32 protein-coding genes and 1 pseudogene are annotated in these 42,472 nt (G+C 71.6%); 7 read left to right on the forward strand and 26 right to left on the reverse strand.

Annotated elements, in window-relative coordinates; genetic code table 11:
• Window positions 1–299: 299 nt before the first annotated feature.
• From LWC33_RS28900 to LWC33_RS36295, 5 genes are all read right to left on the reverse strand, one after another.
• The gene (locus tag LWC33_RS28900) at window positions 300–503 is read right to left on the reverse strand and encodes a DUF8691 family protein (protein WP_233307855.1); all 204 of its coding nucleotides are present in this window, start codon (window positions 501–503) and stop codon (window positions 300–302) included.
• Between the two features lie 165 nt (window positions 504–668).
• Entirely contained in the window at window positions 669–1,064 is a 396-nt protein-coding gene (locus LWC33_RS28905) for a hypothetical protein (protein ID WP_233307856.1), read from the reverse strand.
• 223 nt (window positions 1,065–1,287) lie between these two features.
• Window positions 1,288–1,530, reverse strand: coding sequence for a hypothetical protein (locus LWC33_RS28910; protein WP_233307857.1), 243 nt, complete (start codon window positions 1,528–1,530; stop codon window positions 1,288–1,290).
• A gap of 136 nt (window positions 1,531–1,666) precedes the next feature.
• Window positions 1,667–1,891: a DUF8691 family protein gene (locus LWC33_RS28915; protein WP_233307858.1), complete on the reverse strand. Its 225-nt coding sequence runs from the start codon at window positions 1,889–1,891 to the stop codon at window positions 1,667–1,669.
• Window positions 1,892–1,999: 108 nt separating this feature from the next.
• The gene (locus LWC33_RS36295; RefSeq protein ID WP_233307859.1) at window positions 2,000–4,729 is read right to left on the reverse strand and encodes a winged helix-turn-helix domain-containing protein; all 2,730 of its coding nucleotides are present in this window, start codon (window positions 4,727–4,729) and stop codon (window positions 2,000–2,002) included.
• A 261-nt stretch (window positions 4,730–4,990) separates the two neighbouring features.
• Between LWC33_RS36295 and LWC33_RS28925 the strand changes: the two genes are divergently transcribed.
• Complete coding sequence (locus LWC33_RS28925; RefSeq protein ID WP_233307860.1) at window positions 4,991–5,518, forward strand: hypothetical protein; 528 nt, start codon at window positions 4,991–4,993, stop codon at window positions 5,516–5,518.
• Window positions 5,519–5,725: 207 nt separating this feature from the next.
• Here LWC33_RS28925 and LWC33_RS28930 read toward each other — a convergent pair whose 3' ends face one another.
• The 5 genes and pseudogenes from LWC33_RS28930 to LWC33_RS28945 all read right to left on the reverse strand — a co-directional run bounded on the left by LWC33_RS28930 (window position 5,726) and on the right by LWC33_RS28945 (window position 12,241).
• Window positions 5,726–8,428, reverse strand: a complete 2,703-nt coding sequence (locus tag LWC33_RS28930) for a helix-turn-helix transcriptional regulator (protein ID WP_233307861.1) — start codon at window positions 8,426–8,428, stop codon at window positions 5,726–5,728.
• A 283-nt stretch (window positions 8,429–8,711) separates the two neighbouring features.
• A complete protein-coding gene (locus tag LWC33_RS28935; protein WP_233307862.1) occupies window positions 8,712–9,089 on the reverse strand; it encodes a DUF6616 family protein in 378 nt (125 codons plus the stop codon).
• Between the two features lie 761 nt (window positions 9,090–9,850).
• Entirely contained in the window at window positions 9,851–10,612 is a 762-nt protein-coding gene (locus tag LWC33_RS28940; protein ID WP_233307863.1) for a hypothetical protein, read from the reverse strand.
• A 213-nt stretch (window positions 10,613–10,825) separates the two neighbouring features.
• Window positions 10,826–11,050: pseudogene (locus tag LWC33_RS36645) on the reverse strand (multicopper oxidase domain-containing protein); the annotation flags it as partial.
• A 123-nt stretch (window positions 11,051–11,173) separates the two neighbouring features.
• Window positions 11,174–12,241 (reverse strand): YncE family protein, encoded by a 1,068-nt coding sequence (locus LWC33_RS28945; protein WP_233307864.1) that lies wholly within the window; start codon window positions 12,239–12,241, stop codon window positions 11,174–11,176.
• A 143-nt stretch (window positions 12,242–12,384) separates the two neighbouring features.
• On the opposite strand from LWC33_RS28945, the gene LWC33_RS28950 reads away from it, so the two are divergent.
• The gene (locus tag LWC33_RS28950) at window positions 12,385–12,732 is read left to right on the forward strand and encodes a hypothetical protein (protein ID WP_233307865.1); all 348 of its coding nucleotides are present in this window, start codon (window positions 12,385–12,387) and stop codon (window positions 12,730–12,732) included.
• A 168-nt stretch (window positions 12,733–12,900) separates the two neighbouring features.
• Here LWC33_RS28950 and LWC33_RS28955 read toward each other — a convergent pair whose 3' ends face one another.
• The 8 genes from LWC33_RS28955 to LWC33_RS28990 all read right to left on the reverse strand — a co-directional run bounded on the left by LWC33_RS28955 (window position 12,901) and on the right by LWC33_RS28990 (window position 21,342).
• On the reverse strand, window positions 12,901–14,355 hold the full coding sequence (locus tag LWC33_RS28955) for an NADH-quinone oxidoreductase subunit N (RefSeq protein ID WP_233307866.1): 1,455 nt from the start codon (window positions 14,353–14,355) through the stop codon (window positions 12,901–12,903).
• Between the two features lie 82 nt (window positions 14,356–14,437).
• The gene (locus LWC33_RS28960) at window positions 14,438–15,958 is read right to left on the reverse strand and encodes a complex I subunit 4 family protein (RefSeq protein WP_233307867.1); all 1,521 of its coding nucleotides are present in this window, start codon (window positions 15,956–15,958) and stop codon (window positions 14,438–14,440) included.
• 13 nt (window positions 15,959–15,971) lie between these two features.
• Complete coding sequence (locus LWC33_RS28965; protein ID WP_233307868.1) at window positions 15,972–17,822, reverse strand: proton-conducting transporter transmembrane domain-containing protein; 1,851 nt, start codon at window positions 17,820–17,822, stop codon at window positions 15,972–15,974.
• Window positions 17,823–17,830: 8 nt separating this feature from the next.
• Window positions 17,831–18,136 carry an NADH-quinone oxidoreductase subunit NuoK gene (locus LWC33_RS28970; protein WP_233307869.1) on the reverse strand — a complete coding sequence of 102 codons (306 nt, stop codon included), beginning with the start codon at window positions 18,134–18,136 and terminating at the stop codon, window positions 17,831–17,833.
• Window positions 18,133–18,690, reverse strand: coding sequence for an NADH-quinone oxidoreductase subunit J (locus LWC33_RS28975; RefSeq protein ID WP_233307870.1), 558 nt, complete (start codon window positions 18,688–18,690; stop codon window positions 18,133–18,135). The genes LWC33_RS28970 and LWC33_RS28975 overlap by 4 nt, the downstream gene beginning before the upstream one ends.
• Window positions 18,691–19,635 (reverse strand): complex I subunit 1 family protein, encoded by a 945-nt coding sequence (locus tag LWC33_RS28980; protein WP_233307871.1) that lies wholly within the window; start codon window positions 19,633–19,635, stop codon window positions 18,691–18,693.
• A 4-nt stretch (window positions 19,636–19,639) separates the two neighbouring features.
• Window positions 19,640–21,001, reverse strand: coding sequence for a hypothetical protein (locus LWC33_RS28985; protein ID WP_233307872.1), 1,362 nt, complete (start codon window positions 20,999–21,001; stop codon window positions 19,640–19,642).
• Window positions 20,992–21,342 carry an NADH-quinone oxidoreductase subunit A gene (locus LWC33_RS28990; protein ID WP_233307873.1) on the reverse strand — a complete coding sequence of 117 codons (351 nt, stop codon included), beginning with the start codon at window positions 21,340–21,342 and terminating at the stop codon, window positions 20,992–20,994. The genes LWC33_RS28985 and LWC33_RS28990 overlap by 10 nt, the downstream gene beginning before the upstream one ends.
• A 316-nt stretch (window positions 21,343–21,658) precedes the next feature.
• Here LWC33_RS28990 and LWC33_RS28995 point away from each other — a divergent pair, with 316 nt between their 5' ends.
• The 4 genes from LWC33_RS28995 to LWC33_RS29010 all read left to right on the forward strand — a co-directional run bounded on the left by LWC33_RS28995 (window position 21,659) and on the right by LWC33_RS29010 (window position 25,732).
• Window positions 21,659–21,940 (forward strand): metal-sensitive transcriptional regulator, encoded by a 282-nt coding sequence (locus tag LWC33_RS28995; protein ID WP_233307874.1) that lies wholly within the window; start codon window positions 21,659–21,661, stop codon window positions 21,938–21,940.
• A 188-nt stretch (window positions 21,941–22,128) separates the two neighbouring features.
• Window positions 22,129–22,338, forward strand: a complete 210-nt coding sequence (locus LWC33_RS29000; protein ID WP_233307875.1) for a heavy-metal-associated domain-containing protein — start codon at window positions 22,129–22,131, stop codon at window positions 22,336–22,338.
• 59 nt (window positions 22,339–22,397) lie between these two features.
• Window positions 22,398–23,396, forward strand: a complete 999-nt coding sequence (locus LWC33_RS29005; RefSeq protein WP_233307876.1) for a DUF8832 domain-containing protein — start codon at window positions 22,398–22,400, stop codon at window positions 23,394–23,396.
• Window positions 23,396–25,732 carry a heavy metal translocating P-type ATPase gene (locus LWC33_RS29010; RefSeq protein WP_255693345.1) on the forward strand — a complete coding sequence of 779 codons (2,337 nt, stop codon included), beginning with the start codon at window positions 23,396–23,398 and terminating at the stop codon, window positions 25,730–25,732. The genes LWC33_RS29005 and LWC33_RS29010 overlap by 1 nt, the downstream gene beginning before the upstream one ends.
• Before the next feature lie 47 nt (window positions 25,733–25,779).
• On the opposite strand, the gene LWC33_RS29015 is transcribed toward LWC33_RS29010, so the two are convergent.
• The 5 genes from LWC33_RS29015 to LWC33_RS29035 all read right to left on the reverse strand — a co-directional run bounded on the left by LWC33_RS29015 (window position 25,780) and on the right by LWC33_RS29035 (window position 37,469).
• Window positions 25,780–27,342: an ArnT family glycosyltransferase gene (locus tag LWC33_RS29015; protein ID WP_233307877.1), complete on the reverse strand. Its 1,563-nt coding sequence runs from the start codon at window positions 27,340–27,342 to the stop codon at window positions 25,780–25,782.
• 1,106 nt (window positions 27,343–28,448) lie between these two features.
• Window positions 28,449–33,350 (reverse strand): Pls/PosA family non-ribosomal peptide synthetase, encoded by a 4,902-nt coding sequence (locus LWC33_RS29020; protein WP_233307878.1) that lies wholly within the window; start codon window positions 33,348–33,350, stop codon window positions 28,449–28,451.
• A 404-nt stretch (window positions 33,351–33,754) separates the two neighbouring features.
• Window positions 33,755–35,212 carry a sensor histidine kinase gene (locus LWC33_RS29025; RefSeq protein ID WP_233307879.1) on the reverse strand — a complete coding sequence of 486 codons (1,458 nt, stop codon included), beginning with the start codon at window positions 35,210–35,212 and terminating at the stop codon, window positions 33,755–33,757.
• A 1,102-nt stretch (window positions 35,213–36,314) separates the two neighbouring features.
• The gene (locus LWC33_RS29030) at window positions 36,315–36,911 is read right to left on the reverse strand and encodes a GNAT family N-acetyltransferase (protein ID WP_233307880.1); all 597 of its coding nucleotides are present in this window, start codon (window positions 36,909–36,911) and stop codon (window positions 36,315–36,317) included.
• Window positions 36,912–37,091: 180 nt separating this feature from the next.
• Window positions 37,092–37,469: a class I SAM-dependent methyltransferase gene (locus LWC33_RS29035; protein ID WP_233307881.1), complete on the reverse strand. Its 378-nt coding sequence runs from the start codon at window positions 37,467–37,469 to the stop codon at window positions 37,092–37,094.
• 419 nt (window positions 37,470–37,888) lie between these two features.
• Here LWC33_RS29035 and LWC33_RS29040 point away from each other — a divergent pair, with 419 nt between their 5' ends.
• The gene (locus LWC33_RS29040; protein WP_233307882.1) at window positions 37,889–38,137 is read left to right on the forward strand and encodes a hypothetical protein; all 249 of its coding nucleotides are present in this window, start codon (window positions 37,889–37,891) and stop codon (window positions 38,135–38,137) included.
• An 81-nt stretch (window positions 38,138–38,218) separates the two neighbouring features.
• Here LWC33_RS29040 and LWC33_RS29045 read toward each other — a convergent pair whose 3' ends face one another.
• The 3 genes from LWC33_RS29045 to LWC33_RS36300 form a co-directional block, all read right to left on the reverse strand.
• Window positions 38,219–39,673, reverse strand: coding sequence for a sulfite oxidase (locus LWC33_RS29045; RefSeq protein ID WP_233307883.1), 1,455 nt, complete (start codon window positions 39,671–39,673; stop codon window positions 38,219–38,221).
• Between the two features lie 34 nt (window positions 39,674–39,707).
• The gene (locus LWC33_RS29050; RefSeq protein WP_233307884.1) at window positions 39,708–41,090 is read right to left on the reverse strand and encodes an MBL fold metallo-hydrolase; all 1,383 of its coding nucleotides are present in this window, start codon (window positions 41,088–41,090) and stop codon (window positions 39,708–39,710) included.
• Between the two features lie 132 nt (window positions 41,091–41,222).
• Window positions 41,223–41,882, reverse strand: coding sequence for a peroxiredoxin (locus tag LWC33_RS36300; protein ID WP_233307885.1), 660 nt, complete (start codon window positions 41,880–41,882; stop codon window positions 41,223–41,225).
• Between the last annotated feature and the right edge of the window lie 590 nt (window positions 41,883–42,472).

Consider the following 42,472-nt stretch of genomic DNA (forward strand, 5'->3'; position numbering starts at 1 on the left):
CCCGCAGGGCGGCCAGCTCGGTCCGCAGGCGGTGCAGCTCCGCCCGCTCCTCGGACGTGAGCGGGATCGTCGTGTCCGGCGCGGAGGTGCTTTCCCCTCGTGCGGTGGGCACGCTCGGCGACCCCACCCCGACAGGACCGGACTTGTCGGGTCGGTCGACGGCGGACATCGCGGTCCTCCTCGGAGGCGACAGTGGTCAATGCACCTTCCGTCACGAGCCACGGCGCGGGATCCCCTCGTCCGGGCGAGTGTCGGCGCGGTGGACCTCCGCGGTGTGAGGCTCCTGAGCCGCGCTGACCTCAGCCCACGCCGGGGTTCGGCAAGACCGAGACCAGGGAGAGCCCGAGTGCGTCGAGCTGGGCGATGATTCCGTGCAGGTGCGAGTCGTCCAGCACCTCGCCGTCGATCACGGTCTGGGGTGGGAGCACGGTGATCCTCATGCCGCTGAGGGCCGCGCGCGCCTCGTCGGACAGAACCCCGTCCACACGGAACTCGTAGTGCATGGGCCTTCGACTCCGGTTTCTCCTCGCCATCTCGTCCGCCGGCCACTAGGCTTCCTCAGGGCAGGCTCGAGGCCCTCATCCCCCGGGAATGAACCGGCGCGGTCCTGCAGGGGCAGTCGGAGCACCCGTAGGTCGCGCGGCGCGGCAGGTCGGCCTGTAGCAGGGTCAGGACGGCGGTGGGGTCGCGACGGGCGGCACCCCTGGACATCCGGCTCGGACGCTCTCGACAATCGGGGTGGCGGCGGCCTCGACCTGGGCGACGGACCCCGCGAGTGCACCCAGCTTCGCCGACAGCGTTGCCTGGTCCTGGATGCCCGCGACGGTGGTCTGGAGCGAGGCGAGCGCCTGCTTGAGCGCGTCGACCTGGGGACCGAACTGGGCGGCCGCCGCGGTGGCCAGGTTCTGTCCGGCAGTCGCAAGGTCCTGGAGCGCGGCCTTCACGCCCTCGGTGCCGACCTTCGTCGCGTCGACCTGGAGGAGCGCGTTGGCCGCCGTCTGGAACTGAGCAGCAGCGGTGCACAGTTGAGGTGAGTAGGTGGCGGACGCGGGGGCCGACGTCATGGCTGGTGGTGAAGGCGGGGCGGAAGGCGGAGCCGAAGTGGGCGAGGAGCATCCCGCGAGCACCGCGAGGCCGAGCAGGCCCGCCGCAGCGGTGCGGAGCGCGAGCGCTCCGCGGATGCTCCTCCGTGTGGAGCTGTCGACGGCGTCCATTTACTCCTCCACTGTTCGGGGGGCGGCGGACGAACCGTCGCCCGGGTGTTCCGTGAGCCGTACCGGCCGGTGCTCAGCGCCCGTGGACCGCCTGGTCCACGACGATCGCCAGGCGGGCGAGCACCTCCTGTGCCTCGCCTCGTGTGACCACACGGCGGTCGACTGCGGCCTCGACCTCGGCCCGCAACATCGCGAGCAGCACTCCGGCCGGGTCACCGACCTCGGTCGGCGCCGCCCGTCCGGACTTCCGGCGGCTACCTGCCGGAATCACTGGCCGCAGGAACGGGAGGCCGGGATCGCCTGCGGGTTGTGCCATTCAGCACCTCCTCGACCCGCGGTGCGGCGCCGCCGCGCCCACCGTGCGGTCGAGTGTCGGGCCACAAGGGACGACCGAGGTCATCCCGGACGGGTGGTCGCGGCCCTCAGGAGCGGAGCCCGGCAGAAGGACCCGGTCAGCGACGCAGGTCCGGCGGCGGCCCGGCCGGGATGCGCTGGAGTCCGACGAGCTCGATCCCGAGGTCCTGCAACCGGGCCAGCAGCTGTTGCAGCTCCGCCTGGTCGTCGACCTGCGCGCGCAGCTCCGTCTCCGTGGGGTGGGCCGGGCGAAGGGGATCGAGCGCCGCCAGCAATGCCGGGCTGAGACGTCCCCTCACGCGCACCGAGTACTCGCAGCTCACCCTGACCTCCTCATGGCGGTCGGTCGACGAGGACGTCGACGGTCCCGGCCCGCGCTCAACCGCACACCATCCGCTTCGGATGAGTGCGGCCGAAGTCTGGCTGCGTGCTCAGAGAAGGCCCAGGAGCCGCGCCCGGCGTACCGCGTCACGCCTGCCGGTCGCCCCGAGCTTGCGGTAGAGGGCTCTCTCATGGGTCTTCACCGTGCTGACGGACACGTACAGCTCGGCGGCGATCTCGGCGTTGCTGAGACTGCTGGAGAGGTACTGCAGGACCGTCCGTTCCCGTTCGGTCGGCGGCTCGACGAGCGCACTGACTCCGCCGGCCTCCTGCGGGCTCGCGACCATGCGCCCGAGGAGGTCGAGGGCGAACTCCGGCGTCGCGGTGCCCCGTTCGAGACACGCCTGCAGAATCGGCCGGACCTCCGTGCCCTCGACGAGGAACGGACCCCGGAGCCCGCACGGCAGGGCAGTGACGAGGGCGTCCTCGAGCCGGTCCCGGGCGCGCGCCTCATCGGCGACCGCCCCAGCCAATAGCGCGTCGAGGATCCCGACCTGCACACGGAGGCGCACCGGTGACGGGTCGACAACGCGGCGACGGAGCTCTGTTGCGATCCGATGGTCCCCCAACCGCAGGCGAAGTCCCGCCGCACTCAGCAGCGCACCCGGTGTCGCCGGGGTGCCCAGACCGTCGAGAACGGCGAGGGTGCGCTCCGGGTCGCCCGTTCTCGCGAGCAGCGAGGCCTCCAGGAGTCGGGCACGTTCGAGTAGGACGGGCGGAGCCCGATCGGCCTCGGCGTCGAGCTGGGCGCGCAGGTTCGCGAGGGCGGGCTCGTGCTTGCCGGCGAGCGCCAGCCGCTCGGCCACCAGCAGCGCGACCACCAACCGCACGTGCGGCTCCGCGGTGAGGTTCTCGAACGCCGGAAGGTGTGCCGACCGCTCGTCGGCAGCCTCGAGATCCCCGCGACCTAGCGCCACCTCGATCAGCGCCAGGTGAGCCGCAGCCACCTGCGCGGTGTCCTCCATGCCCGCGGCGGCCGCCGTGGCGAGGACCTTGTGTGCCTCGCTCTCGGCGGAGTCGAGCTCGCCGCGCTCGGCCTGGAGTAGTGCGCGATAGGACGCGGCGTTCAGCTGGGCCAGGACCACGCCGGGCACCACAGCCTCGACGGCAGCCGTGAGATGACGTTCGGCGGCGCCGAGGTCGCCGGTCCACAACGCGGCGGTCCCGAGATTGTTGTGCACGACCACCGGCACGATCTCTCCGCCGGCCATCCCCAGTGCCGCGAGTGCGTCCGGCTCGAGCGGCACCTGCTGGTAGGCGTCGCGCACTGCGCCCCAGTCCCCGGCCAACCTCCCGAATCCACCGGCACTCATCAGCCGGAGCACCTCGGCTCGATCCCTGCGCCGGCTCGGCAGCCCGTCCGTTCGGACCATGCGGGCGGCCTCCAGGAGGCGGGGCACGTCGGCCCCGTTCCCCTGCGCGACCCGGGCTCCGGCAAGCCCCGCGGCGAGTTCCGGGTGACTTCCCACCACGGTCGCCGGAACCTGGTCCAGCACACGTTCGAGCTGCGGGCCGTCGCCACCCATCACCAGCGCGAGCGCATGCACGCCCGTCAGGTCCGCCGCCAGCCGCCACAGGCCTGCGGTCACCGAGGAACGGATCGCCTCGAAGGGCATGCCGTTCCCGCGGAACCATTCGGCAGCCCGCCGGTGCAGGTCGCGGCGCCTCCGGGAGGGCAGGCTCCGCGCCCGGAGGATGTCGAGGACCAGGCGGTGCAGCCGGAACCAGCGGCCCGGCCTGTCCACTTCGCGGACGAAGAGGTGCGCACCCGCGAGGTCGGCCAGCACCTGACCGGCGTCCGAGCGATCGGTCAGGACCCGGGCGAGATCTGCGCAGACGAGATCGACCACGCTGACCGCGGTCAGGAAGGTGATCAGCTCCGGAGCCTGCTGGTCGAGCACCTCGGTCAGCAGGTATCCCGCGACGGCGTGATCGTCGCCCGAGAACGCGGCGACCGCGGCGTCGAGGTCCGCCCGGTCCTGCAGGTGCAGCGCGGCCAGGCGGAGCCCCGCCGCCCAGCCCTCGGTCCGGTCGCGGAGCCGTTCGACTTGGCCCGACGTCAGCTCCAAACCCAGGAGCTCGAACAACTCCGCGGCCTCGTCGTGCCGGAACGCGAGGTCGACGGCCCGGACATCGCGAACCAACCCGGCCACGCGCAGCCGTTGCAGGGGCCACGGCGGGTCCCTGCGCGTGGCGACGACGATCGACAGACCCGCCACCGGCCGCTCCACGAGGCGCAGGAGCCCGTGGTGCACCTCGGACGAGGTGATCTCGTGCAGGCTGTCCAGGACGAGGACGACCGGATTTCGCGCGCTTCGGACCGCGTCGGCGACAGCGCTCGGCAGGTACTCCGTGGCCACCCCGCCGGCGACGACCTCCTGAAGGGTCTGGGTCGTCTGCCCTCCCACCGTGTCACGCAGGGCGACCGCGACGGCCCGCCAGAAGGGCTGAGGGGCGTCGTGGATAGTCTCGAGGTTCAGCCATGCGACGCGGCGTTCGGCCCCGGCCTCTACCCAGGAGCTCAGCAGAACGGTCTTGCCCCACCCTGCGGCCGCGGCCACAATGATCACCGGGGCGGCCAGAGAGGCGTCGAGCAGGTCGTGCAGCCGGGGGCGGCGTACGAGACCGCCGGCGGTCGGGACGCGCACCCTCGCACGAGCCGCTTCGGGACGGCGCCCGCCCGCCCTGCTCATCCTGACCGCTCGCTGCCGCGCCATCGTTCCCGCCCGTGGTCGTCTAGTCCGCGAATCTCTCGCGTTCGCGTGCCCAGCACGGGGCACCCCAGACCCGGCCGACCGTCCAGAGTGCCACCTCGGCGGGACGGTGCGAAGCGGCGAAAGCCCTCATCCGGGGCTCTTTCGGTTGCCCCGAAAGACGTAGCGCGTCGACTTTTCGGGGTCGGGATGTCGAAGCCACCCACGACGGATGAACGGCCCGGAGCGTCGCCGACAGACACTTCCAGGTGCCTCGCCCCGCACGAGACCCGTGGCGCAAGGAGGACGACCGGACGTGCAGGGCGAGCCGCACGGAGGAGGACGACGATGACGATCGGTCCGGTGCAGATGCTCGTGCTCGGTTTCGACCACCCGGACTTCCAGGGCGGCATCCTTGCGGAGCTCGAGCGGCTCCGTGAGGACGACCGGGTGCGCGTGATCGACTTCCTCGCGGTGCAGAAAGCGGTGGGCGGCGAGGTCAGCGTGCTGAAGGCGAGCCAGGTCGACACGGCCGAGCGGGCCGAGTTCGGCGCCGTGGTGGGCGCGCTGGTCGGGATCGCCACCGGCCGCACAGCCGAGGAGGGTGCCGCGGTCGGCGCCGAATCGACGCCGCTCGAGGAGGACCTCCTCGACGAGGAGGCCTGGGACGCCCTGGCCGACATCCCCGAGGGAACGGCGGCCGCGCTCGTCCTGCTCGAGCACCGCTGGGCCATCCCGCTGCATGACGCCGTCGCCCGGGCCGGCGGCATCCGACTCGCCTCCGAGTTCGTGAGCCCCCTGGACCTGGTCGACGTCGGCCTGGTCGCGGCGCAGGAGGCCGAGGCGATCGTGGCCATGTCCGAGGACACGATCTGAGGAGGCGGCACTGACCCAGAGCGGGAGGACGTGAATGTGGCGCCGAGGCAGCAGGTCCGCGCGGGGCAGTGGACGCGCTCCTCCCGCCGGACCGCGCGCCGCCTGGTCCGGCGTCGCTGAACGCGCCTGAAACGCTGTCGGTACCCGGGGATGCGGCAGCACATGTCAGAGTGACGGGACGCGGGCGGACGCAGGCGCCCCGGTCGTTCAGCGCGCCAGCGGAGCCAGTTCGCGCAGAGCGGACCCCGCGCGACGGAGCGCAAGCGGGTTCGTGCTCGCCCCGGCGGTTGGAGTGGGCAGCGTCGGCGACAGCGTGCGGTGCATCAGACCGTGCTCGTAGCCGACGACGACGGCGTCGCGACGGCTGCCGACGCCGAGCTTGGCGTAGATCGACCGGACGTGGGTCTTCACCGTGTTGACCGACACCCTCAGATCGGCGGCGATCTCCTCGAGGGACAGCAGCGAGGGCAACAATTCCAGCACGTCCTGCTCACGGTTGCTGAGCACGGCGTCGAGCCCGTCGGAGTCCCCGGCCGCGAGCACGAGGGCACGCCCCGGCAGCGTGTGCGCTACCTCCAGACTGCCGTACTGCTGCGCCAGCAGCGGCCGCACCACCGGTCCGACGTGCACGAAAGGCCGTACCACATCGTGCGCCTCGGCCATCCCGACCGCGTCCCGGAGAGCCCGGCCCGCGGCGAACCGGTCTCCCGCCCGCACGGCGAGTTCGCAGCACAGGAGCTGGGCTTCCACGATTGTCGACGGAAGCGCGGTCGGCGTCGCGCCGTCCACGAGCCGTTGCAGGGTCAGGCGGGCCTGCTCCGTACGGCCGCCGATGACGTCCGACCGCGCCCGGAGGAGCAGGATCTCGCCGGTCGAGCCACAGCGCCCGGCGAGCCAGCTCAGCCCAGCGCGCGCAGCGGTGTGGTGACCGAGGCGGACGGCGGCGTCGAACTCCGCCGTCGCCGCGAGCGCGAGGTCGGCCAGGCCGGCCTCGTGGTCGCCGAGGACGACCCGTGCCTGCTGGAGCGTGCTCAGGCCACCCCGGTGGTCACCGAGGTCCGTAGCGGCGGCACCGCACACCGCGAGCAGGGCGAACCGCAGCCGGGGCTCCGCGGTCTCCGCCCGCGGTAACGCCTCCCGGACGAGCCCAAGGGCCTGGTCCGGATCGGCGGCGAGGAGCGCGGCGTGGGCGAGCACGACGACGGCGCGCAGCGCGGCGGGCGACGTGGTCCATCCCCGGGCCGTGGCGAGCGCATGGGCGTGAGTGGCGTGCTCGCGCATAGCTCGCACGTCGTGGTCCGCTGCCGCTGCCGCGGCCGCGGTCGTGTGGCTCTGGAGCAGCAGGTGGTCCCAACCTGCGTCCCGGGCAGAGGCCACCACGTCGTCAAGAACGCGTCGAACACCTCGAACATCGTCGTCGACGCGACGGTCACGAAGCCGAGCAGCACAGTGGGCGACCTGGAGGAGCGCCTCCGCCTCGGGGCCCAGCAACACCCCGGACGGACACGGGTCCTCATCCCCTGGTCCGGCGCCCTGCCCGACGGAAGTGAGGCCATAGAGCTGATCCGCGATCGTGCCCAGGGCGGTCAAGACAGCAGGGGGATCCGTGGGCCAGCGGCGGCGGGCCCGCCGCGCGGCGGTGACCGCTGCCGGGCGGTCCCCGGACTGGTCGGCGGCCAGCGCCTCCGCGAGGGACAGCCACGGATCGGCGGCGACGACGCCGCCCGCCGACCGCAGTGCGTGGCGCAACTGCTTGTGCTGCCCCCTGACCAGCAGAGGGATGGCGGCGCGGGCGATCACCTCGACCAGGAGTGTCGCATCCTCGGCCTGCGCTGCGTGCTTCAGCGCCGTCAGCGGATGGTCCCCTTCGAGCCACCAGCGGGCCGCAGCGACGTGTAGTGCGACGGGACCATGCGCGCTGCGCTGGTGCAGCTCGGCGAGGAGGAGGCTGCGGACCAGCGGCTGGAGCCGGTAGGTGCCCGGCCTCCGGCCGTGCCGGCGGACAAGGGCGCTCCGGGACTCGAGATCGCCGAGAACATGGCCGGCGTCCTCCCGGCCGGACAGCTCGACGGCGAGTGCCGTCGGGATCTCGTCGCAGATGCTGGTCCGGCGCAGTAGGTCGACCGCGGCGTGAGGCAGGCCGTCGAGGACTTCACCGACCAGATAGTCAGCGACGGCACGCTCCGCACCCGAGAACCTGGACAGGAAGCCCTCGACATCGGTCGCCGGCCCCAGGGCGGTGGCGGCGAACCTCAGCCCCACGGGCCATCCCTCGGTCTGGCGGTACAGCCGTTCGAGCTGGTCAGGCCGGAGCCGCACCCCGGCTGAGTGCAGGAGCACCTCGGCCTCGTCGCGGTCCAGACGCAGCCGATCGGTCCTGAGTTCTCTCAGCCGGCCCTCGGGCCGGAGACGCTGGAGACCGATCGGTGGGTCCGTCCTGGACCCAAGTGCGACGGGAACCGTGCGCGGGCGGTTCCGCAGGAGCATCGCGACGTCGTGCAGGGCCTCGGGTGAGTGCAGCTGCTGCAGGTCGTCGAGCACCAGACAAACGGGACGGTCGAGTTCGGCGAGGGCGACGGCGACGTCGGCTCCGAACTCGGGCCGTCCGGCCGCCGACAGGTCCCAGCCTCGGCCCCCGGGGCCCGTCCGGACGACGCTGGTCGCCGGGATCGCCGGGCAGCGGGCGAGGGCAGCGAGCACAGCGCTCCAGAACAGGCGCGGATCGTTGTCGTCGCTGTCGAGGTGCACCCAGGCGGTGTCCCGTTCGGGCCGTGCGGCCTCGGCCCACTCCGCGAGCAGCAGGGTCTTCCCGTAGCCGGCGGGTGCGCAGACGAGCCCGACATCGCAGATCTTGTCGAGCTCACGGCGCAGCAGGGGCCGTCGGACGGTGTCGGCCGGTAGTCGCGGCACGGTTACCTTCGGTTCCGGAACGCTTGCCACCCCTACCCCAATCGGTCGCACGGACGCCCTCGGCACCTCGCGCCCGGGCGGTCACGCAAGGTGTCGACGGTGCCTCGGATCGGGATGAGTCGGCGTCATTCCCGGAGGCGGACACCCGTTCGCTGCCCTTTGCGCTCGTGCTCCCGCCGGTCTCGTTGGCATTCCGGCGTTCACCGCCTCGAGAAGACACGCCACTCGACGGGCGGCGCCGAGGTCCCCGCGATGTTTTCCAGCCGTGCGGATCACGAGTAGGTCAGCGTGCTGGGGCGGATGCCCCATCGAGCCGGATCATGTCGGCGTTCATCACGTCCGGCGTGATGATCCTGCCACTGAAATTGACCTGCTCGAAGTAATCAAGGAAACCTGATTCCTTCGCGCTCGCTTCGAGCCTCTCACTCAAAGCCTTCTCTGGCAGCTTCCAGATGGCCATGTACCGACAACTCATGCTCTCTGGACCCGTGTTGTCGTCTATGGCACAGCCAAGGAACTCGGCGCCCTGCTCGACTAGGCTCATGATGAGCGGACCAATCCTTTCGTGGAAGAACTGCCGTCGCTCCTCTAGAGCAAGCGCATGCCAGGACGGCCGAGCATTCCAAATCTCGGTGAGGATATAGCCGCTTTCACTGCCCATGGGTGCCCTCCTGGTGCCCACCCAAATTGTTAGCTGCCCTACAGAAAGAATCTGCAGAATTGGCGCCTAGCGGTCTTACGCGCAACTGCGCGAGGCCGTTGATACGAGCAGCCCAACCTCGATCCCTCGCAACGGTCACACGCTGATCTCGGTCGGGCGTTGCTGGTCAGGGGACGGCGGGTCGAAGTCGACGATGCGTGGACACTGCACGGCCATTACGCGCTCCCCCTCCCCCCACCGAGACGTGCGACGAAGTGTTGAGCATCGCCAGGCCGATGTACAGCAGCTACTGGTGGGCGGCGATCATTGTTCGAACGTCCGCCCCGAACCGGGGAGTACTTCTGTCCGGCTTAAAGTCGGCCGTACTTGCCGAGGTCCGCCGACCTGGTGCGCCGGCTCGGCGCCTACCGCGGCGTAGCGCTGCCCGAGGAGTACTCGCTGACTTATCGAACGGGGTGCGCACACGCGCACGAGCTGCGGCTGCGACCAGGATCGCCTCGACGGTACCCTTGGCGTTACGTCGACACTCCGTACAGGTCAAACGGTTACTCACGAGCAGCCGGCTCAGCCGACCGCTACGGCGTCTGTCATACGAGGCGTTCTCGGTTCTTGAGCCACCCCTGCTGCGCGTGAGCCTTGAATTGAGGACCTGGGTGATCAAGATCGCTGACCCCACACCTATGGTGTCCGGCGCTGGGGCCAAGCTCAAACTGACTGCGCCCGTTCTTCGCTGCTGGCCGAACGCCCCCACTCGGTCCGGACTACCCCAGGCCAGGATCCTTCGGGTCGTGTGTCCCGGCGGTCACGCCGTCTGGGGCGGCTGACACGGCGTCGACATCTCGGGCCCGCCAGGCCACCACGGCCAGCCAGATCATCCACGCCAGGTTCAGAGCCCAGGCGAGCACGATGGTGACGTCATGTGCGTGTGTGAAGCCGTCCGTGCCGGCCACCCAGCCCTGCACCAGGTAGGTCAGTCCCGACAGCCCTGTCAGGTAGGCGATCACTCGAGGCAGCCAGCCCGTCCGTACGACCCCGCCGGCGAGCAGCAGCAGGGCGAGGCCCAGTGCGAAGTCCTGGTAGCTCCGTGCCCCCCACTCGACCCACCGGATGGCTTCGGCGCTCGCGAAGCGCGCCATCCTTTCCGCATCGGGTGCGTTCACCCACGCGTTCACGGCCTGCTTGAGGGCTACTCCGTCCACCGCCATCACGATGCCGTATAGGGCCAGCGCCACCGCCGCCAAGGCGGCGCCGAGGCGGCTAACCCATCTGGTCGTCCACACCCGGCCGTCCAGGACAGAGAACAGCACGAACAACCCGGCAAGCAGGATCGCTGTAGCGGCGAACTGGCCGACGTGCACGGCCGTCCAGGTCTCACTGCCGGCGTACTCGGCGAAAACAGCGGGATGGTCGTTGGCGTCCCCGTCGGCGTGGAACTGTGTGATCACGATGTAGAGGAGTTGGCCCGCGAGCAGCAACGTGGCGGCCAAGCCCACCGTGCCGCGATCGAATGCCTCCTTCTTCACGATCGTGCTCCTCGTACCGGAGACCCGCCAGCGGCGTTCCTGCAGCGCCGTCGCGCGTGCGGCTGGCACGTACCCCTCCGTCTCGGCATCGTCCGACCCTGCCCGCCCGACCGCATGCGGCCCCAGGGTCCTCGTGCCCAGGCCGCTGTGGCGATCGGCTCTGTCGGTCCACGCGGAAGCTGTGGGAGTCGTCGGATGCTCTCACCGAGGGGCTTAGCGGACGACAATCGTCGCCATCATGCCGACGTCTTCGTGGTCGAGGATGTGGCAGTGGTCGACGCTGCGGCCGGTGTGGCTGGTGAAGGGGACGCGCAGCCGCAACCCAACCGCTGGCGGGCACGAGCACCACGTCCTGGGGATGCCGGTGGTGGGGCGGCCGTTACTGACCGTGACGGCGGTAAAGGGCCAGACGTGCAGGTGGAAGGGGTGGGCGAGCGGGCCGGTGTTCGTGGGTGTGCAGGTTGGTGGGCTGGTCCAGGTGGTTGGTCAGCGTGCAGCAGCTGCTCACGACCCTCTGACCTCGCCGACGTATCGGCGGCGTAGGGCGCTCGTCTCGTGCTGTCAGACCGGTACTCGTTCGAGAAGCGCGGGTCGGCCGTCCGAGCCGACGGGAATCGGGTAGTAGCTGTGGTGCGTGTTCGGGTCGACGGCCACGATGTGGGCCCCATCCGCCACGTGGTCCAAGCCAACGAGGGTCAACTGGCGACCGGCCAGATCGAGGACGGCGAGGGTGCCGCTTTCCGCAGCAACGTAGAGCCGGTGCGCGTTCCGGTCGTAGGCGACGACGTCGGGATCCTTGCCTACGGGACTGGTACCGAGGACCTGCCACGTACGCATGTCCACCGTGAGCAGGACGGCGTTGCCGTCGCACGCCACGAAGGCGAGCTGGGCGTCGGGGTCGACAGCCAGGCCATGATCGTGTTCGCAGCCCGGGAGCGACAGCTGCCTCGTGACCTTGAGCGTGTCGGGGGTGATCGCAACGAGGTCGTTCATGCCCTGAACAGCAACCAGCATCCGGTCACTGTCGTAGTCATAGGCAACGTTGCCGACCTCGCCCCCGAGCGCGATGGTGCCGCGTACCTGTCCGCTCGTCGCGTTGATGATCGTCTCGGAGCCGCCGGTCTCGTTGGTGGTCCAGATCGTGTCACGCCGTGGGTCGTAGGCCAGACCATCGGGGTACTCGCCGGTCGGGGCCCGGGCGAGGACCTCGCCCGTGTCCTCGTTCAGGGTGACCATCTGGTTGGCCCCGGTCGCTGTGGCGTACACCCGGTGCTGTGTCGGCACGACGAGGACGCCGTGGACCTGCGACAAGTTTGGAATCGTGCGTACCACGCGATGAGCGTTCGTGTCGAACTCGATGACCTCGCTGGCCCCGAGGTGGGCGATGAACAACAGGCCGCGGTCTGCGTCCAGGCTCGCGTAGTCGAAACGTGAGCTGTCGCCCGGCAGTGCCGTCTCACCGGCCGGCCGCAGGGGCAGCGGCGACATCGGGGCCGCTGGCGACGAGGTCAGGTCGAGGACGGCGACCGCCACCGCCACCGCAACGACCAGCGCACCGACGACCAGCAGCCACCGGCGACCGCGGCGTGAACTCCGCGGTGTCGTGCGGTCCGGTTCGAGCGATGCCATCGACCCGTCCCCGTCGTCGGCCAGACCCTGACATGCTTCCCCAACGCTACGGCCAACACCGTGGGGCCCGGGTGTGCTCGCCCCCTGCGCATGCTGTGGCCTGGAGGCCGCCGGCGGCCGGTCCAGCGGAAGGGAGCGATCCCGTGATCTTCAGTGTCGGTCATATAGCACTCACCGCGGGAATCACCGCGTTGTTGGCGTTCGCCGTCGCGATCTGGCGGCTCCCGAGCGGCGCTTGGCTCGACGTGGTCGCGGTAGCTGTGCTGTCGGGCCTGGCGGTGCTGCTTTGGCGATTCTCGGCGAACATGCCCCAGCTCAACGACGACGGCCTGCCCGGGTTCTCGGCGAACGACTGGGCCGCCCCGGTGCTGACCTTCGTGGTGCTCAGCCTGTACATGGACTTACGGCCATTCGCCGATGCGGGCCGCTACCGGCAGGCTCGCGCGCTGGCCACCCTCGTCGCGCTCGTCGTCAACGTCGTGACCATCTGACCCCCACAGGGGCGCGCAAGCCGCCCACGACCCCGACGGGTCCCCACACTGATGCCCAGTCCGGCGCGCGGCCGTTTCGCGCCCTGCCAACGCCACATAGCTCACACCCGATGTGGTCTGTGGTGTCGCTGAGCGCCGGCCGGCGCAGTGGCGGCCCGGCAACGCGGCTCAGGGCACGGTGGTGAGCAGCCCCAACAGTGCTTGAGCGCCCACTCCGATGATCAGGGTGGTGAGGGCGGCGACGACCGCGACGCCGGAGGCCCAGCGGCGCCTGAGGCCATGGTTCTCGGAGGGACCGGCAGTGGGCGCCGGTGTTGTGAACAGCGGCGCGATCCATCGCAGGTAGTAGAACAGGCTGGCCACGGTGTTGACGATGGCGAGGACGGTCAGCCAGGCCATCCCGCCGTCGACGGCGGCGGTGAAGACGGCGAGCTTGCCGAGGAACACCGCGGTGGGCGGGGTGCCGACCAGACCGAGCAGACAGACAACGAGCGCACCGGCCAGCACGGGCCGCCGGCGGGCGAGGCCGCGGTAGTCGTTGACGGTACGAGCAGGCCCCTCTGGGGTGGTCACGGCTGCGGCGACGGCGAAGGCGCCGAGGTTGGTGATCGCGTAGGCGGCGAGGTAGAGCAGCAGCGCCGGCCCGGCCTGCGGGGTGCGGGCGGCGACGGCGGCGGCCATGAGGACGTAGCCGACCTGGGAGATCGCGGAGTAGCCGAGCAGGCGCTGCACGGAGGTCTGGAGGAACGCGGCCAGGTTGCCAAGGCTCATGGATGCCGCGGCGAGGATGGCCACGATCAGCGGCCAGTCGATGGCGTGCTCGGGGATGGCCTGGGTGAGTAACCGGTAGACGGCGACGAGCGCGCCGATCTTCGGGATGGTGGTGACGATCCCGGCGACCGGCGCGGGTGCGCCGTCGCTCACGTCGGGCACCCAGAACTGCGCGGGCACCGCGCCCGCTTTGAACGCCAGCCCGGCCAGCACGGCAACCAGCCCGACCGCGGCCAGCGCCGGCATCGACCGGCCGCCCGCGGCGGCCGCGGTGAGGTTCTCGCGGAGGGGGACGTAGGCGGTGCCGCGGCCGGCGGCGTTGAGCAGCGTGACCCCGGTGATCATGGTGACGCCGGCGAACGCGCCGGAGAGGTAGTACTTCATCGCGCCCTCGGTTCCGGTCGACGTCGCCGACCAGCCGACGAGGGCGTAGAGGGGGATGCTGGCCAGCAGGAACGCCGCGAACAGCAGCAGCAGGTCGGTCGCGCCGGCCATCAGGACGGACCCGAGTGCCCCGAGCAGCAGCAGCACCCAGTACTCGGTCTCACGACGTTGCCCGCGGGCGGCGTCGACCGAGGCGCCGACGGCGAGCAGGGTCGCGACCAGCACGATCAGCCGCGTGGCGTTGGTCGTCGGGTCGATCGCGTAGGAGCCGAACACGGTCTCCGCCGGCCGGGTATAAGCCAGAGCAGTGGCGACGATCCCAGCCACGAAGGCCAACCCCGCGAGGGCGGCGATCAGCCATTGACGCCGCCGTGGCAGCCAGGATCCGGCGAGGAGGCCGAGCACAGCGGCGCCGAGCAGGGCGAGCTCGGGGATGAGCGCGCCCGGGTCCTCGTTCATCATCTCCATGGCGCGACCTCCGGCACCTTCGGCCGCGCATTGGGCCTGATCGCGGCCGCGCTCGTCTGCGGGCCGTCAGCCGGCGGGTGCGTCATCGGGCGACCAGGGTGTTGACTGCGGCCGCGGCGGGCTCGACGAGCTCGAGCAGGAACCGGGGGGCGAGCCCGATCAGCGTGGCGAGGGCCAGCAGCGGTGCGATCGCGACGAGCTCGGCGGCGCGCAGGTCGGTGAACGCGCGGGGCGTGCCGGGGGCGTCCGGCAGACGAAGCGGTCCGAGGAACAGCCGCTGCAGCGCCACCAGGAACAAGGCGGCGGTCACGAGGATCCCGGTGACCGCGATCGCGACCGGGATCGGTGCGGCGGGCAGCGAGCCGGTGAAGATCTGGAACTCGGCGATGAAGCCGGAGAAGCCGGGCAGCCCGAGTGAGGCGAAGGCGGCGACGGCGAAAAGCGCGGCGAAGCGCGGGGTGCGGGCGGCCAGCCCGGAGTAGCTGTCGAGCTCGTAGGTGCGGCCGCGGTCGTACAGGACGCCGGCGAGCAGGAACAGCGCCCCCGTGATCAGGCCGTGGGAGACCATCTGCACCAGCGCGCCGGTGGTGGCCAGCGTGCGGGCCTGGGCGTCGCCGGCGGCGACGAGTCCGGCGGCGCCGATCCCGACCAGCACGTAGCCCATGTGGTTGATCGAGGTGTACGCGACCATGCGCTTGAGGTTGGCCTGGGCGAGCGCGACGAGCGCGCCGTAGACGACGGACACGGCCCCGACGACGAGCACGACCAGGGCGTACTGGCGCCAGCTCGTCGGGAGCAGGGGCATCGCGATGCGGACGAAGCCGTAGGTGCCCATCTTGAGCAGCACTCCGGCCAGGATCGCCGAGCCCGTGGCGGGGGCTTCGGTGTGCGCGGGCGGCAGCCACGTGTGGAACGGCACGGTCGGGGTCTTCACGGCCAGTCCGACGCCGATCGCCAGCAGCGTGAGCGCGGCGTAGGGGCCGCCGGCGGCGAGCGGGTTCGCGGCGGCGAGCTCGACGATGTCGAACGTGTGTGGCGTGGCGGCGAGGAACAGCAGGATGAACCCGAGCAGCAAGGCCAGGGAGCCGAGGAAGGTGTAGAGGAAGAACTTCAGCGCCGCGGACCGGGCCCGCTCGGCGTGCCCCCACCCGGCGATCACGAAGTACATGAACACGATCGACAGGTCGAAGAACAGGAAGAACAAGATCAGGTCCAGCGCGGCGAACAGCCCCAGGCTGACGGTCTGCAGGGCCAGGAAGAACAACACGAAGGGCTTGACGCGGCGGGTTTCGCGCAGCGCGAAGACCCCGCACGCCAGGAACAGCACGGCGGTCATGGCCAGCAGCGGCAGCGACAGCCCGTCGACACCGAGGTGGTAGGAGATCCCGACCGACGGGATCCACGGCAGGCGCACCTCGAACGCGAAGCCGCCCGGCCCGACGCCCGCGGCGGGGAGCCGTACCCAAGCGGTGACGATCAGGGCGAGATCGGCCAGCGCGGCCGCGATCCACGCCCCGACGAACACGTGGCCCGGCAGCCGCGCGGGCAACGGGGCCAACACCACCGCCACCGCGGCGGGCAGGAACACGATCAACGACAGCACCGCTGGTCCTCCTTCAGGACACGACGATGACGACGACGGTCAGCACGGCCAGCACCACGAACCCGACGGAGGCCTGGGCGTAGTACTGGTGCAGTTGCCCGGTCTGCGGGCGTCGCGCCCACCGGCCCAGCGCGCGAGCGCCGTCGGCGACACCGCGCACGATGCCGTCGACGGCGGTCTCGCCACGGCGGTCGAGCAGCCGCGCCACCCCGACCGTGGCCCGGGCGGTGGCGTCGACACCGCGGTCGAGGACGCGGTCGTCGAACCTGGCCAGTTCCTCGGCCAGCCGGCGTACGGGGCGGACCACCAGCAGCCGGGCGGCCCGTTCCAGATCCCACCAACGGTGCAGCAGCCCGGGTTCGGGGAGCCGGATCGCGGCGCGCCAGCCCCACGCGGCGGTGGACACCGCCACGGCCGCGGACACGACCAGCTCCCACCACTGCGGCGCGGGCTCGGGGCGGAGGAGGCCGTGGCCGAGGAGCGGGAGGACCCCGAGGCCCGCCGCTCCGACCGCCAGCACGACCAACGGCGGACCGGTCAGGGCCGGCACCTCCCCGGTCGGCTCCTGCTCGAGCTCGTCGAGTGCCTGCGGCTGCGGGGCGGGGGGCGCGGGTCGCCACACGAACCACAGCGCCATCACGCTGTACACCGCGGCCACCGCGGCCCCGGCCAGCCCGACGACGTACAGCGCGACCGCACTGGGCGCCGGTGCGGCAAGGGTGGCGGCGAGGACGGTGTCCTTGGCGACCCACAGCGAGAGCGGCGGAATCCCGGCCAGTGAGAGCGCCCCGACCGTGAACACCGCTCCGAGGAGCGGGAACCGGCGGGCCGACCCGGCGAGCCCGCCGAGCTGCTTGGTGCCCAGCGCGGTCAGCCATGCCCCCGCGGCCAGGAACAGCAGGCTCTTCGTAGCGGCATGGGCGACCAGTTGCAGGACCCCGGCCCCGGTGCCGCCGACCCCGGCGGCGAGGATCATGTAGCCGATCTGCGCACAGGTCGAGGCGGCCAGTAGCTGCTTGAGGTCGCGCTGGGCCACCGCGGCCAGCCCCATCCCGAGCGCGGTCGCCGCCCCGATCCAGGCCACCAGGGGGCCGGCCCAGCCGACCGACCCGAGAAGCGGGTTCAGCCGCAGCAGCAGGTAGGCGCCGGCGGCGACCATGGTCGCCGAGTGCAGCAGCGCCGACACCGGACTGGGCCCGCGCATCGCCCCGGAGAGCCAGAAGCTGAACGGCAGCTGGGCGGACTTGCCCAGCGCCGCGACCACCACCCCGGCCACCAGCAGCTCCCGCCAGCCCGCCGTGGCGGTGGGCAGCGTGTCCAACCGCAGGGAACCGACCCCGCCGGCGAGCGCGGCGCCGGCCGCGAGGTAGAGCCCCAGGTCGGCGGTGCGGGTGGTGAGGAACGCGGTGTGTGCGCCGCGCACCGCCGCCGGGTCGCGGTAGTGGTAGCCGATCAGGGCCCAGCTCGCGGCGCCCATGACCTCCCACGCCATCAGCAGCGGCGCCAGGCCCGTCGCCGTCACCGTCGCGAGCATCGCCGCGGCGAAGACCAGCATCAGCCCGGCGAATCGGCCGGTTCGCAGGTCTGGCTCGCCCGCGGCGAAGACCAGCACCGCGACCAGCACCACGGCGACGGTGACGACCAGCACCGCGGAGAGGCCGTCGACGGCGAAGCCGGCCCGGACGCCCGCGAACAGGGTCGTGTCGGTGACCGGCCGGATGAGCACGGCGGCCACGGCGAGGACCAGCACGACCACCGACACGCCGACGCCGAGGGCGGCCGCGAGCGGATCGACCCGCCGCCCGGTCAGCGCGAGCACCACCCCGACCAGCAGCGGAACGCCGATCAGCCACCACAGCAGCACGAGCGGCCTCAGCCCTTGAGGTCCGCCGCGCCGTCGGTCATGTCGACCTGGCGGGCCCGGTAGATCGCGGTGGCCACGGCGAACCCCGCGGCCATCTCGACGGCCATCGCGGTGACCACGACGACGATGAGGACCTGGCCCTCGGTGCCGGCCGGCGCGAGGAAGTACCAGAACGCGGCCGCGGCGAGGATGACGCCGTTGAGCATCAGCTCCAGCCCCATCATCAGCATGACGATCGACTGCTGGGACAGCGCCCCGTACAGCCCGATCGCGAACAGCCCGGCCGCGGCCAGCAGGAACAGCTCGATCGTCACCGGCCGACACCTCCTCCTAGTGGGTCGTCGGCGCTGCGCGCGTCGAGGTCGTCGCCGAGCCGGTCGTAGCGGCCGCGCCCCGTCGAGAGCACCACCGTCGCGACGATCGTGGCGAACAGCGTGATCCCGAGGGTCATCATGGTCAGCATCTGCTCACCCATCAGCGCCCGGCCGAGCGCGAAGGTCGGATCCGGGGCCGGGGCGCCGGTGCGCTGCGGCCAGTCGACGAGCAGGATCCCCGTGGCGAGCAGCACGAACGTGCCCACCGAGATCGTCATCGCGCCCGGCTTGTTGTGATACATCGCCATGGGCATCAGCCCCGCCGGGTTCATCATGTACATGATCATGAAGATGGCCATGATCACCATCTCGATGACCATCATCAGCACGATGACCACCCCCAGGTAGCCCAGTCCGAGCAGGAGCACGAGCCCGGCCACGGCCAGGAACGAGGCCAGGAGGGAAAAGGTCACCTGCGCCATCGAGTTCAGCCGGAACACCCCGAACCCGAACACCACCGCGGCGAGGGCGAGCACCCAGAAGGTCACGACCATTCAGAGGCCTCCCTGCGCGAGCACGACGATCGACACCACCAGCGCTTGGGCCACCGTCAGAGGCACGAGCACCATCCAGGAGATCTCGCTCCAGCGGTCCATCCGGATGGTGGGGAACCGGCGGCGCGCCCACACCAGCACGGCGAGGACCAGGAGGGTCTTGACCAGCACCCACGCCCATGCCGGCAGCAGCGGGCCGGCGCCGCCGCCGAGGAACAGCGGCACGGCCATCGCCGCCGCCGCTGTCAGCAGCAGCCACCGGCCGCCGAGGAAGAGCAGACGGTCCACGCCGGACAGCTCCGAGGCCGCTCCCCCGGCGAGATCACCGGCGACCGGGGCGTCGAACGGCCCCCAGAACGCCATCGCGGCTGCCGAGACCAGGAAGACCACGAACGCCACCGGCATGATCACCACGAACCACAGGTCCTGCTGCGCGGCGATGATGTCGCCGACCCGCAAACTCTGCGCGCCGAGCGCGGCAGTGATGATCGCGAACATGTGTGGCAGCTCGTAGGCCAGCCCCTGAGCCACGAACCGGTATCCACCGACCAGTGACAGCACGCTGTTCGGGCCCCACCCGGCCATCCACACCGCGGCCCACGCCAAGACCTCCATGGCGTTGAACCACACGACCCCGACCCCGAGGTCCGCGACCGGACGCGTGCCGAGCGGGATCACCACCGCGGCCAGTACCGCCGCCACCGGCAACACCACGGCCCCGGCGCGCCACAGCACCGGGTCGGCCGCCAGCGTCCGGCGGCGCTGCCCGACCAGCAGTCGCGTCACCTCGTGCGCCGGCACGGTGAGCCCGCCGGGCCGGCCCGCCGCTCTTGCCTCCACCGCCGCGTCCACGGCCGCCGCCGACCAGGCCACCACGATCAACACCAAGGGCAACAGCAGCGCCCACCACCACGCCAGCGCCGCAGTCGGGGGCGGTACTGTCACCGGGTCATCCACGGCCGTGCCCCCTGCCGTGTCCCGTGCCTGACTCGCTGCCGGGATCCATCGCGTGCTCGCCACCCTCCCGTTCGCGGCCCGAGCCCGACGTCCCGTCCCGGGCCGCCCGGTTCCCGCCGAGGGCCATGGCGTGCGCGTCGCCGGCACTGCCGGCGATGCCGCCCTCCGTGACGGGGTCGGCCGCCGCAACGAGCAGGCGTGCCGCGGCGAGCTCGGCGCCGACCAGCATGCGTTCCACCTCGGCCAGGTCCACCCGGGTCCGCTCGTGCCGTGGTGAGCGTCCGGGCCGCATGGCCGACGGTGCCGCGGCAGGGGTGACGGTGCCCGCGGCGGGCTCGTGCAGTGCCGCGGCGGCGTGCTCGAGAGCGTCGAGGCGTAGGGCGAACAGCACGGGCACGTGCGGGAGGCCGCGCAGCATCCGGCGCAGGGTCCGCGACCGGCGGACCTGCCGTACCAGCGCCTCGATCGAGGCGCAGATCGGCTCGAGCGGATCACCGGCGAGCTGCCGGTCGCGCAGCCGGCGGGCCCGCGCCGCGGGCGCCGACCAGCCCGCCACCGCGAGGAAGCGGGCCACGGCGTCCAGCTCCTGAGCCACGGCCCGGCGCAGGGCGCCCGGGGAATCGCCGTGATCCAGGGCGGCGGAGGTGCCGGGCGGCCAGAAGGGCTCGCCGAGTGGATCGTCGACGAGCCTGGCGCGGGCCTGCTGCACGACGTCGCCCTGCAGGGCCACCTCGAGCACCAGCCCTGCAGGCCAGTCCGGCAGGACCGGCCCCAACGCCACGGGCAGCTGATCGAGCATCAGACCGTCCCGATCGTCGCCGAGATCGGCCATCGGCAGGCCGCCGGGCATCTCCATCTCGTCGCGTCCGCCGTGCTGGTCGTGCTCGCCGTGCTGGTCGTGCTCGCCGTGCTGGTCGTGCTCGCCGTGCTCGCCGTGCTGCTCGTCGGGATCCTCATCGGGCTGCTGAGGCTTGTCGCCCTGTCCGTCCTCGAGCGGTTCCGGGAGCGAGGTGGCCGCGCTCGGGGCCGGGCCGGTGGACGGGCGCCCCGCCGCGAGGTCGGCGGAAGCTCGGCGCAGCTTCCTCTCGACGGCGTCAGGCGCGTCGACGGTGGCGTAGGCGCGAGGCAGAGGAACGGTCTCCCAGACGGCCTCGATCATGGTGGCGAGCTCGGGGCCCGGGATCCCGGCGACGAGCAGCACGTCCGTGTCGGCCGGAGTGGTGGCGATCGGCCAGTCGCGTCGCGCGAGCTCTGCCTCGACGGCCAGGCGGACGGCCGCCCCGTTGCGGGTGGCGACGATCAGAACGTGCGGTCGTCGAGCGGCGTAGCGCCGCAACCATGCTCTCAGGTCCATCGCAGAGCACCCTCGCGCCACGCGTAGACGACTCCGGCGAGCAGGATGCCGAGGAAGAGGAACATCTCGATCACCGCGGAGGGCCCGACCCGGGACACCACCAGTGTCCAGGGATACATGAAGATCATCTCCATGTCGAAGGCCAGGAACACCATAGTCACCGGGTACCAGCGCACGTGGAACCGGGAGAAGGCGTGGTGGGTCGGAGGCAGACCGCCCGCGAACGGAGCGACTTCCGACACCGGCCGGCCCGTCGCGGTGACCGCCGAGAGCGCGTAGAGCGCGGCGACGAGCACGAGCGCCACCCCGAGGGCGATCAGCACCGGCACGAACTGGCTCACTGTCACACCTCCGACACCCCGCGACCGCTGATACCCCTACCCCGGATGGGCATGGTGGGGCATCCGGCCCCACTTGTCCATCGCGGCCATCCTGCGAGACAGGGCGAGGTGCTCGCCCGGATTCTTTCCCGGTTCAGCGCGAATCAACCGCCTGTCGGTGCAGGTGGCAGGAGTACGGGAGTGGCGGGCCGCCGGCTCGGCCCATGCCGACCCCGCGTCCGTCGCGCGGTGGGCCACGAGCAGCCTGGTCGGGCCATCACTTGATTACGGTACCCCCCTAGGGTATGTTCGGCGGCGTCGTGAGCGAGGAGGCGCTATGAACGGCTACGCCGACACCAAGGATTCGCACCTCAAGCGGATGCGCCGGATCGAGGGCCAGGTCAGGGGCATCACCAGGATGATCGAGTCGGACAAGTACTGCATCGACGTCTTGACACAGATCTCCGCGGTGAACAAGGCCCTCGAGGCCGTGGCGTTGAACCTGCTCGACGAGCACCTCAAGCACTGCGTGACCGACGCCGTCGCCGAGGGCGGCACGGTGGCCGATCAGAAGGTGGCCGAGGCGAGCGCCGCGATCGCGCGCCTGGTCAGGTCCTGACACAGGCGAAGGATCGGCCGCCCATTCCTCGGCAGGGCTTTCGCCGCAGCCTCTGACAGGGGTAGTCCGATCGCCCGACAGCGGCGAGTTCGTCGGCTGCCTGGTTCGTGCTGCCCACCTCCGGAACCCCCAGCCTCCACAGCACGGCCGGGTCGCGACACAGCCCGGCAGGAAAGGAACCCGTCGCAATGAGCACCACCACCTACACCGTCAGCGGGATGACCTGCGCGCACTGCGTCGCGTCGGTGACCGAGGAGCTCGGCGAGCTGCACGGCGTGCGCTCGGTCGCGGTCGATCTCGGCACCGGCGCCGTCAGCGTGGACAGCGACTCCCCGCTCGACCCGGCCGACGTGCGCGCCGCGGTCGAGGAGGCCGGCTACCAGCTCGCGGCGTCGTAGCCGCACCCCACCAGTGCCCGGGCCGCTCCAGGCCGACGGGCCACAGCAAGGGACTGATCATGAACACTCTTGCGAAGCTCTCCGCCTACGGCGCGGCGCTCGCCCTGCTCACCGTCGGGGCGTACGCGACCGGATCCGCTGTCGGTCCCCTCACCAGCCCCGCCACGGCCACGGCCGCTCCCGCGGGCACGTCCGGCGGCGGGACCGCCGGGCACGGGGACACTCACAGCGGCGCCGTCCCGGAGACCGCAGACCAGCCCGCCGGGCTGGCGTCGAGCAGGGGCGGCTACACCCTCACGCCCACCGTCTCGACGCTCACCGCCGGGACCACCGACCTCGCCTTCCGCGTCACCGGCCCCGACGGGGTGCCGGTCACCGCGTTCGGCGAGGAGCACACCAAGCGGCTGCACCTGATCGTCGTACGCCGCGACACCACCAACTTCCAGCACCTGCACCCGACCATGGACCCCGACGGCACCTGGCACACCCGCCTCGACGTCCCCACCGGCGGGGTATACCGGGCCTTCGCCGACTTCACCCCGACCGGCGGGCCGGCGACCACCCTCGGCGTCGACCTGTCCGTGGCCGGCACCTACGCCCCCGTCGAGCACTCGACCAGCAGGACCGCCGAGGTCGACGGCTACCAGGTTCGCCTCGACGGCGAGCTGACCCCCGGGCAGTCTTCCCCGCTGACCCTCACGGTCACCCGCAACGGCGTGCCGGTGGGCGACCTGCAGCCCTACCTGGGCGCCTACGGGCACCTCGTGGCGCTGCGGTCGAGCGACCTCGCGTACCTGCACGTGCACCCCGACGGCAGCCCCGGCGACGGCCGCACCCCACCCGGCCCGCAGATCCGGTTCTTCGCCGAGGTGCCCTCGACCGGCAACTACCGGCTGTTCCTGGACTTCCAGCATGCCGGGACCGTGCGCACCGCCGAGTTCAGCCTGCCCACCGGATCGTCGGGCACGGCAGCCGATCCGGCACCCGAGTCGGCCCCGGCGGTGGGTCCCACCTCGCACGACGACGCCCACTCCGTGGGCGCAGGAGGGGGGCACTGATGTCCACCACCAGCCACACCTCCGCACCGGTCGGCGACCCCACTGGCCTCGGCACGGTCACCGAGGTCGAGCTCGCGATCAGTGGCATGACCTGCGCGTCGTGCGCCAACCGCATCGAGCGCAAGCTCAACAAGCTCGACGGGGTCAGCGCCACGGTCAACTACGCCACCGAGAAGGCCAAGGTCAGCGCCCCCGGCGGGATCGGCACCGACGAGCTCGTCGCGACCGTCGAGGCCGCGGGCTACCACGCCCGCCTGCCCGAACCGCCCGCGCCGCGGCCCGGCACCCCGTCGGGATCGGACGAGCGCCGCGACGGCGCCGATCCGGAACCGGATGAGCTGCGCGAGGCCCGGCAGCGACTGCTGACCTCGATCGTGCTGTCCGTGCCGGTCGTCGTCCTGGCGATGGTCCCCGCGTGGCAGTTCACCTACTGGCAGTGGATCTCCCTGACGCTCGCCGCCCCGGTGATCGTGTGGGCCGCCTGGCCGTTCCACCGCGCGGCCTGGGCGAATCTGCGCCACGGCGCTGCCACGATGGACACGCTGATCTCGCTGGGCACCCTCGCCGCGTTCTCGTGGTCGCTCTACGCCCTGCTGTTCGGCACGGCCGGGCTGCCCGGCATGACCCACCCGTTCGAGCTGACCATCAGCCCGTCGGACGGGGCCGGGAACATCTACCTCGAGGTCGCGGCCGGAGTGACCACGTTCATCCTCGCCGGGCGCTACTTCGAGGCCCGCTCCAAGCGCCGCGCCGGCGCCGCCCTGCGCGCACTGCTCGAGCTCGGCGCCAAGGACGTCGCGGTCCTGCGCGACCGCGACGGCACGACCGTCGAGGAACGGATCCCGGTCGCCCAGCTGGCCGTCGGGGACCGGTTCGTGGTCCGGCCCGGCGAGAAGATCGCCACCGACGGAACCGTGATCGAGGGCAGCTCCGCGGTCGACGCCTCGATGCTCACCGGGGAGTCCGTGCCGGTCGAGGTCGGCGTCGGCGACGAGGTCGTCGGGGCGACCGTCAACGCCGGCGGACGCCTGATCGTCCAAGCGCGCCGGGTCGGGGCCGACACCCAACTCGCGCAAATGGCCAAGCTGGTCGAGGACGCCCAGACCGGCAAAGCCGCCGTGCAGCGCCTCGCCGACCGGATCTCCGGGATGTTCGTGCCGGTCGTGATCGCGCTGGCCGCGATCACCCTCGGATTCTGGCTGGGCACCGGCTCCGGTGCGGCGGCGGCGTTCACCGCCGCGGTCGCCGTGCTGATCATCGCCTGCCCGTGCGCGCTGGGGCTGGCCACCCCGACCGCGCTGCTGGTCGGCACCGGCCGCGGCGCACAGCTCGGCATCCTCATCAAGGGCCCCGAGGTGCTGGAGTCGACCCGCAAGGTGGACACGATCGTGCTCGACAAGACCGGCACCGTCACCACCGGCACGATGCGGCTGGTCGAGGTGCACGTCGGTGACGGGGCCGACGAGGCGGAGGCGCTGCGGCTGGCCGGCGCGCTGGAGGACGCCTCCGAGCACCCCATCGCCAAAGCCGTCGCCCAGGCCGCCCGGGAGCGGGTCGGCACGCTGCCTGGCATTGACGGCCTCATCAACGTCGACGGCCTCGGCGTGCAGGGTGTCGTGGACGGGCACGCGGTGCTCGTCGGCCGGGCGGCGCTGTTGGAGCAGTGGAGCCAGCCGCTCACCGCGGAACTCGCGAGACTGAAGGAGGCGGCCGAGGGGCAGGGCCGCACCGCCGTCGCGGTCGCTTGGGACGGCCAGCCACGGGCGGTTCTGGTGGTCGCCGACGCGGTCAAGGACACCTCGGCCGAGGCGATCGCCCGGCTGCGCGGGCTCGGGCTCACCCCGATCCTGCTCACCGGCGACAACCGCGCCGCTGCCCGGGCCGTCGCCCGTGAGGTCGGCATCGACCCCGGCCCGGACACGGTGATCGCCGAGGTGCTCCCGGCCGACAAGCTCGCCGTGATCAAGGACCTGCAGGCCCGCGGTCGGGTCGTCGCCATGGTCGGGGACGGGGTCAACGACGCCGCCGCCCTTGCCCAGGCCGACCTCGGCCTTGCCATGGGCACCGGCGCCGACGTCGCTATCGAGGCCGCCGACATCACCCTGGTCCGCGGGGACCTGCGCACCGCGGCCGATGCGATCCGGCTGTCCCGACGCACCCTGGGCACGATCAAGGGCAACCTGTTCTGGGCGTTCGCCTACAACGTCGCCGCCCTGCCACTGGCCGCCCTCGGGTTGCTCAACCCGATGCTCGCCGGCGCCGCCATGGCGTTCAGCTCGGCGTTCGTGGTGGCCCACAGCCTCCGGCTACGCCGCTTCACTCCAACCGCCCGATAGGGCACGACAAGGTGGCCGGCTCATCCATCGACGGGCCGGCCACCCGGTCATTCCGCGACCGCTACGAGATCCCATACCCCGCACCCGTCCTGTTCGATCGAACGCAGCTGGCTGGCGTTGTCGGCCAGCCACGCCGCCAGCGGCCCACCCGTCGGGACCAGCTGCCGATCGCCCACGACCAGGAACCGGGCCCCTGCAGCGCGCAGCCGCGCCACCTCCTCGGGGGTGTGCCGATCAGCGGGCAGGCTCCAGCCCTTGCGGTCGGCCAGGAAGAACACGATCGGCTCCTGGTAGTTGTTGGTCACCCCGTCCTCGACCGTGCGGCTGGTCGTGGACACCACGGCCAGATCCGACGGCGTGGAGACGGCATCGAGCGCGATCGCGCAGCTGCCGAACACACCGGCCCTGTCCTGCAGCGACTGGGCGAACACGTTCACCCCCTGCGCCCCGAGCAGCACGGCCAGCACCGCTCCGGCCCCGACGGTAGCCGGCCCGTTCAGCCGCGCCCGGGCCCAGCCCAGGGCGACGACGATCCCGGCCCCGACTGCCATCGCGGCATACGGCAAGGAATAGACGTGGTACTGGATGCCCAGGTCGGTGCTGGTGTAGCGGCCGGCCGCGAAGTAGTAGAGCGTCAGCGCGATCGCACCCGCGCCCAGCAGCGGTAGCGGGGACACTCCGGCCGACCAGGCTCCTGCCGATGCCTCTGACGTGGCGCGACGGCTCGAGCGGCGCCGCCACAACCAGAGCACCCCGAGCACCGCGAGCGGGAGACCGACCAGGCCGTAGATGAAGATCGTCTCGGTGCGGAAGTTGCCCAGGTAGAACGCCGGGCTCAGCCACAGCGACAGACTGCCCCACTTGCTGTCGCCGCCGGAGATCACGCCGAAGGTGTTGCCGTAGGTGGCGTGCAGCCCCGCAGCGTGACGCAACCACAGCACTGGCGCGACCAGAGCCGCGACCCCCGCGACGTACAGCGACGGACGACGCAGCCGGTCGCGGGCGATGAACGCCACCCACAGCCCGATGACCAGCCCGATGTGCAGCGAGGTCGGCTTGACCAGGGCCGCTGCGGAGGTGGCCGCCGCGGCCCACACCAGGAGGATCGGACGGTCCTCCTGCAGCCAGCGACAGAATCCGAGCAGCGCGAGCAGGTAGAACGCCAGCACCGTCGCCTCGGGCATGAATGCGGTACCCCAGCGCATGAACGCCGGGGACAGCAAGAACGCCGCCAGCGCCCAGCGGGCCGCGGTCGCGGGCAGCAGCCGCCGCGCCAGGCCCCAGAACGCCGCCGCCGCGAGGAGCATGAACGCCAGCGAGATCAGCCGGCCGAGCACGATGTGCTCGCCGAACACCAGATAGGTCAGCGCCGTGAGCCAGGGCATCAGCTGGAACTCGGCCTCGACGTAGCCGGGGCCGGCCCCGCCCCAGTTGATCTGCGGGAAGAAGATGTTCATCCCGTTCGCCGCGAAGTTCCGCGCGATGGTGGCCGTGTCCGACTGCCGCCAGATATCGCCCGGGTACGCCGTCATCGGGGCGAAGGCGCGCGCTATCGAGAGCGCGATCACGACCGCGGCGATCGCCAGCACCCACCACGTCAGTCTGGCCAACGCCGGCCGGTCCGAAGGCGGCACCTCGGACGCCGCGGGCGTCCGTGCGCTGTCGGCGGACGAGCGGGGAGAGAGCTTCTCGGTGGGGAGGTCAAGACTTGATCCGTGCGGGGAACCCGCACCCTGGGACATCACAGCTCAGTCACCTTGCCGAGGGCAGAAGAGGGAGACGCCAAGCGCCTTCGCGGAGCCGCCCGGTCACGGTGAGACCCAGCCCGACGGTCCGGGCAGCGAGGGCGGCGTGTGCAGGAGTTGCAGAACGACCGGCGACGGTCGATCTACGTCCGCATCACGCACAGCCGGTAAGGCGACGCCTGAGCTATGAGGTGCTCGAGGAGTTGCCCATCGACGACCTCGATTACTGGTGGTGGGGCAGGGGGCGCCGTCGCCACGACGGCGATGGCCACGGGCGCGGTCAGTACTGCGCGCTCGGCGGGCGCTGTAGTGGCTGCATCCCACGCCGCCACTCCCCCGCACATGTCGGCCAACCGGACGTCCTGGCCGTTCCGCTCGGTGGCCAGAGCCGACGTCGTCAGGTGGACGGGCGTGGACGCGCCATGTCGAGCAGTCGCCGCGCCGAGGCCGCTCCACCTCGCCGTGCCGGCCGTGCTGACAAGGCGCAGCTGAGGCCGTTCCCGCGCCCACGCGTGCTGCGGCCAGCTAACGTGTCTGCCGCCTGAGCCGGTCACCCCCGGCTGCCTCCGCCGCCAGCGCTCGACCCGCCGTGTCGACGAACTCGAGCCCGGCCTGACCGACTACCCGCTCGACCAGGCCTACCCAGATGGCGGATCCCGGCAGCGACCTCGAACCCGATCTGGTGGGCGCCTCCGGTCAAAGTCCGGGACTCTGCATGAGCGGCGAGGCCAGCAGAGGCGGCGACGGGTCAGCAGCGGCGGCTGAGCAACCAGCGAAAGAACAGGCGCAACTCTCGTCCCTAGGCGCGTCGGTACGGACCCGCGGCTGCGACCCATCTCTCGACGGCGAATGCGTCGCTCCCGCGACGCGTCACGGTGATCTGTGCTGGCCAGCCAGCCCAATCCGCACGGCCGCGTCAGCTCCCGACAAATCTTCGCCCACTTCGGTGCGCCAGGCCTGCCCGAGCGCGTTCAAGCGGCTCCGCTCGCATCAAGCAGCTGTTGCGCAGGATCGTCCAGTTCCTGGGCGGGGTTGCCGCCCCACCGGGCACCGGCCGGGACTTCCTCGCCCTTCATCACGAACGAGTCGGGCTCGATCTCTACGGCGTCGCCGACCGACACGCCGTAGTGGACCAGGGTCCCGACGCCGAGGGTCACGCCGGCGCCGAGCGTGGAGCGGTCCGACTTGAAGGCGCCGTCTTCCTGGGAGTGGCACTGGATGATGCTGCCGATGTTGAGCGTGCAGTCGTCGCCGACCGCGGTCATGGTGCGCTCGGTGATCGACGCGCCGTCGTCGAACACGCGCCGGCCGATCCGCAGGCCGAGCATCCGGGCGACGAGGTTGTGGTACGGAGTGCCGGCCAGCAGCCGCTCCAGGGGCGGCATCGTGAGCTTCCAGTACCGCTCGTGCCGCCAGAACCGCACGTCGTAGATCGAGCAGGACTTCGGACGAATCCGGCGGAACCCCACCACGGCCCGCTCCCAGAAGATGAACCAGAGCAGCGAGAACAGCACGCTCGCCGCGACCTCGGCCGCGAAGGCCGCCGGACCCAGGTCGGCGTAGTGATCCACGGCCAGCAGCCCGAGCAGCAGCAGGCCGAGTACGTGTCCCCACCTCACGACCAGGGCAAACGCGATCGTGAGCGCGTTGTGGGCGTTTTTGCGCCCTAGCCTCCGGCGCCGCTCCTCCGGGATGATCTCGAACGCCCGGTCCCGCGCGACCGTCCGCGGGATCTCGAACGCCGGCGACCCCAACAGGCCCACGCCTTGGCGGACCGGGCCGTCGATCGGGATCGCGACCTTGGTGGCGAGCAGGCAGTCGTCGCCGGTGCGGCCGCCGGCCGGGTAGCCGATGTGGTTGCCGAGGAAGTTGTGGGCGCCGATCGCGGCTCGCGAGGCGCGGAAGGAGGTGCTGGAGAACTCGGCGTTGTTCACCGACAACCCGTCCGCGATGACCGTGCCGGCGCCGACCGAGACGAGGTACGGCGTCTCCTGGGCCACCATCGAGCCGAAGTTCGATCCAGTCTGCTCGACCTTCCCCAGGTCGTAGCCGAGAAGGTAGAGGTAGCCGACGATGTAGGAGCTGTCACCGAACAGCGTCACGAACAGCTTGATGTTCGTCAGCCGAAAGACGGCGCGGTGCAGCGAGTACCGCCAGCCGTAGAGCGGATAGACCCGGTCCGGCCGGACGAACAGTGCTGCCGCTCGCGGCGCCGTGAACACCACCGCCAGACCCAGGAACAGGCCGCCGAAGACGATGAACGTCGACCCGACGAGTGCGTCGACGTAGAAGGCCGAGGTCGTGTGCCCCAGTGCTCCCGGATCGAGCAGCGCTTTGAACTGGGGCACCCCGGTGAGCAGCATGAACAGCCCGCCGAAGCCCAGCGGAAGGTAGATCGCGAAAAGCTTGACCAACTGGCTGGCGACGAAGGTGAACTTCCGCACCGCCGGCACCCGCACGGGAGGGAGCCGGACGAAGTCGGTGTCGGTCGGAATCGGCGGCGACCCATGCCACCGCTCCTCGGCGGCCACGGTCTGTCCGCGGTGCAGCGAGGAGGCGTGACCGAGCTGGGCGCCGTCGCCCATCGCGGTGCCGATGTCCAGCACACTCTTCTCGCCGACGACGACGTCGCGGCCGAGCGTGACTCGTCCTTGCTGGATCCGTCCGGCGTGGGCGCGATAGCCGAGCAGGTAGACGTCCTTCCGCACGACCGTGCCGGACCCGATGCTGATCAGGTCGGTGCAGACCGGGACGTGGCGGGTGAGGATGACGACGTTCTTGCCGACCTTCGCCCCGAGCAACCGTAGGTAGAGCGTGTAGAGCGGGGAACCCACCATCAGCAGCGCCAGCGGGTTGCCCCGGATCAGCGTCTTCGCCAGCCAGAACCGGAAGTAGCGCAGGCTCCAGACCGGGAACTCCGTCTCCTTCCACCGCCCGACGAGAACCCACTTGGCCACGACCGGCAGCAACGCCATGGCCAGGAACGCCAGCGCGCCGGCCTCGAGCGAGCGGAGGTAGATCTCGACCAGCCCGACGCTTGTCGAGATCCAGACGTAGGCGCGGTCCATGACGTAGCCGGCGCCCGTCACATACAGCAGGAACACCAGCAGCTGCAGGACGCCGGTGAGCAGGTAGCCGACTGTGCTGTGTCGTACGGGGACGGCCTCGGCGACGACCGGAACCCGCGCTGCGGGTCGGACGGGCGACGCGCTCTCGGTGGCTGCGCTGCTCGGGATGGCTGCGGCAGCCATGCTGGCAATGGTCGGGTGGGCGTAGACATCCTTGATCGAGACCGACGGCAGGTCCTCGCGCTTGCGCAGCCGGGCGCAGAAGCGGGTCATCACCATTGAGTCCGCGCCCAGGTCGTCGAACACGTTGCGGTCGACGGGAACGTGCTCGACCCCGAGGACCTCGGCCAACACCTCGGCGAGGCCTTCGGCGACGGCTGCACCCCCGAGCGCCGGCGTCGGAGGCGGTGTGGAGCCGGCGAAGGCGGCAGCGAGTCCGGCGATCGTCGGGTGGGCGTAGACATCTTTGATCGAGACCGACGGCAGGTCCTCGCGCTTGCGCAGCCGGGCGCAGAAGCGGGTCATCACCATCGAGTCCGCGCCCAGGTCGTCGAACACGTTGCTCGCGACGGACACGTGCTCGATCGTCAGGACGTCGGCGAGCACGCTTGCCAGAGCGGCCGCCAAGTCTGCTGTCGGCTCTGCGTCGACGGGGGCCGGATGCGAGGACCCGGTCGGCGAGACCGGAGGCGCCGGCGCGAGCGGGGCTCCAGATGACGTCGGGGCCGGGGACCGCGGATACGGCGTCGGCCGTGGAGTCGGGGTCGGCAGTGCAGGCGCCTGTCCCGGTGGCCGCGGGTACGGCGTCGGTCGCGGGCTCGGCTGTGCAGGAGTCTGAGCCGGTGACCGCGGGTAGGGCGTCGGCCGCCGGCTCGACGTGGCCGTTGTTGCGGCGGGTGTTGGTGCCGGTGGCGGTGCGGCCAGATCGAAGGTCAGACTCCCGGGCGGTGGTTCCGGCGACGGTGCGGAGCCGACTGCTGGCGCTGAAGCGGGCTTGATGATCTGGTCGAAGGTCAGGATCCCCGGCTCTGCCGACTTTAGAGGTGGCGCTGGTGACGTGGTCGGGCCGGCATCGGGTGGCGGGTGCCGCAGGCCATCCAGCTGCTCCTGCAACCGGGCGTTCTCGCTACGCAACGTGTCCAGCTCCGCGTCGGCGGCGGGTTGCGACGCCAGGGCCGCGCGATCCACACATCCGTCGGCGGTCAGCGGCAGTTCCTCGAGGCGCTGCAGGCGGGCCGGCACGTGATCGGCGTCCAGCCGCTCGCGCAGCCAGGCCCAGATGGTCTCCTCGTCGGCCTGCGCGCGGTCGACACAGCAGGTGTAGTAGCCGACGAGCTCGACGTCCGGCGAGTGGTGGTGAGCATGGACGACCGCAGAGGTCACCCCGGGAACGGCCATCATCGTCGATTCCACCGCGATGAGATCGATGCGATGTCCTGCCACGCTCGTCTGGGCCGCGAGGCGTCCGCGGTACTCGACTTCGCCGGCCTCGTTGACCCGACCGAGGTCACCGGTGCGGTAGATCTTCCCGGTGGGGTTGCCGGGGATGTCGAGGAAGTCCTCGACGAACGCCTCGCCCGACGGGTTGAGATATCCGCAGGTCAGTCCGAGGCCGGCCAGACCGATCTCGCCTGTCTCACCGTGGGGCAGCGCCAAGGGATAGTCCGCGTCGAGCACGACGGTGGCGTAGGTCGGCAACGGCGCACCAATCATCACCGGCTTGTCCGGCAGCGCTTCGGTCCACGCGGCGGCCACTGTCGCTCCGGCGGGGACGTAGGCGGTGAAGAAGCGCCGACCAGGTCGCTGCCAGCGCGCGACCAGGCTTGGCGGGCAGGGCTCCCCCGCCACGACGAGCACCCGCAGCGCAGGCAGGTCCGCCTCGAGCGTGGACAGCAGCGCCGGGGTCGTGCACAGAGCGCTGACGCGCCGGTCCACCAGCTCGGCGTGCAACGCCGGGCCACGCAGGTGCGGACCTTCAGGCGCAGAGACCAGCGTCGCGCCGGCGACCCACGCCATCCAGGTCTCCTCGATCCCGCCACCGGAGCACAAGGGCTTGCCCTGGTAGACGCGGTGCCCGCCGATGCCGAATGTCTCGGAGGAGGTGCGCACCGCATTGCACATGCTGCGGTGGTCGATCGACACGCCCTCCGACCATCCAGACGAGTTGGGTAGGTGCACGATGTAGGCGATCTGGTCGGGTAGCGCCCCGCGTTCGGTGGGTTGCAGCCGCTGCGGGCTCATTTCGGCGATCAACCGCGCCGCGCCGTCGACGGCGAGGACCTCGGCCGATGTGGCCAGCAAGGCCTCAGTTGCGGCGACTCGACCGCGAAGGTGCGAACGGCTCAGCACGATCCGCGTGGAGGTGTCGGCGACGATGAAGGCGAGGCGGTCGACCGGAGCGGTCGGGTCGAGCGGCACACAGGTCGCACCGATCTTCAGCACCGCCAGGGTTGCCACGTAGGCCTCGACGTGATCGTCGAACAGCAGCGCGACCCTGTCCGCTGGGTTGGTGCCGTGCAGCCGCAGGTAGCGGGCGAGCCGGTTGGCCCGGGCGTCGAGCTCGTCATAGGTCAACGAGATCTCCGCGCCGTCGACCGCGAGCTGACTGGCCCGTCCGTACTCCCGGATCCAGTCGCAGCGCTCCTCGAACACGAGGTCGAGGCGCTCGTGGCGGCGGACCCGCCAGCCCTGCGCCTCGTGCCGGTCGACGACCACGAGGTCCGCGAGTGGGATCTCGGGGCGCTCACTGAGCGTCGACACCACGCGCTCGAACTGAGGAGCGGGGTTCGGCGGTGTCGCAGGCATGGTCATCCTGTCTGTGGCCGGTCAACGGGCAGGACGCGAGTACCGACGGGAACGCGGCAACGCGCGTCGACGGCGGAGTTGCTCCAACCTGGTCCTGCGCACGCTTGTCGTGCGGACACGGTGATCACGCCCCCCATCCAGCAACGGGTGCTGCCCCGCCAGCAGACCGTCACGAAATCCAGCAGACTGGTCGAGGGTTGCGCCGCAGGCCACACCGGGCAATGGCGTTTACGCCCGACGTCGGGCGCAGCCGAGAATTTTTGCCATCTGTTTACCCAGAGTGGGACAGGTCCTGGTGCGCCCGCGATCCTGAGCCCGGAGCCCGTGCGCCGCAACCGCCCTTCGTCCACGTGTTGATCTCGGTTTCGCGCGGGCCCCCGTCGCAGCCGGCTTGCGGTGCCGGCTCAGGTGCCGTCTCCGACAGGCTCGGGCGGCGAAGGAGTCCGGGTGCGCCCACGACCGCTCTCGGGACCGGCATCTCCGGCGCAGCCGGGCCCGTCCACAGCACCGAGCGTTGTCGGGGCCGGGAGGAAGATCGTCAGCTGTGGTGGGCTCTCACGCGTCAGGACCAGCCGGCCGCCCTGGTCCTCGACCAGGCGTGTCGCGAGTGGAAGCCCGAGTTCGCTTCCGCGAGTGGCGCCGTTCTCGCCGACGTTCGGAGGGTCAGTGAAGCCCGGGCCCTCGTCCTCGATGTCGATCGCGACGGCGTCGCCGACCTCTCGGACGCCGATCCGGACTGCTCCGGCCCCGTGGTGCAAGGCGTTGTCGAGTAGGACCGCGAGCACCTGTCGGATCCCGGCTCGTGAACAAGCGACGACGGGGGCGGGGTAGGTCCGCTGCCCCCACTGCGTGCCAGCGTCCGGCGCGGGTTCGGCGTCCTCGTTGTCGGAGCCGATGTCGATGACGAGACTCCGGCTGTCGGCGAGGAGTCTGGGCCGGTAGGTCTCGGCCACTTCGTCGAGCAGTGCGCCCAGATCGACCGGTCCCGTCTGTTCGCGCCCCCGGGCACGTGCGAGATCCAGCAACTCCTCGACGGTTCGTGTCAGGCGCTCGGTTTCGGCGATCGCGGCATCGAGCGCAGCGTTGACGTCGGCGTCCGGGCGGGCCCGGGCATTCTCCAGGCGCAGGCGCAGCGCCGCCAGCGGCGTTCTGAGCTGGTGGGAGGCTTCGGCCGAGAAGGCTCGTTCGCGGGCGAGGAGGTCGTCCAGCCGGGCGGCGGTGGTGGTGAACGCGGCGCCGAGGGCGTCGATCTCCGCGAGCCCGGCCCGGGGTGCCCGGACGCTGAAGTCGCCGTCGCCGAGCCGTCCGGCCAGCACCACCAGACCTTCCAGGGGATGGGCGAGGCGCCGGGCCTGGCGCCGCGCGATTGCCCAACTCGCGGCTAGTACCAGCCCCGCGAGACCCAGCATGCCGAGCCAGATCGGCACGAGCTCCGCGTAGACCGCCGACACCGGACGCGTGACGCGGACCGCGCCGATAATCTCGTGCTCCCCCGTGATCGGGACTGTTGCGACGACAGTGCCGTCACTCTCGACAATGCGAGGGCCGGCTCCCCGCAGTGCCGCATAGATATGCTCGTCGCCGGTCGGGGGTCCCTCACCGAGCAGGCGCTGGCCGTCGCCGTCGAACAGCCCGACGAGCCTGTTGCCGGCGACCGCATTGGTGGCCGGAAAGGCGGTCGGGTTCCGGTCGTGAGCAAGATCTGTGAGTACCGCCGCGGCATTGAGGTCAGCCACCCGCTGCAGCGCGACACCTTCCTTGGCCACGGCGTAACGGGCCAGCCCGAGCGCCAGCGGGATACCGAACAACGCCACGGCGATCGCGGCGATGATCACTGCAAGGGAGGTGATCCGAGTGCGCATGCCAGCGCCACCTCCCGTCGCCCAGGACCGGTCCGATGCCGTCACGGCCGCTGTCTGCGGACGTGGAAAGGCACGCTAGGCCTCGGAGGTTCAAGCCGGTAGCCGCCTCCCGGCCGGTATCGGAATTGCTTGCGCAGTAGATGGCGCAGCGTGGAGCTCGAGGGCTTTACCGGAATCGCCCGAACCGCATCCCTTTCATTGAGATCTGCCGGACTCACTGCGCCGGGTGGCGCGAGGCTCTCAAGTAGCTGGCTTGGCCCCCAAGACGAGCGCCAGGCTGCTCACGAGGACCGGCGTGTTCGCAACTCGAGGTCGAGATCGACGAGCTGCATGGGCTCGCCGCCGATCGACCGCCGCGCGCTCCGGAGGTGGCCACGGACTCGCGAGGACCTCGTCGCGCCGAATCGGCTTGATCAGGTAGTGATCCGCCCGGCGATGAGACCGGCGACGACGTCCGTCCCGGCACCACGGGAGGGCAAAGACCGCCGGTGTCATCGGTGACGTCCGTGCCGCCGGCGCCGCCGCCTCGGTCGGTGCCGCCTCGGTCGGCGCCGCCGACATGGTTGTGTCCTCAGGGTCTGCCGGTGATGTGATCGTCGGGGCTTTGCCTGCCGGCGGGTCCGGCGCCGCAGACACCGAAACGGGCGCCGGTGTGACCGAGGTGTCGATCGGATGCGGGTGATCTTGGGTGGACACGCCGCACGCCGCGCACGCACTGCCCAGCAGCACCCCAGCGACCACCCTGGTCCCCATCCGAGGAAAGGTGGCGCTCAGCGCCCGCGGCCGCCGCGCGGTCGGGCCGCAGACCCTCCCGGCGGCCATCGTTCCCGGCCGACGCCGCACCGCGAGCGTCAAGAACGACCCCTCATCATCTCGCTCGCCTCCAACACGTCGCCTACCGGGGAGTCCCCCCGCAGCGAACGCCTACACGGCCTGGAAGCGAATTCCGGTGGTCATCTTCGCCGCAGGCTGGGTGTGCCTGCTATTGCAGCACCGGGGACACCAGTCTTAACCCTAACCCCGCCCACTCGGTGACCCTGCTCTCCGAGCCGGCCGCCTGCCTCACCCCGCCGCCAGCACCCCAGCCGACCTGGTCGGCGTCTCAGCCGTACCAGAGCGTCCAGCGCGAGACGGGCAGGTAGCCCATCCGCCGGTAGACCCCGTGCCCGGCGTCGCTGGAGATCAGCACGGCGGGCAACGCAGGGTCGGCCAGCGTCGCCGCCCAGGTCACCGCGGCCCCGATGCCGCGGCCGCAGTGGTGCGGCAGGGTGGCCACGCACTCCACGTCGACCACCCCGTGCCCGGTCCACGACAATGCGGTCGCGACCGGCCTGCCGTCGACGTGCGCCAGCCAGAACCGTGCCGGACCGCCGCGCAACGCGGGGGGTGCCGGTGAGGCGGGCGCGGGGAAGCCGGCGGCGAGCACGTCCGCCCACTCGGCGAGGCGGTCCGGATCGTCCACCTCGGTCACGGTGACGTCGGGCGGCAGGGGCGGGGCGACGCCGCCGGCGGGTCGCACCATGAAGTGCGGATGCCCCATCAGCTGCAGGCCGGCGGGCCGCAGGTCCGGTGTGGGGTGCGGGGTGACGAGCAGCCAGGGCCGCCCGGGTCGCACCGTGTCCACCGCGGCCACTGCGCCGACGGCGCGCGCGGCGTCGAGGTCCACCGGCCCCGCGGACACCGCCGCGTTGAGGAACACGCAGGGCGACGCCGCGTCGGCGAGGACGAGCCCCGCCCACGCGCCGGACCGTGCCGCCGGCGGCCTCCGCCCAGGCCACGGCCCGGTCGGTCATGGCCCGGACCGCGGCCAGGGTGAGTGAGTCGGAGGCGGGGGTGGCGTCCTCCCCGCCCGTGGTGGAAGCGGTGAACCCGGCGCTCATCACCGCTCCAGGAGGTAGAAGCGGAACATCTCGTGCTCGATGGGCAGCACGGTGACGCCCGCGAACCCGGCTTCGGCGGCGTAGCGCCGCAGGAGGTCGGGCCGCAGGACGGTGCCGGTGGCGGCGGAGTCCGGCTCGCAGCGTCCAACGGGTAGGCAGTGCAGCACGCTGGCCGCGTAGAGGAAGCGCTGCATCGGGTCGGCGTCGGGGGAGAAGGCCTCGTCGGCCCGCTCGTCCATGATCACGATGGGGCCCCCGGTGATCCGGCGCGCGGTCCGCAGCGCCGCGACCGGGTGGGCGAGGTCGTGCAGCATCTCGAAGGCGAACACCGCGTCGTACCGGCCGGTGAGAGCCGGGTCCGCGACGTCGGCGACCACGCAGACCATCATCCAGCCGGACCGCGGGAGCCTGGGGAGCGCTCCCGCGGTCTGCGTCTTGCAGCCCGGACGAAGCACGTGACCGACAGCGACCGGCCCCGGACGAATTAGTAGAGCCCGCGGGGAGGGAGGGCCCGCCACCTCGCGGTGATCCTCGCCCGACGATCTCGCCGTCACCTGCCTTTCCGGCCGGGTCGGCCCTTGACGACAATCGAGCGCCAACGTCTGGGCCCGTACCTTCTCGGGTTCCTGGACTCCTCGGCCACACCGCCTCAAACCGATTGAGCCTCCGGGACCTTGGCCTGGCCGATGGACTGATCGGCTGTCCGGCCGGGGCCCCGAACTCCGGCACAAGTCGGGCAGCTCGACCCCCGCGGTCACCCTGCTCAGCCCGCCCAGCCCGACACCCGCAAGGCGCAGTGGTCGAGATGGGCTCAGGTGCTCGATCTTGCAGATGTGACCGTCCTGCTGCGCAGGCCGAGCCGGGCATCCACCGGCTGGTCGAGCCGGCCGCGTTCTGGGATATCGTGCTCGGCTCGGGCTACCGCGTGACCGTCGACCAGCTCGGTCCGGATCGGGCCGAGCGGGTGCGCGAGTCCGTGATCGGGCAGCCGAGCGCGCACGATCCGCACCCCTGTGGTCTACGGCGTCGCAACCCGGCCCGCTAGGCCCTCCGGGTGAGGCCGAGCTCGCGCTACAGGGCCGGGAACGACAGAGCCCGAGTGGCATGTCGGCCCGATTGCCCCGTGCTACGGCGACGGCACCACGCCCTCGGCGGGCCGCGCGGCAGGGTTGTCGTCAGGTGCTGGGTGCCGGATGCGGACGTGCACCTCCTGGATGGCGTTGTTGCCGTAGCCGAGGCGGTTCCACTGCGGCTGCTCGGGTTGGGTGTGGCCGGCCCGGTCGCTCGCCCGGGCCCGGATCACGGTGATCCCCGGCGTGTCGCAGCGGGTGATCCGTTCCCACCACCGCCAACCGTGCTGTTCGCGCGCGCCGAGGAGCCGGGCGCGCCGCCAGGGGCCGTCGCCGATGCTGACCTCGACCGCGCGGATCGGGCCGTGCCCCGACCACGCCACCCCGCGCACGACCAGTGCGCCGGGATGCAGCTCCTGGCCCGGCCCCGGGTCGGTGATCAGGGCGCGCACCCGCTGGAGGGTGACCGGCTCCGTGGCGTCGGGGTCGTCGTACCGGTAGACGTAGCGGTCGGCCTGGAAGTAGCCGGCGAAGGCCTGCGCGACGAGCTCGATCTCGGTCAGCCATTTCACCGAGGCGACTCCGTACCATCCGGGCACGACGAGGCGGACGGGGTAGCCGTGCTGGACGGGCAGCGGCTCGCCGTTCATCGCGTACGCCAGCAACGCGCCGCGGCCGCGGGCGTCGTCCAGCGGGAGGCTGCGCTCGAAGCGCACCGTGCCCGGCCGGCCGTCCACCCGCCCGGCGTCGGCGCCCCGGAAGAGCACCTGCCGCGCCTCGGCCCGGGCGCCGGCCCGCTGCAGGACGTCGGTGAGCGGGACACCGGTCCACTCCGCGGTGCTCACCGCGCCCAACCCCCAGGGCTCCCCGGCGACCGAGGGGCGCAGCAACGCCCGGCCGTTCCCGGCGCACTCCAGGGTGACGACCTGGGTCTGGGCGTGCATGGTGTGCAGGTCGTGCAGGCCCAGGCTCAGCGGGCGCGCCACCAGACCGGCCACGGTGAGCCGCCAGGACGACGCGTCCAGGTCGGGGACCGTGAAGTGGTTGCGCACGTAGAAATGCGCGCTCGGCATGACCACCCCACCGATCAACGCCGGGATCGCGGTCTCGCAGTTGAGCGGGTGCGCCCGGTGCACGACGAGGCCCGCGTCGATCGCCGCCCGACAGGCCCGCTCCGGGTCGAGGGCCGGGACCGGCCGGTCGAGCGCGGGCCGGGTCGCGCCACAGCCGCCGCTCGCCGTCACCGTGGGGTGCGAGGAAGCCGGGTAGACCTCGACGCTGCCCGCCGCGGCGAACGGGGCCAGGAACGCACGCAGGCAGGCCTGGTCGCCGGACTCCACGACCAGGTAGAACGTGTGCTCGCCCGGGACGACGGCCTCGGCCGTGACCTCGACACCGTGTGGGGAAGCGTCGGGACCGCCGAGGTGGTGACGCAGCGGCGCGCGCATGGTCGGGTCCGCGGCCGGGCAGTGCGCCGGGTCGTGCTGATGACGGACCAGGTACAGGGTCACGGGAGCCTTCCTCCGGGGTCGGCGGACGGCGCGGTCAGGGCACCGGGTCGGGACTCAGCCCGGCCCAGGCCTCGTAGCCGCCGAGCAGGTCGGAGACGTCGGCGAACCCGGCCGCGGCGAGCACGCTGGCCGCGATCATCGACCGGTACCCGCTCGCGCAGTGCACCACCGTGGGCCGGGTCGGGTCGAGCTCACCGAGCCGCTCGACCAGCCTGGCCAGCGGCAGGTGCACCGCGCCGGGGATGGCCCCGCGCTCGAGCTCGCCGGGGTTGCGCACGTCGACCACGACGAGGTCGGCGACATCGGCGCGGCGTGTGGCCAGCTCGGCAGCCGTCAGCCGGGAACTGCGCTCCACCAGCTCCGGATGCCGCAGCAGGACCCGCAGCGGATCACCGAGCGATCCGACCACCTGGTCGAACCCGATGCGGCCCAGCCGCACCGTCGCCTCGAGCTCGTGACCGGGCTCGCAGACCAGGACGATGCGCTGGTCGGGCCGGACGACGTCGCCGGCCCACTCGGCGAACCGCCCTCCGAGCCCGACGTTCAGCGAGCCGCGCAGGTGCCCGGCCGCGAACTCGCCCGGCTCACGGGTGTCCAGCACCACCGCCCCACGCTCCGCTTCCGCGTGCAGCTCGGCCAGCGAGAGCTCCGCCGGCGGGCGATGCTCGTCCAGCAGCGGCCGGTCCTGCAGGTTGCGCCGGGCGTCGAAGGAGAAGTACGGCGGGGTCAGCGGCTGCCCCTCGGTCACCGCCGCGACGAACACCTCCTCGGAAGGCAACGCCAGCGCGTAGTTCGTCCGGCGCTGCTCGCCGATCGTGGAGGAGTTCTCGCTCGACAGGTTCTTCCCACACGCCGAACCCGCCCCGTGCGCCGGGAACACCCGGGTGGCGTCCGGCAGGGTCAACAGCTTGCCCCACAGCGACCGGTACAGCTGCGCCGCCATGTCGGCCGGGGTCCGCCCGGACGCGGACAGCAGGTCCGGCCGCCCGACGTCGCCGATGAACAACGCGTCCCCGGTGAGCACCCCGTAGGGCACCCGGTCACCGGGATGCTCGTAGACCACCACGCTGATCGACTCCGGCGTGTGGCCCGGGGTCGCCCGGATCTCCAACTGCACCTGACCGAGGTCCAGGCGCCGGCCGTCCGGCAGGTGCTCGGCCGCGAAGTCGGTCCGCACCCCCTCGCCGTAGCAGATCACCGCCCCGGCCGCCGCCAGCTCCAGGTGACCGGAGACGAAGTCGGCGTGACAGTGCGTCTCGATGACCCGCTCGATCCGCAGCCCGTGCGCGGCGGCGTCGGCGAGGTAGACCGTCACGTCCCGATGCGGATCGACGACGACCGCCCGCCCCGAGGTCTCGTCCCCGACGAGATAGGACAACTGCGACAGACAACCCAGCGCGTACTGCCGGAAGATCACGGGCGTCTCCTCGCCACGAAACCGCACGGCCGCTTGACGGACGAGCCGCGGGTCGTCCTCCCCGAGGCCGGCCCGGCAGCTCCCACCCGGCCGTCCGAAAGCGTCCGGGGCCCGCCCGGCCGGTGCAGCTGGTCAGCTCGGTTGGGGCACGATGCGGATGTAGGGCCGCGGGGCCTGCCAGCCCTGCGGGTAGACCTTCCGTGCCTCCTCGTCGGAGACCGAGCCGGCGATGATCACGTCCTCGCCCTGCCGCCAGTTCACCGGGGTGGCCACCTTGTGCCGCGCGGTCAGCTGCAGCGAGTCGATCACGCGCAGGACCTCGTCGAAATTGCGGCCGGTGGTCATCGGGTAGACCAGCACCAGCTTGATCTTCTTGTCCGGGCCGACCACGAAGACGTTGCGCACCGTCTGGTTGTCCGCCGGGGTACGCGCACCCGCATCCCCGCTGGTCTCGGCCGGCAACATCCCGTACAGCTTGGACACCGCGAAGTCCGCATCGCCGATCACCGGATAGTTCGGGGCGTGGCCCTGGGTCTCGGCGATGTCGGAGGCCCATTTGGCGTGACTGTGCACCGAGTCCACCGACAGGCCGATGATCTTCACGTCCCGGCGGTCGAACTCCGACTTAATCTTGGCCATGTAGCCCAGCTCGGTGGTGCACACCGGGGTGAAGTCCTTCGGATGCGAGAACACCACCGCCCACGAACCGCCCATCCAGTCGTGGAACCGGATCCGGCCCTCGGTGGTCTCGGCCTCGAAATCGGGCGCCTCATCGTTGATCTTGAGTGGCACGGCGGCCTCCCCTCACGGCGGCAACGCGCGTCACCTCCGTGCCCCCGCCCGGGACCACCTGCCGGGCCGGGCAGAGCGCGTCACCGGGCCCTCGAAGGTACGCAGGCCCGCCCACCCGTCAAGCACCCACCCGGCCCGCACCGCCCGACAGGAAGGCGCACATCGCATTGACCAAGCCGGTCGCCATCGCGCCGCGCAGGCGATGCTCCGTTCGGCGGTGACCGGAGGCGGCGACCGGAGGCGGCGACCAGCTGGCGTTCACTGGGGCAGAACGCGAGCCAGGTGGAACTCGAACGGCAGCGCCTGACGTGCACACCACCAATCGTGAACCTCAGACCGCCAGCGGGCTCAGGCTGAAGATCGTGTCGGCAAGACTGACCACGCTTCATGACGAAGACCCGCTGCACTGCCGCTCGCTCGCACGCCCTCGATGCCCCGGTGGCCGCCATCGGGTGATCACTGCCGGTCACTCGAGCTGTTGGTTTGCGGCGACACCCTGCGCAAGGGCGCCGCGCTGAACACTGACCCGGCCCGTCGACGGCACCCCCGCCACGCGCGGGGGTGCCGTTCGTGCGTCCGGGGACGCGCAG

This window comes from Pseudonocardia terrae (assembly GCF_021343995.1).
Classification (GTDB): Bacteria; Actinomycetota; Actinomycetes; order Mycobacteriales; family Pseudonocardiaceae; genus Pseudonocardia; species Pseudonocardia terrae.

What these genes read in the sequence shown, in the direction of transcription:
- LWC33_RS29005 (WP_233307876.1), top strand. Translation starts at nt 22,398, where the DNA reads ATGAACACTCTTGCGAAGCTCTCCGCCTACGGCGCGGCGCTCGCCCTG.
- LWC33_RS29020 (WP_233307878.1), bottom strand. Translation starts at nt 33,350, where the DNA reads ATGCCTGCGACACCGCCGAACCCCGCTCCTCAGTTCGAGCGCGTGGTG.
- LWC33_RS28985 (WP_233307872.1), bottom strand. Translation starts at nt 21,001, where the DNA reads ATGGACCTGAGAGCATGGTTGCGGCGCTACGCCGCTCGACGACCGCAC.
- LWC33_RS28945 (WP_233307864.1), bottom strand. Translation starts at nt 12,241, where the DNA reads ATGGCATCGCTCGAACCGGACCGCACGACACCGCGGAGTTCACGCCGC.
- LWC33_RS29025 (WP_233307879.1), bottom strand. Translation starts at nt 35,212, where the DNA reads ATGCGCACTCGGATCACCTCCCTTGCAGTGATCATCGCCGCGATCGCC.
- LWC33_RS29000 (WP_233307875.1), top strand. Translation starts at nt 22,129, where the DNA reads ATGAGCACCACCACCTACACCGTCAGCGGGATGACCTGCGCGCACTGC.
- LWC33_RS29010 (WP_255693345.1), top strand. Translation starts at nt 23,396, where the DNA reads ATGTCCACCACCAGCCACACCTCCGCACCGGTCGGCGACCCCACTGGC.
- LWC33_RS28975 (WP_233307870.1), bottom strand. Translation starts at nt 18,690, where the DNA reads ATGGTCGTGACCTTCTGGGTGCTCGCCCTCGCCGCGGTGGTGTTCGGG.
- LWC33_RS28925 (WP_233307860.1), top strand. Translation starts at nt 4,991, where the DNA reads ATGACGATCGGTCCGGTGCAGATGCTCGTGCTCGGTTTCGACCACCCG.
- LWC33_RS28935 (WP_233307862.1), bottom strand. Translation starts at nt 9,089, where the DNA reads ATGGGCAGTGAAAGCGGCTATATCCTCACCGAGATTTGGAATGCTCGG.
- LWC33_RS28905 (WP_233307856.1), bottom strand. Translation starts at nt 1,064, where the DNA reads ATGACGTCGGCCCCCGCGTCCGCCACCTACTCACCTCAACTGTGCACC.
- LWC33_RS28910 (WP_233307857.1), bottom strand. Translation starts at nt 1,530, where the DNA reads ATGGCACAACCCGCAGGCGATCCCGGCCTCCCGTTCCTGCGGCCAGTG.
- LWC33_RS28900 (WP_233307855.1), bottom strand. Translation starts at nt 503, where the DNA reads ATGCACTACGAGTTCCGTGTGGACGGGGTTCTGTCCGACGAGGCGCGC.
- LWC33_RS28955 (WP_233307866.1), bottom strand. Translation starts at nt 14,355, where the DNA reads ATGGAGATGATGAACGAGGACCCGGGCGCGCTCATCCCCGAGCTCGCC.
- LWC33_RS28995 (WP_233307874.1), top strand. Translation starts at nt 21,659, where the DNA reads ATGAACGGCTACGCCGACACCAAGGATTCGCACCTCAAGCGGATGCGC.